This is a genomic window from Allosphingosinicella sp., from assembly GCF_046295735.1.
GTDB lineage: Bacteria > Pseudomonadota > Alphaproteobacteria > Sphingomonadales > Sphingomonadaceae > Allosphingosinicella.
On the sequence record NZ_JBKBMQ010000007.1, the window covers coordinates 111532 to 165959 of the forward strand.

The window sequence follows — 54428 nt, forward strand, 5'->3', positions numbered from 1 at the left end:
GTTCGGCTCGTCGGCCATGACGGCGCCACGATGACGGGTTTCATCCGCAACCGCGCCGAACATGCGACGGCCGAAGGCCTTCTCGTCGCGGTGATCGAGCCCATGAGCCGCGGCGATGTCGTGGCGGATCTCATCGCGGACCGCGACGGTCTGCCAACCCTCTTCATCCTCCCCAAATGGGCGGCGATGCCGGACGAATTGCGGCCGAGTTGGGTGCAGGGCGTGGCGCCCAGTTTCGGACCGGCCGCCGAGCAAATCCTCTCCGAAGACTTCTCCGTCGAGGTGGAAGAAGAGTCGCAGACGCGTGGCCGTGCCGTCGGCGAAGGCGCGCTGGAAGGCCTTTCGGCGCCGCTCCCCCGCAGAACGCAAACGATCAGCGGCCCCCGGCTCGAGCCGCTGCTGACGACCGACGACGGCCGCATCCTCCTCGCCGCCATTTCCGACCAGCCCCTCTATATCCTGGCCGAGCCGGACCTCTTCAACAATCACGGCATCGCCGATCCGGCCCGCGCCGCGATGGCGGTGGAGATCCTGGATCGGCTCCGCGGCGAAGAGTCGCCGGCCGTCTGGTTCGACCTCGTGGTCAACGGCTTCGAAAGCGCCCGCAACCCGCTGCGTCTCGCCTTCGAGCCGCCGTTCCTCGCCCTCACCCTCGCCGCCTTCGTCGCGGCGCTGCTCGCCGGCCTGCACGGCTGGTTCCGCTTCGGGCCGGAAGCGAAGGAGGCGCGCGCCATCGCCTTCGGCAAGGCGGCTCTGGTGGAAAACACCGCCGGCCTCATCCGCTTCGTCGGGCGCGAGCATCATATCGGCGGCGCCTATGCCGATCTCGTCCGGCTCGAGGCGGCGCGCGCGACCGGCGCACCTGCGACCCTGCGCGGCGACGCGCTCGACGCCTATTTCAACCGCCTGACGCCGCGGCACCTGCCGAGCTTTACCGAGATGGTCCACCGCCTCCACGCGGCCGGCAACCGGCACGAGCTGCTCGCGGCGGCGCAGGCCCTCCACGACTGGAAAAAGGAAATCACCAAGTGAACCCAAGCGACGTGAAGCGTCTCGCCGACGGCGTGCGCGCGGAAGTGGGCCGCGCCATCGTCGGCCAGGAGGAAGCGGTGGAGCTGATGCTGATCGCGCTCTTCTCCTCCGGCCACATCCTGCTCGAAGGGCCGCCGGGCACGGCCAAGACCTTCCTCGCGCAATGTTTCGCGCGGGCGCTCGGGCTGGACTTCGGGCGGATCCAGTTCACGCCGGATCTGATGCCGGGCGACATCGTCGGCTCCAACCTGTTCAACTTCCGGACCAGCCAGTTCACGCTGACGCGCGGACCGGTCTTCTGCGAATTGCTGCTGGCCGACGAGATCAACCGCACGCCGCCCAAGACGCAGGCCGCGTTGCTGGAAGCGATGCAGGAGCGCGCCGTCACCATCGACGGCGAGACCCATCGCCTGTCCGACCGCTTCATGGTGATCGCCACCCAGAACCCGATCGAGCAGCAGGGCGTCTATCCGCTGCCCGAGGCCCAGCTCGACCGGTTCCTGTTCAAGCATGAGATGAGCTATCCCTCGGCCGAGGAGGAGAAGAAGATCGTCGCCGCCCACGGCGCCCGCTTCGGTGCCCCGCGCCCTCAGGAGTGGGGGATCGAGCGCCGCGTCGAGGCGGCGGAGATCGCCGAAGCGGTCGCCGCCGTCGCCGCGGTGCCGATGGTGGAGGAAGTGGTCGACTATGTGGTGGCGCTGGTCCGCGCCACCCGCGAGGCAGGCGATCTCGAAGGCGGCGCCTCGCCGCGCGCGGCCGCGATGCTGGCCGGCGCCGCGCGCGCCCGGGCCGCGCTCGACGGACGCGATTACGTGATCCCCGACGACGTGAAGGCGCTCGCCCCGGCCGTGCTCCGCCACCGGGTCCTGCTCGCTCCCGCCGCCGAGATCGAGGGCCGGCCGGTGGAAAGCATCATCGATCGGCTGATCGAAGAGGTCGAGGCGCCGCGTTGATCTACCCGACCCGCCGCACCATCCTGATCGCCGCCGCTCTCGCGCCGGTGACGCTGCTGATCGGCGTCGCCGCGCCCTCGACGTGGCTCGCCGGGCTGGCGCTGCTCGCCGGGTTGCTACTCCTCATCGTCGCCGACGCCTTCGCGGCCGCGCCGGCCAAGGCGGCGCGGATCGCGGCGGAAGGGCCGGCTTCGGCCGGGGTCGGAGAGATGTTCGAGATCGGCGTAGAGGTGGCCTTCGCGTTCCGCGCGCCTTCGCATGCCGAGCTCGCCCTCGGCGCGGAAGGTCCGCTCGAAGCGCCGCAGGGCTATCGGCGGATCATTCGCCCCAGCGAGGGGGAGGTCGCGCGTTTCCCGCTGCGAGCCATGCGGCGCGGCACCGGGACGCTGGAGCGGGTATGGCTGCGCTGGCAGGGTCCGCTCGGCCTTGCCTGGCGCCAGAAGGTGGCGGCGCTGGATCGTCCGGTGCTGCTCACCCCCGACATTTCCGCCGTTCGCCAAGCCGGGGCGCAGATGCTGAACCGCGATTCCTTGCACGGCATGCGCGCCCAGCTGCAGATCGGCGAGGGCGCCGAGTTCGATGCGCTGACCGATTACCGCCAGGGCATGGACCGGCGCGCGATCGACTGGAAGCAGTCAGCGCGTCACACCGCGCTCATCGCCAAGGGATATCGCACCGAGCGCAACAACCAGATCGTGATGGCGATCGATGCCGGCCGCGCGATGTGCGAGCCGGTGGCGGGCATGCCGCGCGTCGACCGCGCCGTCTCGGCCGCGCTCCTCACCGCTTATGTGGCGCTGAAGGACGGCGACCGGGTGGGCCTGTTCGGTTTCGACAGCAAGCCGCGCGTGGCCAGCAAGCCGGTCTCCGGCCAGCGCAGCTTCGCGCTGCTGCAGCGGGTCGCCGCCGCGATCGACTATTCGCCCAACGAGACCAATTACACGCTGGCGCTGACGACGCTTGCCGCCGGGCTTCACCGCCGGGCGCTGGTGGTGGTGTTCACCGATTTCGCCGACACGATCAGCGCCGAGCTGATGCTGGCCGCCGTCTCGACGCTGCTGAAGCGGCACCTCGTCCTGTTCGTCGTGCTTCGCGACGAGGAGCTGGAGGGCCTCGCCGCGGCCGAACCGCGCGAGGCGGAGGATGTGAGCCGCGCCGTCGCCGCCGCGTCCCTGCTCGCCGAGCGGCGGCTGGTGCTGACCCGGCTGCGCCACCTCGGCGTCCATGTGCTGGAGGCGCCGGCGGACGAAGCGGGTCCCGCCCTCCTGTCCGCCTATCTCGGCTTCAAGCGGCGGAACCTCCTGTGACGGTCGCCCCCGCCTCGGCCGCGACCGGCAGCAACCGCTTTCGCGAGGCGCGCGAGGAGGAATGGCGCCGGCTGGAGGCGATCCTCGCCACGGCCGAGCGCAAGTCCGTGCGCGCGCTCTCCGATGAGGATCTGCTGGCATTGCCGGTTCTCTACCGCGGCGCCCTGTCCTCGCTGTCGGTCGCGCGCGAGACTTCCCTCGATCTCGAACTCATCACCTATCTCGAGGGACTGTGCGCCCGCGCCTATTTCTTCGTCTACGGCGTGCGCACCTCCGCTTGGAGCCGGGCCGCCACCTTCTTCGGCCGTGACTGGCCCGATGCGGTGCGCAGCCTCTGGAAGGAGACGCTGATCGCCACATTGCTGCTGGTGGTGGGCGCGGTGGCGGGCGCGCTGCTCGTCGGCGCGGATCCCGTCTGGTACCACGCCTTCGTTCCGGCCGAGCTTGCCAACGGGCGCGACTTCGGGGCCGAGACCGCCTTTCTGCGCGACACGCTCTATGGCGCGGAGGAGGAGAATGGGCTCGGCGTGTTCGCCGCCTTCCTCTTCACCCACAATTCGCAAGTGGCGATCTTCTGCTTCGCGCTCGGCTTCGCCTTCGGCGTGCCGACGGCGATGCTGCTCGTCTATACGGGCGCGATGCTGGGAGCGATGATGACTTTGTTTGCATCGCGCGGCCTCGCGCTCGAATTCGGCGGCTGGGTCGCGATCCACGGAACGACCGAATTGTTCGCCATCATCCTCGCCGGCGCGGCCGGCCTTCGCATCGGCTGGGCGATCGTCTTTCCGGGCGACCTCCCCCGGCTGGCCGCCGCGACCAAAGCGGGGCGCATGGCGGCCACGGCGATGGCGGGCGTCGTGCTGATGCTGTTCGTGGCCGGCCTGCTCGAAGGCTATGGGCGCCAGCTCATCACCAGCGACATCGTCCGCTACATGATCGCCGGAACGATGCTGCTGGTCTGGGCCGGCTTCTATTATCTCCCGCGGCGGCGCACGGCATGACGAAGCATCCCGCACTCTATGTCGAGGCGGAGCGGCGCAAGCGGCGCAGCCTCGTCACGCCCGAAGGCATCGATCTCAGCCTCAGCCTCGCCGGGGTCGGACAGCGGTTCGGCGCCTTTCTGATCGATTTTGTGATGATGGCGGTGGTGCTCGTCCTGCTCAGCATCGCGGCTATCTTCGTCCTGGCCGGCGGGGGCGGAGAGATCGCTATCGCCTTGTGGCTGATAGGCTTCTTCCTACTGCGCAACTTCTACTTCATCCTGTCGGAGATCGGCCCGCGCGCGGCGACGATCGGCAAGCGCGTCTTCGGCCTGCGCGTCGTCGCGCGGAACGGCGCCCGGCTTACCGCCGACGCCGTGATCGCCCGCAATCTGATGCGTGAGATCGAATTCTACCTCCCCCTCACCTTCTGGGCGATGGGCCAGGGCGACGGCGGATCCGATTGGCTGATCTCGCTGCTCGGCCTCCTCTGGGCCGGCCTCTTCCTCTTCTTCCCGCTGTTCAACCGGGACCGGCTGCGGGTCGGCGATCTCCTGGCGGGCACTTGGATAATCCACGCGCCCAAGCGGAAGCTGGGGCTGGACCTGATCGGCGCCGATGCGGCCGCTTCGCCCTTTCGTCAGGACTATCGCTTCACCGACGCGCAGCTGGACGTCTATGGCGTGTTCGAGATTCAGACGCTGGAGAAGGTGCTGCGCGACGACAATGCCGACACCATCTCGACCGTCGCCGCCACCATCCGCGGCAAGATCGACTGCGGCTATTATGGCGACGACCGCGCCTTCCTGTCCGCTTATTACGAAGCGGCACGCGCCCGCATGGAACGCGGCCTGCTGTTCGGCCGCCGCCGGGAGCACAAGCACGACCGCTAGGAAGACAGCTCCCGGCTGCGCTCCCATTCGCTCCAGTCGATCTCGTCCGGCTCCCGGGGCCGCCAGACGACCCGCTGCCCCTTCGGTACCCGAGACCAGCTGCCGCCGCCGGGCTTCAACAGATCGACGCCGCAGCGGCCGCAACGGCTGAAGTAGAAACCGTCGTTCCAAACCTGGCGTTCGTCGGCTGCGTGCAGACCCAGACGACAGAGCAGCTGCATGGCGGACCCCTCCACTTTGCGCCGGACGCGAGCACATACAGCTTAACTCAGGCGCATTCTCGGCTCTAGCGGATTCGTACCTCATAATATTGTCCCCGCGCGGGACGGCGCCGGTTGTGCGGGGCGCGCGCCCTGCGCTAGCTTCGATCCGGGGAAGTCGACGCGGGGTGCCGATCCATGGCCAGTGTCGTTCAACAACGTCGAAGCGGCCGCGCCCATGCCGACCGTCGAGCTCGGACCGAGCCGACACGATACCTCTTTCTCACCACCAGTGCTGTCTTCGGTGTTGCGCTTCTGCTCGGCGGCGCCGGCGCTGCTTATGCGGTACCCGGCGCCGTGGTTCAGATCGGCGCCCTCGCCCTCCTCTGGCACATCGCCTCTATCGAGCACCGCCTGCGCCGGCCGCGCCATGCCGCTCTTCCGATCGCTCTCCTCTTCCTCATGCTGGCCGTGCCACTCGTCCAGCTTGTGCCGCTGCCAGCGCCAGTCTGGTCGGCGCTGCCGGCGCGGGAAACGGCGCGCGCCGTCTATGCGCAGATCGGCCTCGCCGATGCCTGGCGGCCACTCAGCCTCCACCCGGCCGGAACCGTCCACGCGGCCTTGGCACTGCTGCCGGGCATCGCTCTGTTCTTCGCGACGCTCTTCCTGCCGACGCGCGTACGGCGGTACCTGATCTTCGCCCTCCTCAGCGTGGCTTTGGTCAGCGCACTGATCGGCCTGCTCCAGAAGAGCGGCCTGTTCGCACTCTACGGCGCCGCCGCCCGGGACTCCGCGTCCGGCCTGTTTGTCAACCGGAACCACCAGGCGAGCTTCCTGCTCGCCGCCATGCCGCTCGCCGCAGCCGCCGCGCGAGGCCTGAAGGGCGCGCGGCTCGCCGCCGCGTCCCTCGCTGTCATGCTGATCCTCGTCTTCGCTGGCGGCGTGGTCACCACCATGTCCCGCTTCGGCCTTCTCGCGCTTGCGCCGACGCTGCTCGTCACGATCCTGATCCTCGGCCCGTTCCGGTGGACGCGTCCAAGGACGGCCGGCGCGATCCTGGTGTCGGCCTTGGCGACGGCGCTCGCGCTCCAGTCGTCGGCCGTTCGCGCGGCTGCGGCGCGACTGGGCGGGGTGGCGGAAGAACGGCTGGAGGACTGGCCCAGCGTGCTGGAAGCGGCCTGGTCCTACTGGCCGGTGGGCTCGGGCCTCGGCAGCTTCCGCCACGTCTATCCGGCCGCCGAGCCATTCGCCAACCTGTCGCCGGCCGAACTCAACAACGCGCACAACGACTATCTCGAACTGGTGCTGGAAACGGGTATCGCCGCGCCGGTCCTGCTAGCGGGTTTTCTCGGCTTCATCCTCCTGGCGGCGGCGCACCTGACGGGAACGAAGGGGGAGGAACGCGCGCAAGGGACGGCAGCCCTCGCGGCGATCCTCCTCATCCTTCTGCACTCGGCGGTCGACTATCCTCTGCGCATGCTTTCGGTCGCCGCTCTGTTCGGTTTCTTGTGCGGTCTCATCGTCCCAGCCGCGGAGAAACGAAGATGAAATCGCTTCGGACGTTCATGGTCAGCCTCGCCGTCCTCCCGGTCGCGGCCTTCGCCGCATTGGAGGGGATGCGCGAACCTTCGGAAGGAGCGGCGAGCGCGGCAATCGCGATGGAGCGCGGCGATCCTGCCGAAGCGGAGCGTTTGCTCGCCCCCGCCTTGGCCCCGGCACCGCTCGACAGCTACAGCCTCGCCACGCTGGGGCGGCTGCGGGAGCTTCAAGGCCGGACCGAGGATGCGGAACGGATCGCGCAAGCGGGGGCGTCGCTCGGCCCGCGCGGGATCCATATGCAATTCTGGCTGCTCGCCCGCGCCGCCGACAGGGGCGATCCCGAGGCCGTCCTTCTCCTCGCGGACGCCCTGCTCCGGCAGGGGCAGGACACGGCGGAACTGACCGATTACTTGCGCAGCCTCTCCATCGATCCCGCGGCGCGTCAGGCATTGGCGGCACGACTCGCGCTTCGCCCTGGGTGGCGACGCGCCTACATGGAAAGCCTCCAACCCCTGCCCCCCGATCAGGCTGAAGCGCACGGTCTTCTGCTGGCGGACCTGCAACGAACCGACGCGCCGCCTACGGAGGAAGAGAGCGGTGCTTATGTGGGCCATCTGATGCTTGCCGGGCGACATGACGCAGCGCGGAGCGCGCGGCTGGCGCTCGCGCGCGGTGGACCGCCGCCGCTGCTTGAGGACGAGCGGTTCGAACGGCTGATCGCCGCCGGCAGCAAAGCCGGAGGATCGCCCTTTCGCTGGCGGGTGCGTCAACTGCCCGGCGGACATGTCCGCCTTCAGCGCGCCGAAGGAGACGCGCCGGCGGCGGTTCGGGTGAAAGCGGTGGGATCGGTGGCTGGGCCGATGCTGCAGCAGACGCTCCTGCTGGCGCCGGGCCGCTATTCCCTGTTCGTCGAGGCAGACGAGGGGAAGGGCTCCGGCGGAAAGGACTTCGACTGGACGGTCACCTGCGCCAACGGGCCCCGATCGCTGTCCGGCGAGGGCGACGTCCGCCGCCCGCTTGGCGACGGCTGGGTCGAGATCGCCCGATCGTTCGCGGTACCGGCGGCGGACTGCCCGGAGCAGCGCGTTACGCTACGTGCGAGCAAGCAAAGTCCCGGCGAGACCGTCCTGCTCTTCAGAAGGGTCAGCCTCCGGCCCCTTTGAAAAGCCGGAGGCGGTGCGACGGCCCAACCAAAGGATTGGCGTCGGCGTTAGCAGGGGCTCTTCGGGTTCTTCGCATGGCCCTTGCCGTTGCTTTGCGCCTTGTTGGCGCAGGCGTGTGGCGGGGGAGTGGTGGCCGGCGGACCCTTCGGCGGCGCGGCGACTGGCGTATTGCCTTTCCCCTTGCCCTGATTGGCGAGGGCGGTGCCCTGCACGGCGGCGACGGAGGACACAACGAGCAACGCACCGAACAGCCCGAGCTTCAGATTGCGCATGGCAGATCCCCTGTTTTGGAAGCGGTGGTTTATACCGGAAAAACCACATATTTCCAATTGTTGATCGACCTGTCTCAAGTTGACACACTTTGTCACGCAAGACATTGAACCTAAACGACATGCGTTTATAGTCCACCCTTCGAGTCGTGTCCGCTTATCCAGTTCGAACCTGCCTTCCGGCCTGCTGGGCGCATCGGGTCCGAAGGTCCGAGTCGACTCGCGGCCGGGACGCGAGCGGCGCCTCAGCGGGGATGTACGCATGTATCGGGCGATCGTCTTGTTTCTGCCAGCCTTCCTCCTTCTGGCAGGCTGCGCCTCCAGCCCCAAAGCGAGCGCGGTGCTGCCGAATGGGCAGCTAGCCTATCAATTGATGGCGGCTCCGTCAGAGACGCTCCAGACGCAGGATTATCGCATCGGACCGCTCGACACCGTTTCCGTCGCCGTGTTCCAGGAACCGGAGCTTTCGGCCGAGGCGATCCAGGTCGATGCCGCGGGCAATATCACACTGCCGCTGATCGGCAGCGTCGCCGCCGCCGGCCGCTCCGCCTCCGAACTGGCCGCGGTGATCGCGGACCGGCTGGGCGCGCGCTATCTCGAAAACCCGCAGGTCACCGTCTCGGTCTCCGGGTCGGTGTCGCAGAAGGTCACCGTGCAAGGCGAAGTCAACCAGGCGGGAGTCTACGACATCAAGGGCCGGACGACCCTGCTGGAGGCGCTTGCACTCGCCCGCGGCGAAACTCGCGTCGCCGCGCTTCAGGAGGTGGTGGTGTTTCGCACCGTCAACGGACAACGGATGGGGGCCGTGTTCGACGTGCGCGCGATCCGTTCAGGTCAGGCGGAGGATCCTGCGATCGTTGGCAACGACATCGTGGTGGTCGGCTACTCGCAGGCGCGCGCGATCTGGCGCGACATCCTGCAGAGCGCGCCGATCCTCGGCCTGTTCCGGCCCTATTGAGGGGACCGCGATCCGGAAGGGGTTCGATCATGAACGACGAAGCTCCAAGACTGATGATGGTGGGCGGACGCGAGGTCGCGCTGCTCGAACCCGAAGTCACCGGCTATCGCTATCCGACGGAGCCGGAGGCCCGGCCGGGGCTCGATTTCGCCGCCATCTGGCGCATTCTCTACCGCAACAAGCTGTTGATCGCAGTGGTCTGCGCCGCCTCGATCCTCGCGGGGCTCACAATCGCGCTCTTCACCGCGCCCGCTTATCGCGCCGTCGCCACCATCCAGATCGATCAGCAGACCGCCCGCATCCTTAACAGCGAGGACGTCCAGCCCGAACCTTCCGCTCAGGAAGCCGAGCGCTTCCTCCAGACGCAGGTCGACATCCTCCGCAGCCGCTCGCTCGCGACTCGCGTGGCCGAACGCCTGAACCTCTACGAGGACGAAAGCTTCCTGACCCGCATGCGCCACGCCGAAGCGTCGGCCACCGCCGCGGATGCCGCAAGTCCCGTCTGGCGCGAACATGTGACCGAGGCGGTGCAGGACAACCTTTCGATCGTCCCCCGGCCGACATCCCGGATCGTCAAGATCCAGTTCAGCAGCCCGGATGCCGCGCTCGCCGCCACCGTCGCGAACAGCTTCGCCGAGAATTACATCACCAGCAATCTCCAGCGCCGTTTCGACACGTCCGCGTACAGCCGCGACTTCCTCCAGGGCCAATTGGCCGAAACCAAGCGCCGGCTGGAGGAAGCGGAGCGCGAGTTAATCGCCTATGCGCGCCAAGCTGGCCTGATCGACGCCAGTGCGGGCGTCGTCGGCACCAACGACATGACGGGGCCGCGCTCGCTCACCACGGCCAATCTCGTGCAGCTGAACCAGGCCTATGCCCAGGCAAGCTCGGCGCGGATCCAGGCGCAGCAGCGCTGGGCACAAGCGCAGGCGACCCCGCTGATGAGCCTGCCCGAGGTCCTGTCCAATCCCACGGTGCAGCAGCTGACCCAGCGCCGCGCCGAGTTCGAGGCGCAATATCAGGAGGAAAGGCAGCGCCGTAAGGAGGAACATCCCGCCGTCATCCAGTCGGCCGCGCGGATCGCGGAGCTCGACCGGCAGATCAACACCCTCGCCGGCAGCATCCGTGGCGCCATCGCCGAACAATATCGGGTTGCGCAGCGCCAGGAGCAGGCGCTGCTCGGCAGCCTCGGGCGGCTCAAGAGCGCAACCCTTGCCGAACAGGATCGCGGCGTGCGCTACAACATCCTGAAGCGCGAGGTCGATACCAGCCGTGAGCTGTATGAGGGCCTGCTCCAGCGCTACCGCGAGGTGAGCGCGGCCGCGGGTATCGCCACCAACAACGTCTCGATCATCGACCGCGCCGAAGTTCCGCTCCGCCCCTATTGGCCGCGGCCGATGATGAACATGGCGCTGGGCGGCATATTCGGCATCGTGCTGTCCTTCATCCTCGTGGTGGCGCGCGAGAATTTCGACGATCGGGTACATGTGCCGGAGGATGTCGAGCGCAAGCTCGGCCTGCCGCTGCTCGGCATGGTGCCGTTGCTGCCCGGCACCGCATCTCCCGCCGAAGCGCTCGCCAACCCGCGCTCGATGCTCTCCGAAGCCTATGCAACGATCCGCACCTCGGTCGAACTGTCGTCGAGCGGCGGCCTGCCGGCGACCATTCTCCTCACCAGCAGCCGCGCGGCGGAAGGCAAGTCCACGACTTCCTACGGGCTCAGCCGCCAGTTCGCGCAGATGGGCAAGAGGGTGCTGCTGATCGACAGCGACCTGCGCAAGCCTTCGCTCCACCGGCTGGTAGGCGCCGCCCATCGTTTCGGTCTCTCGAACGTGCTCGCCGGTCAAAAACGCGCGGAAGAGGTGCTGCAGCAGACAGACCTCGACGGGCTGCACTTCATGGCGAGCGGTTCGCTGCCGCCCAACCCGCCGCAGCTGCTCGGCAGCCCGGCCTTGAAGCGCCTGCTCCATGAACTGGAACAGGCCTATGATGTGGTGGTGATCGACGGCCCGCCGCTCCTCGGCCTGGCGGACGCGCTGCTGCTGTCGGCCGTCACCGACGTCACCATCTTCGTCGTCGAAGGCAGCGGTTCAAGCCTCGGGCAGACCAAGGCCGCGCTGAGGCGCCTTCTCGCCGGCCGCGGCCAAGTGCTGGGCGCGATCCTCACCAAGTTCAACCTGCGCAGCGCCGGCTACGACGGCTACGGTTATTATTCCTATGCCTATGGGAAAAATTTGCTGACCGATGACGCCCCCCGCCACGTGGCCGCGGGATGAGGACCTAACGGTCTCGCTCGACGGCGTAGCGTGCGATGGCGGCGAGCAGCCGCGCATCCTCGCCGAACGGACGCAGATGGTCCTCCGCCTGCGCGACGAGCAGCTTCGCCTGCCGCCGCGCCCGCGCGGGACCGAGCAGCGAGACGAACGTCTCCTTGCCCTGTTCGGCATCCTTGCCGAGCCTCTTGCCGACCTTCGCCTCCTCGCCGCCATGATCGAGCAGGTCGTCGGCGATCTGGAAGGCGAGGCCGAGGCAATGGGCATAGCCGCGAAGGCTGGTGCGTAGATCGTGCGGCGCGCGACCCATGATCGCGCCCGCCTCGACGCACCAGCCGATCAGCGCGCCGGTCTTCAACCGCTGCAGCCGGGTCACCCCGTCGAGATCGATCCGCTCCTCTTCTTCGGGCGGCGACAGATCGAGCATCTGACCGCCCGCCATGCCGCCCGCGCCGGCAGCCTTTGCGAGTTCACAGACCAGCTCGGCGCGCACGGTGCCCGACGGGTGGGTCGCCGGATCGCCCAGGATTTCAAAGGCGAGCGCCAGCAGGGCGTCGCCGGCGAGCACCGCCGTCGCCTCGTCGAAGGCGCGGTGCACGGTCGGCTTGCCGCGGCGCAGATCGTCGTCGTCCATGCAGGGCAGATCGTCGTGGATCAGCGAATGGACATGGACGCATTCGACGGCGAGGCCGGCGCGGATCGCCTGACCGCGCGGCACCTCGAACAGGCGCGCCGACGCGAGCACCAGCAGCGGCCGCAGTCGCTTTCCGCCCCCGACGGCGGCATAGCGCATCGCGTCGTAAAGCCGCCGGCGCGCGTCCGGCGGGTCGGGAAGGATCGCCTGGAACAGGGCGTCGATGTCGAGAGCCGCGCGGCGCATCGGCGGGCCAATCATGATGCCGGCCTCGAGCGCCTCCACGCTGGTCATCCGATCCGCACCGGCTTGAACACGGTGGTCTCGTCGGCCGCGGCGACTTCCTCCACGGCGAGGGCGTAACGCTCGCGCAGCGCATCCAGGATCGCGGTGACGATGATCTCGGGCGTGGAGGCCGCGGCGGTTATCCCGACCGTGCCGCCCGAGCCCGGCATCCGCGACCAGTCGATCCGCGAGGCGTCCTGGACGAGCTGCACCGACGGGCATCCCGCGGCGGCCGCCACTTCGGCAAGCCGGCAGGCATTGGACGAGAAATGCTCGCCGGCGACGATCACGGCATCGGCGCGCGGAGCGATCGCGCGAATGGCCTTCTGTCGGTTGGTGGTCGCATAACAGATGTCGCTGGCAGGCGGCGCGACCAGATCGTCGAACCGTTCCTCCAGCAGCCCGATCACGGCGTCGGCTTCGTCCACCGAATAAGTGGTCTGGACCGCATAGGCGTGGGGAGCGGAACGGTCGCGCTCGATCGCGGCGACGCCGTCCGGGCCGCTCAGCACGGTGACGGCGCCGGCCGGGACGTGGCCCAGCGTGCCGACGATCTCGGGATGACCTTCATGCCCGATCAGGAAGATGTGGCGGCCGTCGCGATGGTGCCGGACCACTTCGCGATGCACCTTGGCGACCAAAGGGCAGACGGCGTCGTAGACGGTGAAGCCGCGCCGCTCCGCCTCCTCGGCGACCGCCGGCGCGACGCCATGGGCGGACAGCACCACCACCGCGCCGGGCGAAATTTGATCCAGCTCCTCCACGAACACCGCGCCCTGCGCCTCGAGCGAGCGGACGACGGCGAGATTGTGGACGATCGGCCGGCGCACATAGACGGGCGGCCCATGCCGCTCCAGCGCGTTGACGACGGCGTCGATCGCCCGCCGCACGCCGGCGCAGAAGCCGCGCGGGGCGGCAAGCAGGATGCGAAGCGCGGGGAGATCGCCGCCGCGGATCGCCGCGTCCGGTGAAAGAGAGCGCAATGAGGCGTCGACTTCCAGCATCTCGTCCTGCATCATCGCCCCCGGGCCGCAAAGGGTAAGTGCGGGCCGGAGGCGAATCCACATAGACTAAAGCAGGTATTGCATCCTAACTGTGTGGCGAGTGATGCCCGGCGCGACGTCGAACCGGACCTGATCGAACCGGGGAGCGCCGAACCGGATCACCGGATTTCGCGAAAATCCGAAGCCCTCGCGAGGAATTCCGAGCATTGTATCGAGCTTCTCATTCCGGTTCTCGTCATGGATGATGGACAGCGCCCAGCTTCCCGGTTCGACACCGGCGAGACGGATCGGCCGCTCGGCGTCCGCGGCGGAAATCGTGCGCTTCACCGCGCGGGGATCACGGCCGCAATCGGGGAAGTGCGCCGGATCGCGGGTGAGGCAGAGGTGAAGGTCGCCGCGCGCATTGCGCAGGCGCTCGACCCGGATCTCAAGTTCCTGCGCCGGACCCGCCGAAGCGGCGATGAGAGCCGCGGCCGCGGCGGAGATTATCGTCATGGTGCAACGCCTTACCGGGCTTTTCGCGCCGACGCCATCCGGCCTTTCGGCGGGGTGCCGCGATGACAAGCGGCGTCATCGTGGCTGGGGGCGGGCTCGCGGGCTGCCTCGCCGCGCTCGCCCTCGCGGAGCGGCGGCCGGACGTCCCGCTGCTCCTCGTGGAACAGGCCGAAAGCTTCGGCGGCAACCATGTCTGGTCCTTCTTCGACACCGACGTCGCAAGCGCAGACCGCTGGCTGGTCGATCCTTTGGTGACGTGCCGCTGGCCGGACCATGAAGTCCATTTCCCGCGCCGCAGCCGCACGATCGCCATCGGCTATAACAGCATTCGCTCCGAACGGCTCGACCGGCATGTGCGGGCACGGCTGCGGCCTGATCAGTATCGGCTGGGCCGTGCGATCGTCGATCTCGGCCCCAATCACATCCGCCTCGACGGCGGCGAGCGGATCGAGGCGGGCGCGGTGATCGATGCGCGCGGCGCGGCGGACCTATCGGGCCTTGACCTCGCCTGGCAGAAGTTCGTCGGCCGCACCTATCGGTGCGCCGCCCCGCACAAGCGCGCGCGGCCGGTGATCATGGACGCGCGGGTCGAACAGGAGGATGGCTATCGCTTCCTTTACACCCTCCCTTTCGGCCCCGACGAGCTGATGGCGGAGGACACCTATTATTCGACTTCGCCGGCGCTCGACGTGCCGCAGCTGCGCCAGCGGCTTGACGATTTCGTCGCCGGCCAGGGGATGAGCGGCGCAGAGGCGGTGGCGGAGGAAAGCGGGGTCCTTCCGGTCGCGCTCGGCGGCGACGTCATGCGCCTGTGGCGGGACGACGAGCCGCCGATCGCCAAGCTCGGCCTGCGCGGCGGCTTCTTCCATCCCACCACCGGCTACACGCTGCCGGACGCGGTGCGGACCGCTTTGACACTCGCCGGAAGGCGCGATCTGTCTGCGCCGGCGCTTCACGGGCTGTTCCGCCGCCGCGCCGCGGACCTATGGGACGAGCGCGCCTTCTACCGGCTGCTCAACCGCATGCTCTTCCGCGCCGCCGCCCCACGATCGCGCTACCGCGTGCTCGAACATTTCTACCGGCTTCCGGAGCCGGTGATCGCCCGTTTCTACGCCGCCGAGACCGGCGCGTTCGACAAGCTGCGCATCCTGAGCGGCCGTCCGCCCGTGCCGGTCGGCAGAGCGATCGCCGCCATGCGGGAGAAAGCGGCGTGACCCGGCGCGCGGCGGTGATCGGCTCCGGCTTCGGCGGCCTCGCGCTGGCCATCCGGCTGCAGTCGGCGGGCATCGAAACCGTGGTCGTCGAGGCACGGGACAAGCCCGGCGGCCGCGCTTATCACTGGGAGAAGGACGGCCACGTCTTCGACGCCGGCCCGACGGTGATCACCGATCCCGCCTGCCTCCGCGAATTGTGGGCGTTGAGCGGATCCGAGATGGACGCGGACGTGGAACTCGTCCCCGTCTCTCCCTTCTACCGCCTGTCCTGGCCGGACGGCACGCAGTTCGATTATCTGAGCGACGATGCCCGGCTCGACGAACAGATCGCCGCGCTCGATCCGGCCGACGTGGAGGGCTATCGCCGCTTCCTGCAATATTCCGCGGGCGTGTATCGAGAAGGCTACGAAAAGCTGGGCGCCGTGCCGTTCCTCGATTTCAGCGCCATGCTGCGCGCGGCGCCGCAGCTCGCCCGCTACCAGGCCTGGCGCTCCGTCTATTCGATCGTCTCCGGCTTCGTCCGCAACGAGAAGCTGCGCCAGGCGCTCTCCTTCCACACTCTGCTGGTCGGCGGCAATCCGATGACGACCAGCGCAATCTACGCCCTCATCCACAAGCTGGAGCGGGACGGCGGCGTCTGGTTCGCCAAAGGCGGCACCAATGCGCTGATCGCCGGCATGGTCCGCCATTTCGAACGGCTGGGCGGCACCGTCCAGCTCGGCGATCCGGTCGAGGAGATCGAGACGACGGACGGCCGCACCGCCGCCATTCGCACCCGCAGCGGATGGCGCGAGCGGTTCGACGCGGTCGCTTCGAACGCCGACATCGTGCGCACCTACGACATGCTGGGGCACCGGCGCGGACCGCAGGCGGCGGCGCGGCTGCGCAAACGTCGTTTCTCGCCCTCTTTGTTCGTCGTCCATTTCGGCACCGAGGGCGCCTGGCCCGACGTGCCGCACCATTCGATCCTGTTCGGCCCGCGTTACCAGGGGCTGCTCAGCGACATCTATCGCGGCGGCGGCCTCGCCGACGATCCGTCGCTCTATCTCCATCATCCGACCGCCACCGATCCCTCGATGGCGCCGCCGGGGCATTCGACCTTCTACGCGCTCGCGCCGGTGCCCCATCTCGGCAAGGCGCCGGTCGACTGGGAACGCGAGGGGCCGGTCTACCGCGACCGCATTCTCGACATATTGGAAGAGCGGGTGCTGCCGGGCCTGCGCGGCCGCATCACCACCCTGTTCCATTACGGCCCCAATGATTTCGAAAGCGATCTCGGCGCCCATCTCGGCTCGGCCTTCAGCCTGGAGCCGGTGCTCTGGCAGAGCGCGTGGTTCCGGGTCCACAATCGCGACGATCGCATCCCGAACCTGTATTTCGTCGGCGCCGGGACCCATCCGGGCGCCGGCATTCCAGGCGTCGTCGGCAGCGCCAAGGCGACCGCCGGGCTGATGATCGCGGATCTGGCCGCATGAACCGGGCGGAGCTCGTGGCGGCGGCGGGCGCGACGATCCGCCAGGGGTCCAAGAGCTTCCACATGGCCAGCCGGCTGTTCGACCGGCGCACCCGCGAGCGCGCCTGGCTGCTCTATTGCTGGTGCCGGCATTGCGACGATCTGTGCGACGGCCAAGCGCTCGGCCACCGGTCGGCCGATGCCCCGCCGCCCCGCCCGGTCGCCGAACTCGAGGAGAAGACGGAGCGGGTCCTCGCCGGCGAAAGCGTCGGCGAACTGCCGTTCGACGCGCTCGGCGCCGTCCTCGCCGAATGCGCCATCCCCCATCGCTATGTCCGCGATCATCTGCGCGGGTTCGCGCTCGACGCCGCGGGGTGGCGGCCGGAGGACGAGGCCGATCTCATCCGCTATTGCTACCACGTCGCCGGCGCGGTCGGCTGCATGATGGCGGTGGCGATGGGCGTGGATCCCGCCGACGAGGAGACGCTCGGCCGCGCCTCCGATCTCGGCATCGCCTTCCAGCTGTCCAACATCGCGCGCGACGTGCGCGACGATCACGGCGCCGGCCGCTGCTACCTGCCCCGCAGCTGGGTCGATCTCCACGGTCTCGATCCGGACGACCCGTTGCGCCCCGACCGGCGGGAGCGGCTGGTGGCGCTCGTCGCCCGCGTCTGCGATCTGTCGCTGCGCTACGAAGCGTCGGCGCGGGACGGCATTTCCCGGCTTCCCTTCCGCTCGCGCTGGGCGATCCATTCGGCCGCCGGCATCTATGGCCGCATCGGCCGCCGCGTGGCCGCGCTCGGCCCCGGCGCGTGGGAGCGCCGCGTGGTGGTGCCCCGGCGCGAGAAGGCGGCGATCATGCTGGGCGCGTTGAAGAGCGCCGCCTCCGCCTGAATGGCGCATTTCGCGATCCTGGCGCCGCCGCTCACCGGCCATGTGAAGCCGCTTGCCGCCCTCGCCTCCGAACTCGCGCGGCGCGGCCACCGCGCCACCTTCGTCCATCACCGCGACGCCGGCCCCGTGGCGGCGGCCCAGGGCCTCGACTTCCGCGGCTTCGACGGTCCGCCGCTTGTGCCGCATTCCGGCATCTTCGGCACGGTGAGGGAAATGGCGCGCCAGACCGACATGCTGTGCCGCCATGCGCCATCCCTTCTCCGCGAAATCGGCGCCGACGCGGTTCTCGCCGACCAGCTCGAGCCGGCTGGTGGGCTCGTCGCCGAGCATCTCGGTCTGCCGTTCGCCACCATCGCATCGGCACTGCCGGTCAACCGCATGGGGGACATTCCCCCGCCTTATGTCGGCTGGGCCTACCGCTCCGGCGACAAGGCTCGCGAATTCTACCGCAGCGGCTGGCAGGTCAGCGATTGGCTGATGCGTCCGGTGCGCGCGGCGATCGCCGCCAATGCCGCCCGCTTCGGATTGTCACCGCGACGGACGCTGGACGATTGCTTCTCCCCGGTGCTGCAGCTCGCGCAGGCGGTGCCCTCGATCGATTTCCCACGAAGCGCGCTCCCGCCCGGCTTCCACTATCTCGGTCCCTTCCGCCATGCGGCGACGGGCGAGGTGGATCTCGGTCCCGCGGACGGCCGGCCGCTCGTCTATTGCTCCTTCGGCACGTTGCAGGGGCATCGGTGGCGCCTGTTCAGGAAGGTGGCGCTCGCCTGCGCCGATCTGGACCTGCGCCTCGTCATCACCCATGGCGGGAAGCTGTCGGAGCGGGAAATCGCGCGCCTGCCCGGCAATCCACGGGTGTTCGATTATGTTCCGCAGGAGGCCGCGCTGGAAAAGGCGGACCTCGTCGTCACCCATGGCGGCTTCAACACGGTGCTGGATGCGCTGGCGGCCGGCAAGCCGATCGTCGCGCTGCCGATCGCCTTCGAGCAGCCGGCGATCGCCGCCCGCATTGGTTGGGCGGGGGTCGGCGAAGCGGCGCGGGCGCGGCTCCTGTCAAGGCGACGGCTGCGCGCGGCCATCGAACGGGTGCTCAGCGTTCCGGACTACCGCCGCCGGGCCGAGGCGGTGCGCGCCGAGATCCGGAGCGCGGGCGGAGTCAGGCGGGCAGCCGATCTGGTCGAGGCGATGCTTGCGCCTGCCGCCGCGCCCGCTCCTCGGGCAGGCGCCACCACGGCACATGCGGCGCCAGATGATGCTCGTGATGATAGCCGAAGTGGAAACAGGTGAGCAGGGAGACGAGCCGCCCCTGCCCCGTGCTGCGCGCATTGTGCCGATCGGCGAAGGGCGCGGCTTCCACCCGGTGCGGCAGATAGGTGCCGAACAGGAACAGCTGCATCGACGAGAGGATCGCCGGCAGCGCCCAGAACAAGAGCAGATTGGCATAAGGCGCGCCCAGCACCAGCAGGTAGAAGGCGACCGCCGTCGTCAGCACCGCCCATTCCCGCCAGCCGAAATATTGCCGCAGGAAGGCGACGTACCATGGCCAGAAGGCGGAGGGATGATCGGCGCTGAAATCGGGATCGTCGGCGGTGCCGGGGCGGCGATGATGATCGAAATGCTTCGGCAGCAGCCGGTCGTAGGAGAATCCGGCGTAGAGGAACAAAGCCAGCCGCCCGACGCCGCGATTGAGCCGCGGCCGGCCGGGCGCGAGCGAGCCGTGCATGCAATCGTGCGCGACGATGAACAGCCCCACGTTGAGCCAGCAGGAAGCGAGCACCAGCAGCGGCGCGGCGGCAATCCCCCATCCTTCCAGCGGATGGAAGAAGACGCCCCAGACGTGGAGCGCCGCCCAGGCGGCCATGATCGCCGCCCCAAGCGCGAGACCCGTCATCGCGCCTTGTCTCCCAGCTGCCGCTTCAGCCGGTCGATCCTCGGCGCGTAGAGGAATCCGAACGAGACGGCGCCGGTGCGCCCCTTCACCGCATGATGCATGCGATGCGCCTGGACGAGGCGTTTCAAATAGCCCCGCCGGGGCGCCTTGGGGAACGGGAAGCGGCGGTGGACCAGCCCGTCATGGACGAAGGCGTAGAGAACACCATAAGCGGCGACCCCCAGCCCCACCCACCAGAGCGGCCACCACCAGCCGCCGGCGGCGAACAGGGCGATGCTGACGGCCGCGAACGGCAGAGCGTAGAGATCGTTGAGTTCGAACCGCCCATCGCGCGGCTCGTGGTGGGAACGGTGCCATGCCCAGCCGGGCCCGTGCATCACATATTTGTGGACGGCCGCGGCGATGCCTTCCATCGCCAGCACCGTCAGCGCCGCCACCGCAAGCCCGATCAGCACATCGCTCGCCATCGTGCCCCGACGCCTGCGCCCCTGCGCAATCCCGGTCAATACCCCTTTAGGTCGATAGGCCGGGCGGAGGATGCGATCGACCCGGTTGACGTTCGCGTAAAGCACGGCCTATCGCGGGACGACACCACGCACATAGGGGAGATGGAATGACCAGCCCGATCAGCACCCGCCGCCACGGCGACATCCTTATCGTCACGTCGAACAACCCGCCGGTCAACGCGCTCGGCCACGCGGTGCGCGAGGGCCTCGTCAAGGCGATCGAGGAAGCGGACGGCGACGATCAGGTGAAGGCGGTCGTCATCCGCTGCGAAGGCCAAACCTTCTTCGCGGGCGCCGACATCAGCGAGTTCGGCACGCCCAAATCATTCGCGCCGCCGATGCTGCCGCAGGTTGTCGACATCATCGAGAATTGCACCAAGCCGGTGGTCGCGGCGATCCACGGCACCGCCTTCGGCGGCGGGCTCGAAGTCGCGCTCGCCTGCCACTATCGGGTCGCTGTTCCGTCCGCCAAGCTCGGCGTTCCGGAAGTGAAGCTCGGCCTGCTTCCGGGCGCCGGCGGCACGCAGCGGCTGCCGCGCGTGGCGGGCGTCGCCAAGGCGCTGGACATGGCTGCGACCGGCAATCCGATCGGCGCGAAGGAAGCGCATGAGGTCGGCCTCGTCGACCGCCTGATCGAGGGCGATCTCGAAAGCCACGCCGTCGCCTTCGCCGACGAGGTCAAGGAGGTGCGGCCGGTCCCGAGGGCGAGCGAGCGCACGGACAAGATCGAAGGCGTCGACTCCTCCGTCTTCGCCGATTTCCGAAAGGCCAATGCCCGCAAGTTCCGCGGCTTCGACGCGCCCGAATACAACATCCAGGCGATCGAGGCGGCGGTCTCCAAACCTTATGCCGAAGGCGTCCAGGAAGAGCGGCGGCTGTTCATGGAGCTGATGAGCGGCACCCAGGCGCGCGCCCAGCAATATTTCTTCTTCGCCGAGCGCAAGGCCGCCAAGATCGACGGCATCCCTGAGGGCACGAGCCCGCGCGAGATCCGCAAGGTGGGCGTGATCGGCGCCGGCACGATGGGCGGCGGCATCTCGATGAACTTTCTCAGCGCCGGCATCCCCGTGACCATCGTCGAAATGCAACAGGAGGCGCTCGACCGCGGCACCGGCGTGATGCGCAAGAACTATGAGGCCACCGCCGCCAAGGGCCGCATGACGCCCGAGCAGGTGGAAAAGGCGATGGGCCTGCTCACCCCGACCCTGAAGCTCGAGGATCTCGCCGACTGCGACCTCATCATCGAGGCGGTGTTCGAGAATATGGACATCAAGAAAGAGGTGTTCGGCAAGCTCGACAGGATCGCGAAGCCCGGCGCCATCCTCGCCTCCAACACCTCCTATCTGAACGTGGACGAGATCGCCGCCTCCACCTCAAGGCCCGAGGACGTGCTCGGCCTCCACTTCTTCTCGCCGGCCAACGTGATGAAGCTGCTGGAGGTGGTGCGCGGCGCCAAGACCGCGCCGGACGTGCTGGTGACGGCGATGCAGCTCGCCAAGAAGATCCGCAAAGTCGCGGTGGTGGCGGGCGTCTGCTACGGCTTCATCGGCAACCGCATGCTGATGCCGCGCCAGATCGAGGCGAACAAATTGCTGCTCGAAGGCGCGACGCCCGAGCAGATCGACCGCGTCCATGTCGAATTCGGAATGCCGATGGGTCCGTTCCAGATGGCCGACCTCGCCGGCGTCGACATCGGCTGGCACCGCGACCCGAGCCGGATCGAGAATATCCGCGACGCGCTCTGCGCGATCGACCGCTGGGGCCAGAAGAAGGGCGCCGGATTCTACGATTATGACGAGAAGCGCCGCCCCTCCCCTTCACCCAAGGTGCAGGAGATCATCGAGGAGTTCCGCGCCAGGGAAGGCGTGACGCCGCGCGAGATCGACGACCAGGAGATCATCGATCGCACGCTCTACACGATGGTCAACGAAGGCGCGAAGATCCTCGAGGAAGGCATGGCCCAACGCGCGTCCGACATCGACGTCGTCTGGGTCTACGGTTACGGCTGGCCGGTCTATCGCGGCGGCCCGATGTTCTGGGCGGACACCGAAGGTCCGGCCAAGATCGTCGAGGGGCTGAAGCGCCGCGGCTTCGACGTGGCGGACCTGCTCGCCCGCAAGGCGGAGGCGGGCGAGAAGTTCACCCGCTGATCCATGAAAAAGGGGCGGCCCCGATGGGACCGCCCCTCCTTCGTTCGTGCGGACGCGGCGCTTAGCCGCGGCCGCCGCGACGCTCGCCGCCGCGCTGGCGCATCTGCTCGCGCGCCTGGCGGCGTTCCTCGGCGGTGACGACCCCGTCATTGTTGAGGTCCATCCGGTCGAAGCGCTGCAGCGCCCGCGCCTGGAACTGCTCGGCGGTGACGAAGCCCTGCTCGCCGAACATGCGCTGACCGCGCTGGCCGCTCCGTTCGCCGTCGCCGCGCTTCCAGCCGCCGGAGCGGGCCTGGTCGCCGCGCTGCGCACGCCTCTGCTCCATCGCGGCGCGCTGCTCCGGGGTAAGCTGGGCGAGCCGTTCGGCGCGCATCTGCTGACGAGCCTGACGCATCTCTTCGGGAGTGACGCGTCCGTCGCGGTTGAGGTCCAGACGCTGGAACGCCTGATTGGCCTTGGCCGCGGCTTCGGCGCGGGTCACGTCGACATTGCGGTCCGCACCGCGCTGGTAACCGCCGGACTGCGCCAGCGCCGTACCGGAAACGGTGAGGGCGGCGATGCCGGCGAGGATGCTGATCTTCTTCATATTTCGTCCCTTCGCTCTCGTTTGAACTTGCCGGCGGATCGGGACCGCCGATGAGGCCGGTATGAAGGTCGCTTGTCCCGCAACTATGTCTGATCGCACGGAAATTTGTCGCAAAACGTCGCGAGGGTCCGATTTCCTGTCCGACCGGCTCGTCCAACCACTTCCGCAAGCGATACGCACCCTGAATCGCCTTCGGTTCCCGATGTGGATGCGCTCCACCGCTTCGCCGCCACGGATCGTCGCGTACGAACATGATTAAGCTGACAGAAACGCCTGATCGCGTATGATGATAATCGTTCGGGCAGAAGAGGTTAGGAGCGGGCTTGATGATGAAGCGGGGCGATGCGGTGCGAAACGGAACCTGGAACAAGCTGCGGCGATCGCTGCTCGTGGTCCCCGCGCTGCTTGCCGCCGGCTGCATTCCCCAGAGCCAAGTCGCGGAATCCCCGACCCCGCCCGCCAACCAGAAGCCGCTCGTTCTGCTTGCGGACCGGGTGCCCGAGTTCCCGCCTCCGCCGCCCCCGGCGCCGCCCGCTCATCTCGTCGCGCAGCGCCAGCTCGAAAGCCGCATCCAGGAGCTCGGGCGCGGGTTCAACGGCGACATCGGCATCGCCGTCCGGGACATCCAGACCGGCTTCACCGTCGCCTATGACGGCAATTCCTTCTTCCCTCAGCAGAGCGTCTCCAAATTCTGGGTGGCGCTGACCGCGCTCGACCGCGCCGACCGCGGCCATCTCGACATGAGCGGCGACGTTACCGTGCGCCGCGAGGATCTCACTCTCTTCCACCAGCCGATCGCGCAGTTGGTCGGCACGTCCGGCTACCGCACGACGCTCAACGACCTGATGCACCGCGCGATCACGCAGAGCGACAATACGGCGAACGATTTCGTGCTGTGGCGCGCGGGCGGGCCGGAGGCGGTGCGCTCCTTCCTGTCCGACAAGCGCGTGTCCGGCATCCGCTTCGGACCCGGCGAGCGCGAGATGCAGAGCCGGCTGGCCGGCATGGAATGGAACCAGTCGATGTCGGTCGGCCGCGCCTTCTACACCGCCCGCGCGGCGGTGCCGCAGGACGTGCGCCGCGCGGCGTTCGACGCCTATGTCCGCGATCCCGTCGATGGCGCCACGCCGATCGGCATCGTCAACGCGCTGTCGCGGCTCCACAAGGGCGAATTGCTATCGCCGGACTCCACCCGGCTGCTGCTGCGCACGATGGAGAATACCCGCACCGGGCCGCAGCGCCTGAAGGGCGGCCTCCTTCCCGGATGGACCATCGCGCACAAGACCGGCACGGGACAGGTGCTGGGCGCCCAGCAGACCGGCTATAACGACATCGGCATCGTGCGGGGGCCCGACGGCCGCGCCTATGCCGTGGCCGTGATGATCCGCCGCACCGCCGCCCCGATTCCGGAGCGGATGCGCGTGATGCAGAACACCACGCGCGCGGTGATCAACTATGCCGAGGCGCTGCAGGGCCGGACCTCGATCGCCGCGACCGTGCAGCAGGCGATCGACGTCGCCAGCGACGGCGAAGGCGATTGATCCGCCCGCGCCGCCGCTTCTAAGGTGCGGCGGCAATGGCGAGGCCCCAATCCCCCGATTACGACAAAAGGCGCGACGCGATCGTCGCGGCCGCCGCGCGCCTCTACGCCCGGCGCGGCTTCCAGGGCGCGTCGGTCGCCGAACTGGCCAAGGCGTGCCGCAGCTCCAAATCGCTCATCTACCATTATTTCGCGGCCAAGGAGGACATCCTCTACGAAGTGATGGCCGCGCATCTCGACGCGCTGGTCGAAGCGTCGGAGGAAGCGCTGCGGGCAAGCGGGCCGGAGGAACGGCTGCGCGCCCTCACCCGCGCCTTCGTCGACCTGTATGCCGACGCGCAGCACAATCAGAAGGTGCTGCTGAACGAACTCGACAATCTGCCCGCGCCGCGCCGGGCGGAGGTCGTCGCCAAGCAGCGCCGGATCATCGCCGTGGTGGAACAGCTGATCCGCGACATCCGGCCTGACGTCGATCCGGTGAAGCTGCCGCTCACCATGCTCTTCTTCGGCATGATCAACTGGACCCATACCTGGTTCCGCCCGGACGGCGCGCTGCCGCCGGAGGCGCTGGCCGGCATGGCGGCGGAGCTGATGCTGGCGGGCCTGTCCTCCGCGCCGCTTTCCCCCTCGCTGATGAGCGAGGACCGTCAGGCGTCGTAGTCGAGCTCGACGCCTTCGCTTTTCGGCACCGACTGGCAGGTGAGGACATAGCCGGCGGCGATCTCCTCGTCCGACAGGCCGTAGCGGGCGGCCATCTCGACCTCTCCGGCGACCACGCGGGCGCGGCAGGTGGCACAGACGCCGGCCTTGCAGGCGAAGGGCGCCCCGAGCCCGGCGGCGCGGGCGCTGTCGAGGATGTTGCCGGCGGCGGCGTCGAACGGCACGCGGCGGGTGCGGCCGTCCAGCGTCACCTTCATGCTCAGCCCCTCGGCGCCCTTCGACATCTGCTGGAGCTGGGCCTGCAGCGCCTCGGGCGGCCGGTCGGCGGTGAAGCGCTCGAGATGGATTTTGTCGCGCGGCACTGAGGAATCGCACAACGCGCCTTCGGCGGCATCCATCATCGGGCCCGGGCCGCAGATGAAGAAGGCGGCGACCTCGGTCGGGTCGATCAGGCAGGTCAGGATCTCGGCGCATTTCGCCTGGTCGAGCATGCCGTTGAACAGCTCGATATCTTCCAACTCGTCCGACAGGAAATGGTGGACCTGGAGGCGCTCCATATGCCGGTTCTTGAGCCGCGCCAGCTCTTCCAGGAAGATCACAGACTGGCTGTCGCGATTGCCGTAGAAGAGGGTGAAGCGGCTGCGGGGCTCGGTCACGAGCGCGGTCCTGAGCAGCGACATGACCGGCGTGATGCCCGAGCCGCCGGCAAAGCCGACATAATGGTTGGCCGCTTGCCGATCGAAGTCCCAGGTGAAGCTGCCATGGGGCGGCATAACGTCCAATCGGTCGCCGGGCTTCAGATTGTCGTTCGCCCAGTTGGAGAAGAGGCCGCCGGCGATGCGCTTCACCGTCACCTTCACCACGCCGTCCTGCGGCGCGACGCAGAGCGAATAGTTGCGCCGCACCTCTTCGCCGCCGATCTCGGCGCGCAGGGTTAGGTGCTGGCCGGGCTTGAACCGGAAAGTCTCGGCAAGGTCCGGCGGCACGTCGAAGCGGATCGACTTGGCGTCCGCGGTCTCGGAAATCACGTCCGCGACGGTCAGGCTATGGAAGCTGGCGCTCATGTCAGTGGCACTTGAACAGGTCGAACGGCTCGGCGCAGGCACGGCAGCGCCACAGCGCCTTGCAGGGCGTGGAGCCGAAGCGGCTGATTTCCTCCGTCTCGGCCGATCCGCATTGCGGGCAATGGACGGAGCGGCTGCCGGCGGGCGTCGGCGGGGCGATGCCGTAGGCGCGCAGTTTCTCGCGCCCCTGATCGCTGATCCAGTCGGTCGTCCAGGGCGGGCTGAGGGTGGTCTCGATCCGCACCTGGCGGTAACCCGCCGCGTCGAGCGCGTCGCGCACCATCCGTTCTATCACCTGGGTGGCGGGGCAGCCGGTATAGGTGGGCGTGAGCACGACCCTGTCCGCCGCCACCTCGCGCACGATGCCGAGATCGACGATCGACACGGCCGGGATCTCCGGGTCCGGAACGGAATTCAGCACCTCCCAAATCCCGGCGCCCCGGCGAAGACCGGGGTCTCGTGGAGCAGAGGCACCGCGCATTTCCGACACCAGGTCCCGGCCTTCGCCGGGATGACGGGAGGCCGCCGCTACCATGTCGCGTCCGGATAGGTGCGGGGGAGGAATTGCATCACGGCGAGCAGGTGGCCGAGATGCTCCGAATGGTGGCCGCGGCGGCCGCCGAGGATCGGGCGCTGATCCTTCGGCGGCTCGAGCGTCGCTTCGGCGAGGACGGCGCGGACGCGGGCGTCATAGGCCTCGCGCAGGCTTTCGGGCTCCGGGCCAATGCCGCGGCCGGCGATGGCGCGCGTCACCGCGTCCGCCTCGAACAGCTCCGGCACGAAGCGCCAGGTCCAGTCCAGCCCCGCCTCCATCCGGGCGCGGCTTTCCTCGGTACCGTCGCCGAGGCGGATCACCCATTCGGCAGCCAGCTCCTCATGATAGGCGACTTCCTTCACCGCCTTGGCGGCAACGGCGGCGATGAACTCGTCCGCCGATCCGGTCAGCCGCTCGAACAGCAGCTTCTGCCAGGTGGAGAAGAGGAATTGCCGCGCCATGGTCTGGGCGAAATCGCCGTTCGGCTGCTCGACCAGCCAGCAATTGCGGAAATCGAGCACGTCGCGGCGGAAGGCGAGCGCGTCGCCGTCGCGCCCCTTCCCTTCCACCTCCCCGGCGCGGCCGAGGAAATGGGTCGCCTGGCCGATCAGGTCGAGCGCCATGTTGGCGAGGCTGAGATCGACCTCCACCGAAGGCGCATGGCCGGTCCACTCCGACAAGCGCTGGCCGAGGATCAGGCTGTCGTCGCCGAGACGCAGCAGATAGTCGAACAGCGCCGGGCGCACCTCTTCTTCGCCCGGCGCGTCGAACGCACCGGCGCCGGTCGCGCCGGGAGGGAGGTCGATGGGCGGGAGCGAGGCCATCAGATCCGATCCTCCCTGCGAGCGCAGCTCGTGGGGAGGGGGACCGTGCGAAGCACGGTGGAGGGGCCTTCAGGACTCAGCCAGCCCCTCCACCAGCCTTCGGCTGGTCCCCCTCCCCATCGCTTCGCGACAGGGAGGATCTGTTTCGCCTTCCCGCTCATATATGCTTCACGTCGTCGGGGATGTTGTAGAAGGTCGGGTGGCGATAGACCTTGTCGGCGGCGGGGTCGAACATCGCGGCGTCGTCCGAGGGATCGGACGCGACGATCTGCGCCGACGGCACCACCCACAGGCTGACGCCTTCCATCCGCCGGGTGTAGGTGTCCCGCGCGTGGCGCAGCGCGATCTCGGCATCGGGCGCATGGACCGATCCGACATGGCGATGGCTGAGCCCGCCGCGCGAGCGGACGAACACTTCCCAGAGCGGCCAGTCCTTCATCAAAACACCGTCATCCCGGCGCAGGCCGGGATCTCGCAGGGTGAAGAGCACCCCGCCTTTTCCGTCCTGAGGTCCCGGCCTTCGCCGGGATGACGTGCGGCCTTCCGCGCACCCCTCACGCCGCTTCCCTCCGCGCCTTCTTGCCGGCATGGGCCGCCGCCGCCTCGCGGACCCAGGCGCCATGCTCCCAGGCCTCGCGGCGGGCCTTCATCCGCTCCTTGGCGACCGGCCCCTCGCCCTTCACGACGGCGTAGAATTCGTCCCAGTCGATCTCGCCGAAATCGTAGCCGCCCTTGTCCTCGTTCCACTTGAGGTCCGGGTCGGGAACGGTGAGGCCGATCGCGTCGGCCTGCGGCACGGTGATGTCGACGAACTTCTGGCGGAGTTCGTCATTGGTTTCCCGCTTGATCCGCCAGCGCATCGACTGGGCGGTGTTGGGAGAATTGTCGTCGGGCGGGCCGAACATCATCAGGCTTGGCCACCACCAGCGGCTCAAGGCATCCTGCGCCATGCGCTTCTGATCGGCGGTGCCCGCGGCGAGATGCATCATGATCTCGTAGCCCTGGCGCTGATGGAAGCTTTCCTCCTTGCAGACGCGGACCATGGCGCGGGCATAGGGCCCATAGCTGGTGCGCTGGAGCGGCACCTGGTTCATGATCGCCGCGCCGTCGACCAGCCAGCCGATCGCGCCGATGTCCGCCCAGGTGAGCGTCGGATAGTTGAAGATGGTCGAGTATTTCGCCTTGCCGCTGTGCAGCGCCTCGATCATCTCCTCGCGGCTGGTGCCCAGCGTCTCGGCGGCGCTGTAGAGATAGAGGCCGTGGCCGGCCTCGTCCTGCACCTTGGCGAGCAGGATCGCCTTCCGCCGCAGCGAGGGAGCGCGGGTGATCCAATTGCCCTCGGGCAGCATGCCGACGATCTCGCTGTGCGCGTGCTGCGAGATCTGCCGGGTCAGCGTGCGGCGATAGGCTTCCGGCATCCAGTCCTTGGGCTCGATGAACTCGTCGGCCGCGACGCGGGCTTCGAAGGCGGCGAGCTTGTCCGGATCCTCGAGGTTCTGGACGTTCTTCGTCTTGCTGAGTTCGGTGGTGTACATGGGTGCAATCCTATCATTCGCCGACCGATCGGTCAACGAACCGGCGCGCCGGTCGTTGCTCAGTCCACCGTGACGACGAGCTTGCCCACCGCTTTGCGCGCGGCCATGTGCGCGATCGCCTCGCCGGCGCGCTCGAGCGGCCAGGTGGCGCTCACCTTGGGCGCGATCTTACCCTCGTCCCACAGGCGGAACAGGGTGTGGATATGCTCCGCGTTTGCCTGCGGGTCGCGCGCGGCGAAGGCGCCCCAGAAGACCCCGCACACGTCGCAGCTCTTGAGCAAGGTGAGGTTGAGCGGCAGCTTCGGAATGCCGGCCGGGAAGCCGACCACCAGATAGCGTCCTTCCCAGGCGATGGACCGCAGCGCCGGCTCGGCATAGTCGCCGCCGACCGGATCGTAGATGACGTCCGCGCCCTGGCCCCCAACCCCCTCCTTGAACTGCTGCGCGAGCGCCTTCGAGGCGTCCTTGTCGAACGGCCCGCGCGGGTAGACGAGGGTCGCGTCGGCGCCGGCCGCTTTGGCGACCTCGGCCTTTTCCTCCGACGACACGGCGGCGACGACGCGCGCGCCATAGGCCTTGCCGAGCTCGACCGCCGCCAGGCCGACCCCGCCGGCGGCGCCGAGCACGAGTAACGTCTGCCCCTCCTTCAGCTTCCCCCTGTCGAGCAGCGCGTGGATCGAGGTGGCATAGGTCAGGATCAGCGCCGAGCCTTCCTCGAAGCTGCGCCCGACCGGCAGCGGCAGCGCCGTGGCGGCGCCGACCAGCACCTTTTCGGCGAGCCCGCCATGGCCGAGCATGGCGATCAGCCGGTCGCCTTCCTTCCAGCCCTCGACCCCCTCGCCCACCGCCTCGACGATCCCGGCGATCTCGCCGCCCGGGGCGAAGGGCCGCGGCGGCTTGAACTGATATTTGTCTTCGATGATCAGCACGTCGGGATAGTTGATCGCACAGGCTTTCACCCGCACCAGCAGCTGGCCCGGCCCCGCCACCGGATCCGCGACCTCGGTCAGCTCCAGCGTTTCCGGTCCACCCGGCGCCTTCGACAGCAATGATTTCAACTCACTCTCCTTCGATCAGTTCGATGCCGAGCCTGCGCGCTGCGTCCGCCAGGGGTGCGTCGAGTGTCGCCAGCGGGAAACCCAGGCGCTGCGCCAGCTCCAGATATGCCGCGTCATATATTGAAAGGCGATGCTCGCGGGCGAGGGGCAACAGCACCGCGACCAGCCGGTCGGCATCAGCAGGATCGACCTCCACGGGCATATCCTGAAGGACGGCCACGAACTCCTCCAGCCGGTCCGGGGCGGCGCGGGTCCGCCGCTCACCGCGCAGCCCGGCGCTCACCACCTCGACCAACCAGTGCTGCGGCACCGCCACTCCTTCTTCGAAGGCGCGGTGCGCGACACGCCGCACGGATGGCGATGCTTCGTCTTCGAAGTGCCAGGCCACCGTCATCGAGGCGTCGAGCACGAAGCTCATTCGTGTTTGCGACCTTCCCTGACGAGATCGGCCGCGGTGACGTCCGGTCCCAGCCTGATGTCGTGCGTGCGGCGATATTCTTCCCATCGGGCGAGCGACTCGAGCCGCTCCTCGCGGGTGAGGGCGCGCCTCGCCGGCACCAGCCGCGCGACCGGCCGGCCGTGACGGCGGATGGTGATCGTCTCCCCCGCCTCCGCGCGGGCGAGCAGCTCGGAAAAATTCGCCTTGGCGGCGGCGGCACCGAATTCGCTGGGCTTGGCGTCCATCGATTTGACCTCTTTTCAGGTCAAAATGCTCTTCGCCGGCTCTGGCGTCAAGCTCAGCGCGCCGCCTCCGGGAAGGCGGGGAGCTTGGCCACGTCGGCCGGTTCGTGCTGGATGATGGTGCGCGCGCCGAGGTTGCGCGCGATGCGGTCGAAGCGGTCCATCGAAGCGAGCGTGTCGGCGCGGTTGTGGTTGAACGGCGGGACACCGCGATTCTCCACCTGCTCGGTGAAATGATAAAGGTCGCCCGACAGCAGCACCGGCCCGGAGGCGAGCCGCACCAGCAACGCGAAGTGATTAGGCGTGTGTCCGGGCATCGACAGCATGACCACGCGGCCGTCGTGGAACAGGTCGATGTCGCTCTGCGCCTCCACCATCCGCCGCTCGCCGTCGAGCCAGGGCCGGAGGCGGTCGGGCTGGATGAAGTCGCCGGTCTGGGTGCGCAGCACTTCGACGTCGCCCTTGCCGATCACCAGCGTCGCGTTCGGGAAATCCGCCGCCTGGCCGATATGATCGAGATGATAATGGCTGATGCCGAGGAACTCGATCTGCTCGGGCCGGACGCCGATCGGCGCAAGCTGATCGACGATCCTTTCGTTCAGCGTCATCGTCTGCGCCGGCATGTCGACGGTCTGGCCGGCGAGCTCGCCCGGCAGCCCGGCGTCCCACAGCATGTAGCGGTCGCCGTTCCTGATCAGATAGCAGCTGTCGACGATCCGCTTCGGGCCGGGCGGATACTGGAAGGTGTCGGAGAAGAAGGCGCCATATTGCTTGATGACGAATTCGCCGCAATCGAGCCGCCACAGCGCCAATTCTCCCGGCGCCTGGGGTTGCGGGGGCGCCTGCATGCCGCCCAGCGCCAGGAACGCGGCCGCCGCCGCCGCCATTCGCCCGATCATAAGCCCCTCCCCTCGTTTCAGCCGATGTTGCGCAGCACCGTGTCCGGATCCGAACTCGGTTCGTCCACCAGGATGCCGCTGCGGTAGACGAGCTGCCCCAGCGCCCAGAGGACCAGCGCCGCCGCGATCAGCAGCAGAAGGTTGCGTGTCCCGCGGCTCATCCGCTCTCTCCTCGGCTTCGTTGCTGGGGCGATACATAGGTGGGATCGTGGGCGAAGGGCAATCGGCGATCCTCGCGCAGCGCGGAAAGGACGGCCGCGAAGTCGGTGCGGCAGCGGAAGCCGAGCAGCCGCTCCGCCTTGGAGGGATCGTAGACCCGGTCGATATGACGCGGCAGCGACCAGCCGCGCCGGGCGTAGAGTTCCGCCGCGTCGGGAAAGCGGCGGGCGATGACGGACGGGGCGTCGGCGACCAGCGCCTCGGCTTCGTCGGGAGCGAAGGGCGGCGGCGCCGAGAGGATGAAGGTTTCGAAGCCCAGCCGAGGCGCCTGGTCGAGCGCGACGAGATGCGCGTCGGCCGTGTCCTCAACTGTGAGGCGGCGGTTCAGGAATTCGTTGGCCTTGATGTTCGGGCCGGAAAGCGCGCGATCGGTATCGTCTTCCTCGGGAAAGAAGCGGCCCGTGCGCAGCACCATCACCGCCATTCCGTGCGCACGGTGGTGGAGGCGGCAGAGCTGCTCCGCCGCGAGCTTCGTTACGCCGTAGATGTTGCGCGGCTCCGGCGGCGCATGCGTCTCGTCCAGCCACGCGGCGCGGCGCGCTCCGCCCGCCCGTCCGGCGCGGATGGCTTCGCTGATCATCAGCGATGTCGTGGAGGTGAAGATGAAGCGGTCGTGCCCGGCCCGCGCCGCCGCCTCGAGCAGGTTGAGCGTGCCGGTGACGTTGACGTCGATAAAGGCCTGGGCCGGATAGCGCGCGATGTCCGGCTTGTGGAGCGCGCCGGCATGAATCACCGCCTCGATTCCATGATCAACGAAGACGCGGTCGACCAGCGCCCGCTCCGCGACGCTGCCGATGACGGAGGTGAAGGCGCCGGGCGCGGGATCAAGACCGATCACCTCGTGCCCGGCCGCGACCAGCCGCGGCGCCAGAACCTGCCCGAGCCAGCCGGAGCTTCCGGTAAGGAGCAGCCTCATCCGCTCAGCCGGCGCCTGCGCTCACCCGAGGGCCGTCTCGTAGGCGGCGGTGGTCTTGGCCGCGACCTCGTCGGCGGTGACGCCGGGCGCGATCTCGATCAGGCGGAAGGGGCTGTCATGATCGGGCCGATGGAAGACGGCGAGGTCGGTGATGATCATGTCGACCACATTCTTGCCGGTAAGCGGCAGCGTGCAGTCCGGGATGAACTTCGGATCGCCGCTCTTGGAATTGTGCTCCATCACGACGATGATCTTCTTGACGCCGGCGACGAGGTCCATCGCGCCGCCCATGCCCTTGATCATCTTGCCCGGGATCATCCAGTTGGCGATGTCGCCTTTCTCGCTCACCTCCATCGCGCCGAGCACCGTCAGGTCGATATGGCCGCCGCGGATCATCGCGAAGCTCTGCTCGGAACCGAAATAAGAGGAGGAGGGAAGTTGGCTGATCGTCTGCTTGCCGGCGTTGATCAGATCGGGATCGACCTCGTCCTCAAAAGGGAAGGGGCCGATGCCGAGCATGCCGTTCTCGGACTGCAGCGTCACCGTCATCCCTTCGGGGATGTTGTTCGCGACCAAAGTCGGAATGCCGATGCCGAGATTGACGTAATAGCCGTCGCGCAGCTCCTTCGCGGCACGCGCGGCCATCTGATTGCGATCCCAAGCCATTATGCCGCCTCCCTCTGCCGCGTGGTGCGGAATTCGATCTTCTTGTCGTAGGGGGCGCCCAGGATCAGGCGCTTCACATAGATGCTCGGCAGATGGATACAGTCCGGGTCGAGGCTGCCGACCGGGACGATCTCCTCGACCTCGGCGACGCAGATCCGGCCCGCGGTCGCCATCGGCTGGTTGAAGTTGCGGGCGGTCTTGCGGAAGACGAGGTTGCCGCTCTCGTCGGCCTTCCAGCCCTTGACGATCGACAGGTCCGCGCGGATCCCGCGCTCGAGGATGTAGGTCTCGCCGTCGAACTCCTTATGCTCCTTGCCCTCGGCGACGACGGTGCCGACGCCGGTCTTGGTGTAGAAGCCGGGAATGCCCGCGCCGCCGGCGCGGCAGCGCTCGGCGAGCGTACCCTGCGGGCAGAATTCGACCTCGAGTTCGCCGGCCAGATATTGCCGCTCGAACTCCTTGTTCTCGCCGACATAGGAAGAAATCATCTTCTTCACCTGGCGCGAGCGCAGCAGCTTGCCGAGCCCCTCATTGTCGATGCCGGCATTGTTGGAGGCGATGGTGAGGTCTTTGACGCCGCTCTTCTGAATGGCGTCGATCAGCCGTTCCGGAATACCGCACAGGCCGAACCCGCCCGCGCAGATCGTCATGCCGTCGAACAAGAGGCCTTCGAGCGCGGCCTCGGCATCGGGATAGATTTTCTGCATTCAGCGCTCCCTTGGGATCGGCCCACGCGATAGTCGCGCGACCCGAGTCCGGTCAAGCGAACCTGAACGAGGTTTCAAGTTGGGACGCGCCGCTTCTTGAAAAAAGGGGCGATCGTCGCCGACCGCCCCTTCTGCTGTGTCTGACCACCTCCCCAGAGTCGCTTCGGGGAGAGGCGCCCGGAATTACTGCTTCAGCTTCGCGAGCACGCCCTGGAGCTGCATCGCGTTCGACATGTCGCCCTCGATCTTCAGCTTGCCCTGCATGAAGGCGGTCATGCCGTCGAGCTTGCCGTCGGCCATCGCCTGCCAGTCGTCCCAATTGATCTTGATTGTGGTGTCGGCCGCGCCGTCTTCCTCGGTCACCTGGTTGGCGACGCCGTCGAGCAGCACCACGCCCTTGTCGCCGAAGTCGATCTTGACGCGCTTGCCCGGAAGCCAGGCGCCCTTTTCGTTCAGCGCCGCCGCCATTTCGCTCTTTTCCATCTCAAGCTCCTCCTGGAATTGCCCTTCCCAACTAGCGGGCCTTCCCGACGCGTCAAGGCTTACACGGATGTCAGTACGGTGATCGCCCGGCACGCGCGTCCACCTCCTTGCCCAGGTTCGTGTCCCAAGCCGGTTTGCGCGTGGCGGGCAAACATGGTTAGGCGGGGCCATGACCCAGCGAACAGGCGGCCGCATCCTCATCGACAATCTGAAGGCGCAAGGGTGCGACCGCATCTTTTGCGTGCCCGGCGAAAGCTTCCTCGCCGCTCTGGACGCGCTGCACGACACGCCGGAGATCGACCTCATCGTCTGCCGCCAGGAAGGCGGCGTCGCCTATATGGCGGAAGCGGACGGGAAACTCACGGGCCGCCCCGGCGTCGCCTTCGTGACGCGGGGGCCGGGCGCGACCAACTCGTCGGTCGGCGTCCATGTGGCGCTGCAGGATTCGACGCCGATGATCCTCCTCGTCGGCGACATAGGGCGCGGCGACCGGGATCGCGAGGGTTTCCAGGAGATCGACTTCCAGACGATGTTCGCGCCGCTCGCCAAATGGGTCGGCCGCATCGAGGATGCGCGCCGCATCCCCGAATATGTCGCCCGCGCCTATGCGACCGCCATGGCGGGACGGCCGGGCCCCGTGGTGCTGGTCCTGCCCGAGGACATGCTGACCGACGAGGTCGAGGCCGTCGACCGGCCGAAGGTCGCCCGCTTCGCCCAGGCGGCCGATCCGATGGCGGTGGCGACGGTGATGGACCTGCTGAAGGATGCCTCCGCCCCGCTCGCCATCGTCGGCGGCGCCGGCTGGTGCACGGGCGCTTCGCATTTCTTCGCCGAGTGGGCGGAACGGATCGGACTGCCGGTCGCGGTCGCCTTCCGCCGGCAGGACGCCATTCCCAATTCCAGTCCGGTCTATGCCGGCAATCTGGGCTATGGACCCAATCCGAAGCTCGTCGAGCGGGTGAAGGCGGCGGACCTGCTGCTGGTGGTCGGGCCGCGCCTCGGCGAAGCGACCACCGACGGTTATGCGCTCATCACTCCCGATCATCCCGGGCAGACCCTGATCCACGTATATCCCGATCCGGAGGAGCTGGGCCGAGTCTATCGCACCGACCTGCCGATCTGCGCCGACATGCGGGAGTTCGCCGAGCTGTGCGCCGATTGGGAGGACGAAGTCCTGCATTTCGATGCGGGCGGCGCCGCGCACCAGGAATGGCTCGAATGGGCCAGCCCGCGCCCGACCGGCGCGGCGCTCGATCTCGGCCTGTGCGTCGCCCGGATGCGGGAGGTGCTGCCCGCCGATTCGATCATCTGCAACGGCGCCGGCAATTTCTCCGGCTGGTGGCATCGCTTCTGGCATTACGGCCCCTGCCCCTCCCAGCTCGCGCCGACCAACGGATCGATGGGCTATGGAACGCCGGCCGCGGTCGCGGCGGCGCTGCGTTTCCCCGATCGCCAAGCGATCGCGGTCGCGGGCGACGGCGACTTCCTGATGAACGGGCAGGAGCTCGCCACCGCCGTCCGCTATGGCTGCGACCTGCTGGTGCTCGTCGTCGACAATGGCAGCTACGGCACCATCCGCATGCACCAGGAGCGCGAATATCCGGAGCGGGTCGCCGGGACCGATCTCGTCAATCCGGACTTCGCCGCGCTCGCCCGCGCTTACGGCGCCTGGGCGGAAACGGTGGAGCGGACCGAGGATTTCGCCCCCGCCCTCGACCGGGCCAAGGCGCACAAGGGCGTGAAGCTCCTGCACCTCAAGACCGATGTCGAGCAGATCAGCGCGGCGACCACCATCTCGAAGATCCGCGCCCGCCGGCGCTGATCGCCCGGCCTAGAGCCCGGACGGCCACAGATCGTCCTCGCCGGGCTCCTGCGGACCGGCGAGGGGCGTGACGGCCTCGGTGCGGTCGAACCACACCCAGGCATCGAACTGGCGCGGAAGGACGGCGCGGGCATAATGGCTCCAGCGCTCGGTCTCCGGCCGGTAGATGACGCCGATGAAGCGCTCCAGCCGCGGCTCCATCAGCGCCTCCACCGCCTGCTCGTTCTCGCCTTCGCGCATGTCGAGGAGGAAGCGCTCCACGCCCGCCTCGTGGCTCAGCTGCTCATAGCTGCCGGCCAGGGAGGGGCGGACCTCCTTCACCTCCATCTCCCCGTCCCAGTCGCTCGCCGCGGCGACCGTGCCGCCATGCGTGCCGAATCCGATCAGCCGCGCACCCTCGCCGAACCGCTCCTTCGCCAGCTGGCCGATGTTGATCTCGTCCCGCACCTCGCCCATGTCGGTGAAGACGGCATTGCCGATGTGGCTGTTGTGCGCCCAGACCACCGCCTTCGCACTCGGCCCCTTGGCTTCGAGAAGCTGGCAGAGCGTCTCGAACATGTGCGTATCGCGCAGGTTCCAGCTTTCGGCGCCGCTGTAATACATCGCCCGATAATGAGCCTCGGCATTCTTGACGAGCCGGGCATTGGCGGCGGCATCGAGCCATTCGTCGCCATCCTGCGCCGCATAATCGAGCTGCCTTAGCTGCAGCTCGCGCAGCATCTCGACGGCTGGCTGCTCGCAATGGGCATAGCCCTGGTTGATCGCCATCCGCCCGTAAGCGGCGGGATCGCGGCTGAACGGCTTAAGACAGCCGTAGCGCTCGCGCGCCACCCGCGCGGCCTCCGGATCCACATCGTCGAGATAATCGATCACCGCGCGCATCGACGCGCCGAGATTGTAGAGGTCGAGGCCGTAGAAGCCGACCATATTCTCCGGCGGCAGCGGCGCGTTGCGGCCGCGGAGCCAGCGGACGAACATGTCCACGTCGCGGTTGCGCCACATCCAGGTGGGGAAGCGGCGGAAGGCGGCGTCCTCGCCCTCCCGGCCAGGACGGTGCCGCACGAAGCGGTCGACCTGCGCCGCGTCCGGCCAGTCGGCCTCCACGGCGACGATGTTGAAGCCGTGACGTTCGATCAGCCGGCGCGTGATCGCCGCGCGGGCGCGGTAGAATTCGGAGGTGCCGTGGCTCGCCTCGCCGAGCAGCACCACCCGCGCATCGGCAAAGCGGTCGAACGCTTCGGCGAAGCCGGGATCCTCGATCTCCGGCAGCGGCTCGGCGGCGGCGCGGATCAGCCCCGCGGCCGAAGGGACGGCGACGGCATCCTCCACTCCGGCGGCCCAGCCATGGGCGCCGATCAGCGGCACGAAGCGCACCGGCCCCAAATCCTCCTGCTCATAATCCTCGTCCGAAAGGCGCGTCACCTTGACGAGCGTCTGGACCGCCCCGGGCTCGCCCAGGGGCATGACCAGCCGGCCGCCGACGGCGAGCTGCTCCAGCAGCGGTTCTGGAACGTGGCTCCCGCTCGCCGCGGCGATGATCGCGTCGAACGGCGCCTCCTCGGGCAAGCCGTTGGTGCCGTCCCCTTCGAGGATGTCGACATTGACGTAGCCGAGCCGCGCCAGCCGCTCGCCCGCCAGCCGGGCCAGCTCGCCATGCCGCTCGATCGCCAGCACCTCGCCCGCGATGCGGCCGATGATCGCCGCGGCATAGCCCGAGCCCGCGCCGATCTCGAGCACCCGGTCGCCGGGCCGGACCTCGGCCGCCTCGATCATCAAGGCCACGATATAGGGCTGGGAAATGGTCTGGTCCGCCTCGATCGGCAGCGGCGAATCCTCATAAGCGAGGTCGATCAGATGCTCCGGCACGAACGCCTCGCGCGGCACGCTGCGCATCGCGTCCAGCAGCGACCGGTCGTGAATGCCGCGGGCGGCGATCTGCCGCTCCACCATCTTCTCCCGCGCCTTGGCGAAATCGGGCATGGGGGTCTCCTGTCGCGCCGTTCAACGAGGCGGCGGGAGCGCCGTTCCGCCTCCGGTGACAGCCACGGCCCGGCGCGCTAGGGAGGCCGGCATGACCCTCTCCGTCCGCCCCGTCGCCTCCGGCGCCGACAAGACCGCCTTCATCGAACTCGCCTACCGGATCAATGCCGGCGATCCGAACTGGGTGCCGCCGCTGCGCAGCGAAGTGAAGGGCCTGCTCGACCCCGGCACCAATCCCTGGTTCGAACATGCCGAGGCGCAGCTTTTCCTCGCCGAGCGGGACGGACGGATCGTCGGCCGGATCTCGGCGCAGGTCGACCAGCTGGTGCTCCAGCATATGGGCGCCGGCACCGGCCAGTGGGGCATGCTGGAGGCGGAGGACGCGGAAATGGCGGCGGCGCTGATCGCTGCGGCCGAGGACTCGCTCCGGGCCAAGGGCATGACGCGCGCGCTCGGTCCCTTCTCGCTGTCGATCTGGGACGAGCCCGGCCTCCTCATCAAAGGCCACGATCATCCGCCGACGGTGATGATGGGCCACAACAGCCCGGCCTATGAAGCCTGGGTGGAAGCGGCGGGCTATCGCGGCGCCAAGGACCTGTTCACCTACGATCTGGACGTCTCCCGGCCGATGCCGCCGCTCATCCAGCGCATCGTCGCGTCGGGAGAGCGCAATCCGCGCATCCGCATCCGCACCGTCGACAAGAAGAAGTTCGACGCGGAGGCGGCCACCATCCTCAACATCCTGAACGACGCATGGTCGGACAATTGGGGGTTCATCCCGCTCACCCCGGCCGAGATCGCTTATGGCGGGAAGAAGCTGAAGCCGCTGGTCTGGGAGGAGCTGATCCGCATCGCCGAAGTCGACGGGGAGCCGGTCGCCTTCATGATGACGCTTCCGGACGTCAACGAATTCATCCGCGATCTCGACGGCCGCCTGTTCCCCTTCGGCTGGGCGAAGCTGCTGTGGCGCCTGCGCAAGCCGAACACGCGCACCATGCGCGTGCCGCTGATGGGGGTGGTGCGGCGGATGCAGGCCACCCGCCTCGCAAGCCAGCTCGCCTTCATGATGATCGAATATATCCGCCGCGACGCGACGGCGAATTGGGGCACGCAGCGCGGCGAGATCGGCTGGATTCTCGAAGACAATATCGGCATGAAATCGATCGCCGAGGCGATCGAGAGCCATGTGAACCGGGTCTACCGCGTCTACGAAAAGCCGCTCTAGGACGTCAGCGCTTCGCCGCCTGGGCGACGGCCGCCGCGAAGCGGCGCCCGGCCCCTTCCTCGAAGCCGATATAGAGATCGGGCTCGATCAGCTCCGCCTCGATCAGCAGCGGCCGATCGCCGGCGCCGCGGACGAGGTCGATCCGGGCGTAGAGCAGCGGCTCGCCGACCGCCGCGAGCACCGCCTCCGCCGCCGCGCGTTCATCGTCGGCCGGCAGATGCCCGGATATGATGCCGCGATATTCCGGCTGGACGCGGAAATCGCCCGGCTGCGGGACCTTGCGGATGGCATGGCTGAATTCGCCGGCGAAATAGATCAGGGACACTTCGCCGGCGCTCTCGATGCTGGGGAGATAGGGCTGGATCATCGCCGGCCCGACGGGGCCGTCCTCCACACCCTGCCCCGGCGACCAGCGGATCGTGCGCCAAGCGCTGGCGGACATGCGCGGCTTGGCGACCAGCCGTTCCGTCCCGAACCGCGCCGCCGCATCCGCCATGACGCCCTCGCTCAGCCGGTCGACGAACAGGGTCGGCACGACCGGCGCGCCTTTCTCTTCCAGGCGACCGAGATAGACCTTGTCGGCGTTCCAGCGCAGCACGGCGGCGGGATTGGCGACCACCGTGCCCTCCGCCTGCCAGCGCGCCGTCCGCGCCTCCCAGGCGCGCTGCGCCTTGTGATAGCCCCAGGCGAGCAACGGCAGGACCAGGGCGGCGCCTGTCGCATCCTCGTCGGTCCAGCTGCGGCTTTCCACCGACAGCCCTTCCGCTTCCAGCAGCGGCACATAACCGGTGAGCACGTCGCGCCAGCGGCTGGCGAAGGAATCCGCGTCGGCGGGATCGGGCGTCAGGATGGAGATACGCGTCATCGGCGCGCCGATAGCAGACGCGCCGCCGCGGTCCAGCCCGGGGTCGCAATTCCGCGCTTCGGCGTTATGAGGGATCGCAATGGCCGACGAACCGCATATCCTGCTGGTCGACGACGAGCGCGACATCCGCGAGCCGCTCGCCTCCTATCTCTCCCGCAACGGCTATCGGGTGAGCAAGGCGGGCGATGCCGCGGCCGCGAGGCAGCTGCTGGCGGCCCACGGCTTCGACCTCGTCCTGCTCGACATCATGATGCCGGGCGAGGACGGACTGGCGCTGACCGGCTTCATCCGCGCCACCGCCGCCACCCCCGTCATCCTCCTCACAGCGCGGGCCGAGGAGACCGACCGGATCGTCGGGCTGGAGATCGGCGCCGACGATTATGTCACCAAACCCTTTTCCCCGCGCGAGCTGCTGGCGCGGATCAAGGCGGTGCTCCGGCGCACCTCCAACGGCGCCGGCCAGCCAGTGCGCGCGCCGGAGGCGGAGAGCTACGCCTTCGGTCCCTGGGTCCTGAAGACAGGCGAGCGCGAGCTGGTCGATCGCGACGGCGTCGCCATCCCGCTTTCGACCGGCGAGTACAACATCCTCCATGCCTTCGTGACTCATCCCAGGCGCGTGCTGAGCCGCGAGCAACTGCTCGATTTCAGCCAGGGGCGCGAGCTGGCGGCGTTCGAACGCAGCATCGACAACCATATCAGCCGGCTGCGCAAGAAGATCGAGGAAAGCCCGTCCGATCCCAAGCTCATCAAGACGGTCTGGGGCGGCGGCTATATGTTGGCGGCGGAGGTGAAGCGGCTGTGAAGCGGCTGATGCCGGAAAGCCTGATCGGCCAGATCGCGCTGCTGATGGGCGCGGCCTTGCTGTTCGCGCAGGCGGTCAATTTCGCGCTGATCCTCACCGAACGTCAGCGGCTCAGCCTCGCCCAGATCGAGGGACCGGCGATCGGGCGCTTCGTGACATTCGCGCAGGATGTCGCCGCCGCCCCGACTGCAGAGCGCGCGGCGCTCGCCGGCGAGCGCCGCCGTCGCAGCCGCTACAGCATCGGACCCGAGCCGCTGGTCGCCGCCGGCGCGGGCGACCGCCGACTCGAGGACCGGCTGCGCGCCGCCGCGGCCGAGGCCGGCCTCCCGATCCTGGACGCGCGCGCGGCCGTCAGCGACGAGGTACCGCGCTTCGGCCGCGGCAAGAACCGCCCCCCGGATTCCCGTATGCGCCGCGAACTCCAGACGCTGATGCTGTCGGTTCAGCTGCAGGATAGATCGTGGCTCAACGCGCGGATGGTCACGCCGCGCCGCGATCCTTGGCTCGCCGCGCGGCTGGCGGGCGCCACCTTGCTCCTCTACCTCATCGTGCTCGGCGCGATGGTGATGATCGCAGCGCGGCTCGCCCGGCCGCTGCGCGACCTCGCATCCGCCGCCGACCGGTTCGAGGGCCGCGGAGACGCGCCGCAGGTCGAGCCGCGCGGACCCGCCGATCTCCAGCGCGCGATCGAAAGCTTCAACGCGATGAACGCCCGCGTCACCGCCATGCTGGACGAGAAGGACCGCATGCTGGGCGCGATCGGCCACGATCTGCGTACGCCGCTCGCGTCGCTCCGCATCCGCGCCGAAAGCATGGAGCCGGAGGAGGAGCGGCAGAAGATGATCGCCACCATCGAGGAAATGACGGCGATGCTGGACGACACGCTCGTGCTCGCCCGCTCCGGCCGCGCCCGCGAGCCCGCCCGCGCGATCGACGTATCGGCGCTGGTCGACGCGCTCGTCGAGGAATATCGCGAGCTCGGCCAGGATGTGGAGCTGGCGTCCGGCGGACGGCAGGTCGCCTGCGTCCGGCCCAATCTGCTTCGCCGCGCGGTGCGCAACCTCATCGACAATGCGGTGAAATATGCCGGCTCCGCGCGGGTCGCGGTCGGCGCCTCCGCGGATCGGGTGATCGTGGACGTGACCGACAGCGGACCCGGCATACCCGAGGCCGCGCTGGCGAGCGTCCAGGAGCCATTCCAGCGGCTGGAGGCCTCGCGCAACCGGGAGACGGGCGGATCGGGCCTCGGCCTCACCATCGCCCGCGCGGTGGCGCTCAATCATGGCGGCGAGCTCAGGCTGGAGAACCGGCCGGAGGGCGGCCTGTCCGCGCGCCTGTTCCTCCCGAAAGCGTGAGATCAGGCGGGCAGGAAGCTCTTCACCTTGCGCTTGCCGCACCACAATTCGCACGGCCGCTCTGCCGCGGCGGCCTCGGCATGGCGCACGGCCTCGACGTCGTCGACCGCCTCGATCTCCTCGAAATCGATGAACCGCCCGCCGGGACCGCTCAGCACATAGAGTCTGTAATAGTTCAACGCTGGTCCCCCCGGACGCGAGTCGCCCCGAAGGCGCAAGCATAGCGATCCCGGTCGCATAGCCCCCTAAACCAGATCAAAGCCATGAAATTACGGGCAGTCTGGCCCGCCTGAACGGGGTGTTTACAGAGGCGAAATAACCTCCATAATGGCGCTATCCGCTCTCATCTCCCTGACAGCGGTGCGGGCCGGGCCGGTGGATCAGCGTTCGCCGCCTGGCCCGCCTCCGCTCCGCTCGGCGCGCCGCGGCCCCTCCGGATCAGTGACCGGCGAAGCTCAGCAGGCGGTGGACGGTTATTCCCTCCGCTTCGATCAAGGCCGCCCCGCCGAGATCCGGCAGGTCGATGACGAAGCTCGCGCCGGTGACCTCGGCGCCGGCGCGGCGGAGCAGGCGCACCGCGGCCATCGTGGTCCCGCCGGTCGCGATCAGGTCGTCGACCAGGTGAACGCGCGCGCCGGGGGCGCAGGCGTCGACATGCATCGCCAGCCGATCCGTGCCATATTCCAGCGCATATTCCTCGGCGATCGTCTCGCCGGGCAGCTTGCCGTGCTTGCGGATGAGGAGAAGGCCGAGACCGAGGCGCGCGGCCAGCGCCGCGCCGACCACGAAGCCGCGGGCCTCGATCGCAGCGACAAGGTTCGCGCCGGGCGCGATCCGCTCCGCCATCCGCTCGACGGTGGCCTGAAAGCCGGCGCCGTCGAGCAGCAGCGTCGTGATGTCGCGGAACTGGATCCCGGGTTTCGGAAAGTCCGGAATAGTGCGGACGAGCGCGCGGAGGTCGTCATTGCGATCAGCCATGACGATCCTCCGCGTCTCCGGTCAGGCGACCGCCTTGCCTTTGCGCTTGCCCTTCTTGTCGGCCCAGATGTTGCGGTACGCCATGTAGGCGAGCGCGGTGCCGATCAGCAGGAAGAAGAGCGAGGCGAAGCCGGCGCGGTGGCGGTTCTCGAGGAACGGCTCCGCGGTCCAGTGCAGGAAGGCGCTGACGTCGCGCGCCATCTGGTCGACCGTCGCCGGCGTGCCGTCGGCATAGGTGACCTGACCGTCGGCGGTGAGGGGCGGCGGCATCGCAAGGTTCACGCTGTGGAAGTAGGGATTGTAATAGAGCCCCGGCCCCGGCTGGATTTCCGGCGGCAGGTTGGCCGGCGGCTGCTGATAGCCGGTGAGCAGCGAATAGGTGTAGTTCACACCGTCGTGCCGCGCCTTGACGATCAGCGACAGATCGGGCGGAACGGCGTTGTTGTTGGCCGCGCGCGCCGCGATCTCGTTGGGATAGGGGCTCGGGATGCGGTCCGACGGGATCGCCTCGCGGCCGGTCGCCTCCCCCGTGTCGGGATCGATGTCCGGCACCTGCACCGGCCAGTTGGCGGCGATCGCGCGGATCTCGGCCTCGTTGTACCCGAGGTCGGCGAGATTGCGGAAGGCGACGAAGTTGATGCCGTGGCAGGCGGCGCAGGTCTCGCGATAGACCTGGAAGCCGCGCTGCAGCTGCTGCCGGTCGAACTTCCCGAACGGTCCCTGGCTCGGCAGGTTCGCCGAACGGGGATGCTCGTGGAAGGCGTAATAAGCGGGCTTTTCCGGCGGCTCGCTCACGTAGGAGATTAAGCCCCAGAGGAAGGACCAGAGGGCGACGCCGACGAAGCCCAGGCCGACCAAAATGCCGATCAGACGTACCATGATCTACCCCTCAGGCGGCCGGCTTCGGCTCGGCGCCGTCATTTTCAAGTCCGAATGGAACCGCTTCCTGGTCCTCGCCGTGCAGCACCGATTCCGAGATGGAACTGGGCAGCGGCAGCGTCTTTTCGATCCGCGACAGGATCGGCAGGATGATCAGGAAGTGCGCGAAATAATAGGCCGTGGCGATCTGGCTGATCATCACATAGGGCTCTTCCGCCGGAGCGCCGCCGCAATAGCCGAGCACCAGCACCGCGAACACCCAGATCCAGAAGAACTGGCGGTAGCGCGGCCGGTAGTTGGCCGAACGGACCGGCGAGGGATCGAGCCACGGCAGGAAGAACAGCAGGATGATCGAGCCGAACATCGCGATCACGCCCCACAGCTTCGCCGAGATGATGAAGTCCACGGTGAAGGCGCGCAGGATCGCGTAGAAGGGCCAGAAATACCATTCCGGGACGATCAGCGCCGGCGTCGCCAGCGGGTCGGCCGGGATGTAATTGTCGGCGTGGCCCAGATAGTTCGGCGCGAAGAACACCATGATCGCGAAGGCGATCAGGAAGATGCCCAGGCCGAAGCCGTCCTTGGCCGTGTAATAGGGGTGGAAAGGCACCGTGTCCTGCGGCGACTTGACGTCGACGCCGGTCGGGTTGCCCGAACCCGGGATGTGCAGCGCCCAGATGTGGAGGAACACGGCCCCCAGGATCACGAACGGCAGCAGATAGTGGAGCGAGAAGAAGCGGGTCAGCGTCGGATTGTCCGGCGCGAAGCCGCCGAGCAGCCAAGTCTGCAGCGCATCGCCGACGAACGGAATGGCGCCGAACAGGCCGGTGATCACCTTGGCGCCCCAGAAGCTCATCTGGCCCCAGGGAAGGACGTAGCCCATGAAGGCGGTCGCCATCGCGAGCAGGAAGATGACGAGACCGATCATCCACACCATCTCGCGCGGCGCCTTGTAGGAGCCGTAATAGAGGTTGCGGAAGATGTGGATGTACATCGCCACGAAGAAGAAGCTCGCGCCGTTGGCGTGGGCGTAACGGATGAACCAGCCCTGGTTCACGTTGCGCATGATATGTTCGACGCTGTCGAACGCCGCCGGGCCGTAGGAGACGTAATGCATCGCCAGCACGATGCCGGTGATGATCTGGATCACCAGGGCGGTGCCGGCGAGGACGCCGAAATTCCAGAAATAGTTGAGGTTGCGCGGCACCGGATAGCCGGGCCCGAGCGCATTGTAGACGAGGCGCGGCAGCGGCAGCCGATCGTCCATCCAGCGCATGAACGGATGCTTGGGGGTGTAATGCTCAGCCCAGGGAAAGCTCATCTTGGTCTACCTCAGCCGATCCGGACCGACGTGTCGGTCAGGAATTCATATTGCGGCACTTCGAGATTGGTCGGGGCCGGACCCCTGCGGATGCGGCCGGCCGTGTCGTAGTGCGATCCGTGGCAGGGGCAGAAATAGCCGCCGAACTCGCCGCGATTCTCGCCTTCGGCGGCGCCGAGCGGGACGCAGCCGAGATGGGTGCAGACGCCCAGCGTGATCAGCCAGTTCTCCTTGCCCTCCGCGGTGCGGTCGGCGAGCGTCTCCGGGTCGCGCAGCTGGCCGATCGGAACGGCGTTCGCCTCCTGGATTTCCGCCGGCGTCAGGTTGCGGATGAAGATCGGCTGCTTGCGCCAGATCGTCTTGATCGCCTGGCCGGGCTGAATCTGAGAGATGTCGACGTCGATGGACGCGAGCGCGAGCACGTCGGCCGAGGGGTTCATCTGGTTCACCAGCGGGTAGACCACCGCCAGCGCGCCGACCCCCGCGAAGCTCACCGCCGCGACGTTGATGAAGTCGCGCCGGCGGACGCCGTCCGCGCCATGGTGGGCGAGCTCACCGTCCGCGCCCACATTTTCCGTATTATCAGCCGTCGCCATATGCACCTTCAGCGATTCGAAACGGATGTGCGAAAAACCGCCTCTCACCCGCTTTCGGCGGGGAAGCGGCGCTTCCAACACGTTGCCGCCGGAGGAGCCCCCTGCGGCTTGCGGGGCCTGATAGACGCCTGAACGCCGCTTTGCCAACAGCCATTTTGACCGGGCTATGACACGGCTCGCCGCATGGTCTATCGCCGCGGCCATGCGCATCGCCCTCCACCAGCCCGACCAGGCCGGCAATGTCGGCACGATCCTGCGCCTCGCCGCCTGCCTGGGCGTCGCGGTCGATATCGTCGAGCCTTGCGGATTCCCTTGGGGCGATAGGGCGTTGCGCCGCGCGGGCATGGACTATGCGGAACTCGCCGCCGTGACCCGCCATGCCGACTGGGACGTCTTCGAAGCCGCGGCCCGTGGAAGATCCGGCCGAATCGTCCTGCTCACCACACAGGGCGCCCTCCCCCTGCCGGAGGCATGCTTCGAGGCGGACGACATCCTGCTTCTGGGCTCCGAGAGCCGCGGCGCGCCGCCCGAGGCGCATGCCCGCGCCGACCTGCGGGTCCGCATTCCCCAAGTGCCGGGCACCCGCTCGCTCAACATCGCCGTCGCCGCCGGCATCGCGCTGGGAGAGGCATTGCGGCAGACGCGCCTCTGGCCAACCGGCAGTCTGGCCCCGGAGGTGCGATAACCCACTCTCACGGTGTTGCGCGAGTGCAACAGTATAACGTAACTCGCCGGAGAAGCCGCCGAGGCGAGCGTCTGGCACGACGACACGAGTTGCCAGCAAAGATGATACAACATATCCGGAGGCGGATTCCCTCCATCGGAGCCGATTTTGATGACCACCCGTACGATGCTGCTCGCCGCCGTCTCCGTGGGCGCCCTTGCCGCCCCTCCCCTCGCCGCCCAGGTCCAGAACCGCGCCGAGCAGCAGGAGATCGTCGTCACCGCCATCCCGCTCAGCCAAACCGTCGAGGAAGTCGCGGTCCCGGTGACGGTGCTGGACGGCGAGGACCTCGTCTACCGACGCCAGGCGACGATCGGCGAAACGCTGGCGAACGAGCCGGGCATCCGCGCCGACACTTTCGGCGGCGGCGCCGCCCGCCCGGTGGTGCGCGGCCAGACCTCGCCGCGCATCCGCATCCTTTCGGACGGCGCGCAGATCCAGGACGCGTCCGACGTGTCGCCCGACCACGCGATCGCCGCCGAACCGCTTCTGCTGCGCCGCATCGAGGTGCTGCGCGGCCCCGCCGCCCTGCTCTATGGCGGCGGCGCGATTTCGGGCGCGGTGAACCTGCTCGACACCAAGATCCCCGAGACGCTGCCGATCGGCGGCTTCGACGGCGTTGCGGAGCTGCGCGCCGGCACCTCCGACCGCGAGCGCACCGCGGTGGGCGGCGTCACCGTTGGTCTCGGCCCGCTCGCGCTCCGCGCCGAGGGCGTCTACCGCAATGCCGACGATTACCGCGTGCCCGATTGGGACGAGCGCCGCGTCGACGGGACGTTCAACCGCACCCGCACCGGCACGGTGGGCGCGTCCTGGGTCGGTACCGACGGTTTCTTCGGCATCGCCTACACGCACCAGCGCAGCCGCTACGGCGTTCCCGGCCATTCCCACGATTATGAGAGCTGCCACCCGCACGGCACCCGCCTCCATTGCGGCGGCCACGGGCACGGCCATGACGACCACGACCATCATGACGAGGACGATCATGAGGACGTGTTCATCAATCTGCGCAGCGACCGCGTCGACGTGCGCGGCGAATATCGCAACCCCGTCGCCGGGATCGAGCGCATCCGCCTGCGCGGCGGCTTCACCGACTATCGCCACGACGAGATCGAGGGCGGCGGCGACCACGACGACCACGGACATGGTCACGGCCATGGGCACGGCCACGATCATGACGAGGACGAGGCCGTCACCAGCTTCAAGAATCGCGGCCACGACATGCGGCTGGAGGTCGAGCATGCGCCGATCTTCGGCATGCGCGGCGTGATCGGCATCCAGAACAGCCGCAACCGGCTGCGCACCAGCGGCCCCGAGGCGTTCATCCCCGAAAACGTCACCCGCAACACCGGCATCTTCCTGCTCGAGACGTTCGAGACCGGGCCGCTCCGGCTCGAGATCGGCGCGCGGCAGGAGTGGCAGCGCATCACCGCGACCAACAATCGCGAGGCGCGCCATTCGCCCTTCTCCATCTCCGGCGCGGGCATCCTGACGCTGGCGCCGGGCTACAGCGCCGCTCTGTCGCTCGCCCGCGCCCAGCGCGCGCCGACCGGGCAGGAACTGTTCGCGCGCGGCGTCCACCTCGCCACCAACACCTTCGAGATCGGCAATCCGGGCCTTCGCAAGGAGACCGCCAACTCGATCGATCTCACCTTCCGCGGCACCGAGGGTCCGACCACCTTCTCGATCGGCCTGTTCCGCAACCATATCGACGATTACATCTTCGCCAACACGCTGGACCGGTTCGAGGATTTCCGCCTGATCCGCTACGACCAGCGGGACGCCCGCTTCGCCGGCGTCGAGGGTATGGTGCGCCACCAGATTACGCCGGAAATCGGCATCGGCCTGTTCGGCGACTATGTCCGCGCCCGCTTTACCGGCGGCGGCGACGATCTGCCGCGGATCCCGGCCGGCCGGCTCGGCACCCGGCTCGACGTCCGCTCCGGCCCGCTGTTCGGCGATGTCGAGCTCTACCGCGTGTTCGAACAGGACCGGATCGCCGACTTCGAGACGGAGACGCCGGGCTACACGATGCTGAACGCGACCCTCGCCTATCGCCTGCCCGTCGGGCAGTTCGGCCAGAGCGAGCTGTTCCTGCGCGGCACCAATCTGCTGAACGAACTCGCCTTCAACCACGTCTCCTTCGTCAAGGAAGCGGCGCCGCTGCGCGGCCGCAACCTGGTGGTGGGCTTGCGCACCACCTTCTGATGGTCAACAGGGGGGCCGCCGCCGGCTTGCGAGGCCGGCGGCGGTATCCCGTTGATCGAGATAATTCCCTTATCGGCACGGCTCACATCGGATCGGCCGCGATCACATAGTCGAAACCATGGCGCAGCCCGCCATGCGCCTCGACGAAGGCGAGCGCACGCCCGCGGAGTTCCTCGCCATGGGAGCGCAGGGCGCCCGCGAGGCCGCGGTTGGCGCGCCGGTCGAGACGCGGGCCGCACATGTCGATCTGGCTGTTCACGAAGGCGGCCTTGTAGCGGATGTTGAACTTTCGCGCGGCGACCACCCGGAAGCCGGAGCGTTCAAGCCGGGCGAGCACCCAGTCGAGCGGATATTCGCGATAGTGGAGCTCGCCCGCGAGCGTCAGGCAGGCGTCGCGAAAGCGGCCGATCTCCCAGACGATTTGCCCCGCTTCGTCCTCCGGCGGCGCCACCACGTAGGGCTCCAGCCCAGTGACATAGAGCCGCCCCCGCGTCAGCGGCCGCAGCCGCGCGAACAATTCCGTCTGGAAATAAGGCGCGAAGCCTTCGACTGCGCCGAGCAGATAATCGGCGAGCACCGTGTCGTACGCCTCGCCCGCGAGCAGCGCGGGGTCGGCCCAGTTGCCGACCAGCAGCCGGTCCCCGTCCCGCATCCGCGCACCCGCCAGCGCGCGCACTTGCGCCGCATGGGCGGACGAGCCGCTGACCGCCGTCCAGCGCTCGGTCGCCAGAGAGAGGATCCAGCCCATCGAATGAGTTCCGGTGCCGGCGTCGAGGACATGGCCCCACGGCGCACCGCCCTGCAACTCCTCGATATAGGCGAACAGCGCCGACTTCTTCATGCGGATCCACTCGTTCAGGGGTCTGGAGGCCGCACGACCGCGCGGCGCCGGCAGGATATCCTGTATCATCCGCGGCCGCCACCCCGCTGGTCCGCCGGTACCGCCGCCAGGCGCTACCGCCCCGCCTCGCCCGCGCGGAGCTCCAGCGGATCGAGGGCGGCGCCATTGACGATGACGCCGCGAACGTCGGCCACCGCCATCATGTCCTGCAACGGATCGGCGCCCAGAAAGAGGATATCGGCCTCCTGGCCCGCATGAAGCCGCCCGACCCGTCCGGCGATGCCGAGCAGGCGGGCGCCTTCGCTCGTCGCCATCCGTAGCACCGCCCAGGCCGGGATGCCGGCCTCCCGGTGCAGCGCCATTTCGCGGGCCATCGATATGCCCGGCGCGACGAACGGATTGGCAAGATCGGTTCCGATCGTCATCGGCACGCCCGCTTCGTGCATGCGCCGGGTCAGCTCCAGCATCTTCGGCCACACCGCGCGGGCGCGGCGGTAATCGTCGGGCTGCCAGCCAAGATCGAAGCGGAAGCTCCGCCAGTTTGCCGCCATGTCGGGGTGGACGAGCGCGAGGTCGCGGTCGCGCACCTCCGTCTGGTCCCCCCAGAAGGCCGGAAGGAAGGCCATCAGCGTCGCGTCCACGTTCACCCGGTTGCGGACCAGCGCGTCGATCATTTCGGCGATCTCCGGCGAATCGAGGTCGGCCGCTTCCCACCATTCGAAGAAAGCGAAGGCGCCGCCGCGGCGCGCGGCAACATAGGCGGCGCGGCGATCGGCTGGCAGCAGATCCGGGCTGATCGGCATCATGTGGACCAGCGAGCCGATGCCGAGCCGCGCCGCCGTGGTCCAGCTGACGTCGGACAGATGGGCGATGGTCGGCCGGCCGGCGGCGCGCGCGGCGGCCACGCCCTCGCGCAGGTCGGCCTCGGTGAGGTCGGTGTAGAATTTGACGAAATCGGCGCCGCCCGCGGCCTGGGCTCGGACGATGTCGCCGACCGACCGCCCCTCGCCCGGCTGCGTCACCAGGCCGTCGAACGGGAATTGCGGGCGATCGATCACTTCGCCGGCATGGAACGCCTCCGGCCCCGCCAGCGTGCCGGCCGCTACAAGCGCGGAATAGTCGCGGTTGGCGGCGAGATCGCCGGCCGGGTTGCGGATGGTGGTGACGCCGAACGACAGCAGGTGGCGGGCATTGTGCCGCGCGATATCGGGCCGCGGGCGGGTCGACAGGCGGGGCGCGCCGTCGACGACGGCCAGTTCGGTGGGGCCGAGCGTCACGTGGGCGTGACTGTCGATCAGGCCCGGCATGGCGAAGAGGCCGGTGCGGTCGTGAAGGACGGTGCCGCGCCCGGCCGGCGGCCGCCCCTCCCCCACCGCGGCGATGCGCGTGCCCTCGACCGCGAGCCACCCGTTCGGGCGGACCGTATGTGTCGCGGGATCGATGAGGGTCATTCCGTGATAGACGTGCCGCTCCGGCGCGGCGGGAACATGGCTGCAGGCGCCGAGCGCCGCGGCGAGCAGGATCGTTGCGTGGCGGAACGTCATCGGCACTGGCCTTTCCCGAGTGAACATGCCCTTCAGTCCGCCGGCGGGGCGCGGGGCTTACAGGCGCGGAGGGAAAAAGATTTCGTAAGAAGAGCGGTGGCGGGAGGGACTGATCGCGCGTGGGGAGCATGGAGGACATCATCGCGCGCTACGGCCAGGCACTCGCACGCGTCGCCGCGTCCTACGAAGCCGATCCGGCGCTGAGGGAGGATCTGCTGCAGGACATCCTGCTGGCCGTGCACCAGGCGTTGCCGAGGCTGGAGCGGGCGGACAGCCTCGCGCCCTTCCTGTTTCGCATCGCCCACAATCGCGGCGTGTCCCACATCGTGCGCCGCGTGGCCGCGAAGCGGGCGGACCGCAGCGGCGAGGAGCCGGCCGAAGCGGCGGACCCGGAAACCCTCCTCCAGAGCGCCGAGCGGTCGCAGTTGCTCGCCGCCGCGATCCGCCGGCTGCCGCTGCCCTATCGCCAGGTGCTGACGCTGCTGCTCGAGGAGCTGAGCTATGCCGAGATCGCCGAGACGCTGGGCATCAGCGTCTCCAATGTCGGGGTGCGGGTGAACAGGGCGAAGGTCCGATTGCGGGAGCTGCTCGATGGCGGGCGATGAGCTGTTGGACGCGCTGAAGGCCGACTGGCGCGCCTCGCCGGTCGATCTGGATCGGGTGCGCCGCCGCGCCGCCCGCGGCCGCCGGGTCCGCAAGCTGTGGTCCTTCGTCCACCTGGTCGCGGCAATGATCGCGGCGGTGTTCGGCGGCTGGTTCGCCTGGCGCGCCTGGAGCGCGAACGACGCGCTGGTGGCGCTGTCCGCGGCCGGCCTGCTGCTGGCGGTGCCGATGATCGTCGCCGAGCAGCTGTGGCTCCGGCGGCAGGGCGCCGCATCCGATCTCGCCGCGGTGGAGGATTTGCTCGCCGAGCGGCGGCGGCAGGCGGAGATCGCCCTTCTCCTGCTCCGCGGCACCCGCCACGGCGCACTGATCCTGACCGCCTGCGCGACCGGCGCGTTGCTGCTCGCTTTCGCCGGCCTGACCCCGCCGCACCCCGCCTTCCGGATCGCGCTCACCTGGGCCGCCGCCGCCGCGCTCGCGCTGGTCTGGCACCGCTGGCGCCGTTCGCGCCTGGAGGCCGAGCTCGGCGAGACCGAGCGGTTGATCGCCATTTATTCGCGCAGCCGGGACTGAACCTCTCAGTGGACCGCGCGTGCGGCGGCTTCGGTCTTGGTGGCGAGCGAGAAGCGCGGTTCGGGCCGTTCCCGCTTGCCCTCGATCAGATCCGCCGCATAGGCGCCGACCGCCGGCCCGTGCTTGAAGCCGTGACCCGATCCGGCCCCGACCAGCAGGATGTCCGCACGGTCCGGATGGCGGTCGATCAGGAGATCGCCGTTCGCGCTGTTCTCATATTGGCAGACCCGAGCCTCGCTGAGCGGCGCCTCGGCGAGGCCGGGGAAGCGCCGCGCCATGAAGGCCCGCACGTCGGCCAGCGCGTCGGCGGAGGGCAGGCGCTCCAGCGTGTCCGGATCGACCGGAGGACCATGGCGGTCGTGCGCGATCTTGAAGCCCCGCGCCTCCAGATCGGGGAAGCCGTAATAGATGTCGCCTTCGTTGAAGTCCGCCCAGCCCGGCAAGCGGCCCGGCGCATAGGCGTCCTCGCCCGGCGGCGTCGCGAAGAAGAACACTTCCTGGCGGGTCGGGAAGATCCGGCGGCCGAGCAGGTCCGGGAAGAGCTTGGGGAGCCAGGGACCGCAGGCGAACACGTGCTGGTCGGCCGACACCGTCTCCCCGTCCGCGAGCCGAAGCCCCTCCGGCGCCAGCCCGGCGACCCGCGCCTGCCGGTACACGCCGCCCGCCTGTGTGAAGCGCGCGACCAGCGACTGGATCGCACGCCGCGCCATCAGCGCGCCGAAGCCGGGCTCGTACAGCCCCGCCTCGACGCCGGTGAAGTCGATCTGCGGAAAGCGCCGGCGGAGCGCCGGCGCGTCCAGCAACTGGGTCGGCAGCCCCATCCGCCGGTGAACGGCGAGGCTGTCCTCGAAATATGGCTCCAGCTTCTGGAAGAAGAACAGCACTCCAATCTGGTGGAACAGCGGCAGATCGCTTCGCGCCGACAGCCACTTCCAGTCGGCGAGGGAGTCGAGCGCCATTCGGGCATAGACCTCGTCCGGGCCGTAGGCGCTGCGCGTCATCCGCGATTCCCCGCCGGACGAGGCGCGGGCATGGGCCGGACCCCAGGCGTCGATCAGGAGCACGCGGTGGCCGCGCTCCAGCAGCTTCCAGGCCGTCCAGGCGCCGAAGGCGCCGGCTCCGACCACCGCCACCCGGCCAGGCCCCGCGGCGCGCAGCACGGCGGGGGCGGCCAGCGCCGCCGCGGCCGCGCCCAGCACTCCCCGCCGCGTCATGTCGGTCATCGCGTCGCTCCGGCCAGAGGGAGGCTACGGCCGCCGCGCCCGACGGCGACCGTAGGTTTCAGCTTCAGAACCGCTGGCGCACCGTTACGCCGATCTGGCGGGGCTGGCCGATGTTGAAGCCGAGCCGGGCGCGGCCGCCGCGTTCGCGGTCGAACGACAGGATCGGATTCTCGTCGAACAGGTTGGTGACATAGACCAGAAGCTCGGTGCCGCCGTTGAAATCGACGCCGGCCGAGAGATTGAACAGCTGATAGCTTGGCAGCCTGAGGTCGAGCGTGGTCGACGCGTTGGCCGGCATGCCCGCGAACGGCAGTCCGTGGACGAAGGTGCGCGGATTGTTCTCCTGGTCGCTCGGCTGGGTGAAGCGGCTGCCGACATGCTGGAACGAGGCCGCGACGAACGCCTCCCGCCCGAATGTCACCG

At 68.5% G+C, this 54428-nt stretch carries 56 protein-coding genes and 1 pseudogene (2 of these 57 only partly in view); 24 read left to right on the plus strand and 33 right to left on the minus strand.

Going from position 1 to position 54428, the window contains the following annotated elements:
- The 5 genes in view from ACK4K7_RS08250 to ACK4K7_RS08270 are tightly spaced (each overlapping or abutting the next) and all read left to right on the plus strand, a layout consistent with a single transcriptional unit that may run on beyond the window.
- A protein-coding gene (locus ACK4K7_RS08250) for a hypothetical protein (RefSeq protein ID WP_431865081.1) crosses the window boundary here: on the plus strand, window positions 1-1032 show its 3' portion. The gene continues 174 nt to the left of window position 1, outside the view; 1032 of the gene's 1206 nt are visible here — the last part of the coding sequence; its start codon lies off the left edge, out of view; the stop codon is at window positions 1030-1032.
- Window positions 1029-1985 carry an AAA family ATPase gene (locus tag ACK4K7_RS08255; RefSeq protein WP_431865083.1) on the plus strand — a complete coding sequence of 319 codons (957 nt, stop codon included), beginning with the start codon at window positions 1029-1031 and terminating at the stop codon, window positions 1983-1985. Before ACK4K7_RS08250 ends, ACK4K7_RS08255 begins: the two co-directional genes overlap by 4 nt.
- Window positions 1982-3292, plus strand: coding sequence for a DUF58 domain-containing protein (locus ACK4K7_RS08260; RefSeq protein WP_431865085.1), 1311 nt, complete (start codon window positions 1982-1984; stop codon window positions 3290-3292). Before ACK4K7_RS08255 ends, ACK4K7_RS08260 begins: the two co-directional genes overlap by 4 nt.
- The gene (locus tag ACK4K7_RS08265; protein WP_431865086.1) at window positions 3289-4293 is read left to right on the plus strand and encodes a stage II sporulation protein M; all 1005 of its coding nucleotides are present in this window, start codon (window positions 3289-3291) and stop codon (window positions 4291-4293) included. The genes ACK4K7_RS08260 and ACK4K7_RS08265 overlap by 4 nt, the downstream gene beginning before the upstream one ends.
- The gene (locus ACK4K7_RS08270; RefSeq protein WP_431865088.1) at window positions 4290-5165 is read left to right on the plus strand and encodes an RDD family protein; all 876 of its coding nucleotides are present in this window, start codon (window positions 4290-4292) and stop codon (window positions 5163-5165) included. Before ACK4K7_RS08265 ends, ACK4K7_RS08270 begins: the two co-directional genes overlap by 4 nt.
- On the opposite strand, the gene ACK4K7_RS08275 is transcribed toward ACK4K7_RS08270, so the two are convergent.
- Complete coding sequence (locus tag ACK4K7_RS08275) at window positions 5162-5386, minus strand: hypothetical protein (protein ID WP_431865089.1); 225 nt, start codon at window positions 5384-5386, stop codon at window positions 5162-5164. The genes ACK4K7_RS08270 and ACK4K7_RS08275 overlap by 4 nt on opposite strands.
- Window positions 5387-5722: 336 nt before the next feature.
- On the opposite strand from ACK4K7_RS08275, the gene ACK4K7_RS08280 reads away from it, so the two are divergent.
- Window positions 5723-6913: an O-antigen ligase family protein gene (locus ACK4K7_RS08280; protein WP_431865091.1), complete on the plus strand. Its 1191-nt coding sequence runs from the start codon at window positions 5723-5725 to the stop codon at window positions 6911-6913.
- Complete coding sequence (locus ACK4K7_RS08285) at window positions 6910-8067, plus strand: hypothetical protein (protein ID WP_431865093.1); 1158 nt, start codon at window positions 6910-6912, stop codon at window positions 8065-8067. Before ACK4K7_RS08280 ends, ACK4K7_RS08285 begins: the two co-directional genes overlap by 4 nt.
- Window positions 8068-8114: 47 nt before the next feature.
- Here the strand turns inward: ACK4K7_RS08285 and ACK4K7_RS08290 are convergent, their stop codons facing one another.
- The gene (locus ACK4K7_RS08290; RefSeq protein ID WP_431865095.1) at window positions 8115-8339 is read right to left on the minus strand and encodes a hypothetical protein; all 225 of its coding nucleotides are present in this window, start codon (window positions 8337-8339) and stop codon (window positions 8115-8117) included.
- A 370-nt stretch (window positions 8340-8709) separates the two neighbouring features.
- On the opposite strand from ACK4K7_RS08290, the gene ACK4K7_RS08295 reads away from it, so the two are divergent.
- Complete coding sequence (locus ACK4K7_RS08295) at window positions 8710-9294, plus strand: polysaccharide biosynthesis/export family protein (RefSeq protein ID WP_431865096.1); 585 nt, start codon at window positions 8710-8712, stop codon at window positions 9292-9294.
- A gap of 29 nt (window positions 9295-9323) precedes the next feature.
- A complete protein-coding gene (locus ACK4K7_RS08300; protein WP_431865097.1) occupies window positions 9324-11570 on the plus strand; it encodes a GumC family protein in 2247 nt (748 codons plus the stop codon).
- Between the two features lie 4 nt (window positions 11571-11574).
- Here ACK4K7_RS08300 and ACK4K7_RS08305 read toward each other — a convergent pair whose 3' ends face one another.
- From ACK4K7_RS08305 to ACK4K7_RS08315, 3 genes are read right to left on the minus strand one after another with little or no spacing between them, the layout of a single operon-like run.
- Complete coding sequence (locus tag ACK4K7_RS08305) at window positions 11575-12495, minus strand: polyprenyl synthetase family protein (RefSeq protein ID WP_431865098.1); 921 nt, start codon at window positions 12493-12495, stop codon at window positions 11575-11577.
- Window positions 12492-13553: a 4-hydroxy-3-methylbut-2-enyl diphosphate reductase gene (gene ispH, locus ACK4K7_RS08310; protein ID WP_431865100.1), complete on the minus strand. Its 1062-nt coding sequence runs from the start codon at window positions 13551-13553 to the stop codon at window positions 12492-12494. Before ispH ends, ACK4K7_RS08305 begins: the two co-directional genes overlap by 4 nt.
- A gap of 3 nt (window positions 13554-13556) precedes the next feature.
- A complete protein-coding gene (locus ACK4K7_RS08315; RefSeq protein ID WP_431865101.1) occupies window positions 13557-14054 on the minus strand; it encodes a DUF2141 domain-containing protein in 498 nt (165 codons plus the stop codon).
- On the opposite strand from ACK4K7_RS08315, the gene crtY reads away from it, so the two are divergent.
- The 4 genes and pseudogenes from crtY to ACK4K7_RS08335 form a co-directional block, all read left to right on the plus strand.
- Window positions 14048-15199 (plus strand): lycopene beta-cyclase CrtY, encoded by a 1152-nt coding sequence (gene crtY / locus ACK4K7_RS08320; protein WP_431865102.1) that lies wholly within the window; start codon window positions 14048-14050, stop codon window positions 15197-15199. The two genes, ACK4K7_RS08315 and crtY, sit on opposite strands and share 7 nt — an antisense overlap.
- Complete coding sequence (locus ACK4K7_RS08325) at window positions 15196-16674, plus strand: phytoene desaturase (protein ID WP_431865104.1); 1479 nt, start codon at window positions 15196-15198, stop codon at window positions 16672-16674. The genes crtY and ACK4K7_RS08325 overlap by 4 nt, the downstream gene beginning before the upstream one ends.
- Window positions 16671-17546 carry a phytoene/squalene synthase family protein gene (locus ACK4K7_RS08330; protein ID WP_431865105.1) on the plus strand — a complete coding sequence of 292 codons (876 nt, stop codon included), beginning with the start codon at window positions 16671-16673 and terminating at the stop codon, window positions 17544-17546. The genes ACK4K7_RS08325 and ACK4K7_RS08330 overlap by 4 nt, the downstream gene beginning before the upstream one ends.
- A 477-nt stretch (window positions 17547-18023) precedes the next feature.
- Window positions 18024-18680 (plus strand): annotated as a pseudogene (locus tag ACK4K7_RS08335) (glycosyltransferase); the annotation flags it as partial.
- 22 nt (window positions 18681-18702) lie between these two features.
- Here ACK4K7_RS08335 and ACK4K7_RS08340 read toward each other — a convergent pair.
- Together ACK4K7_RS08340 and ACK4K7_RS08345 are read right to left on the minus strand one after the other, a co-directional pair.
- Entirely contained in the window at window positions 18703-19437 is a 735-nt protein-coding gene (locus tag ACK4K7_RS08340; RefSeq protein WP_431865107.1) for a fatty acid desaturase, read from the minus strand.
- Window positions 19434-19904, minus strand: a complete 471-nt coding sequence (locus tag ACK4K7_RS08345; protein WP_431865109.1) for a sterol desaturase family protein — start codon at window positions 19902-19904, stop codon at window positions 19434-19436. Before ACK4K7_RS08345 ends, ACK4K7_RS08340 begins: the two co-directional genes overlap by 4 nt.
- 146 nt (window positions 19905-20050) lie before the next feature.
- Between ACK4K7_RS08345 and ACK4K7_RS08350 the strand changes: the two genes are divergently transcribed.
- Window positions 20051-22093, plus strand: coding sequence for a 3-hydroxyacyl-CoA dehydrogenase NAD-binding domain-containing protein (locus ACK4K7_RS08350; protein ID WP_431865110.1), 2043 nt, complete (start codon window positions 20051-20053; stop codon window positions 22091-22093).
- 61 nt (window positions 22094-22154) lie between these two features.
- Here the strand turns inward: ACK4K7_RS08350 and ACK4K7_RS08355 are convergent, their stop codons facing one another.
- Window positions 22155-22679 carry a hypothetical protein gene (locus tag ACK4K7_RS08355; RefSeq protein ID WP_431865111.1) on the minus strand — a complete coding sequence of 175 codons (525 nt, stop codon included), beginning with the start codon at window positions 22677-22679 and terminating at the stop codon, window positions 22155-22157.
- A gap of 326 nt (window positions 22680-23005) precedes the next feature.
- Between ACK4K7_RS08355 and bla the strand changes: the two genes are divergently transcribed.
- Both bla and ACK4K7_RS08365 read left to right on the plus strand, forming a co-directional pair.
- Window positions 23006-24220 carry a class A beta-lactamase gene (gene bla, locus ACK4K7_RS08360; protein ID WP_431865113.1) on the plus strand — a complete coding sequence of 405 codons (1215 nt, stop codon included), beginning with the start codon at window positions 23006-23008 and terminating at the stop codon, window positions 24218-24220.
- Window positions 24221-24255: 35 nt separating this feature from the next.
- Window positions 24256-24879 (plus strand): TetR family transcriptional regulator, encoded by a 624-nt coding sequence (locus ACK4K7_RS08365; RefSeq protein WP_431865114.1) that lies wholly within the window; start codon window positions 24256-24258, stop codon window positions 24877-24879.
- On the opposite strand, the gene ACK4K7_RS08370 is transcribed toward ACK4K7_RS08365, so the two are convergent.
- From ACK4K7_RS08370 to ACK4K7_RS08435, 14 genes are all read right to left on the minus strand, one after another.
- Window positions 24867-25943, minus strand: a complete 1077-nt coding sequence (locus tag ACK4K7_RS08370; RefSeq protein WP_431865115.1) for a 2Fe-2S iron-sulfur cluster-binding protein — start codon at window positions 25941-25943, stop codon at window positions 24867-24869. The two genes, ACK4K7_RS08365 and ACK4K7_RS08370, sit on opposite strands and share 13 nt — an antisense overlap.
- A gap of 1 nt (window position 25944) precedes the next feature.
- Window positions 25945-26364 carry a 1,2-phenylacetyl-CoA epoxidase subunit PaaD gene (paaD, locus tag ACK4K7_RS08375; protein ID WP_431865117.1) on the minus strand — a complete coding sequence of 140 codons (420 nt, stop codon included), beginning with the start codon at window positions 26362-26364 and terminating at the stop codon, window positions 25945-25947.
- Between the two features lie 107 nt (window positions 26365-26471).
- On the minus strand, window positions 26472-27302 hold the full coding sequence (gene paaC, locus ACK4K7_RS08380) for a 1,2-phenylacetyl-CoA epoxidase subunit PaaC (RefSeq protein ID WP_431865118.1): 831 nt from the start codon (window positions 27300-27302) through the stop codon (window positions 26472-26474).
- Window positions 27303-27459: 157 nt separating this feature from the next.
- The gene (paaB, locus tag ACK4K7_RS08385) at window positions 27460-27741 is read right to left on the minus strand and encodes a 1,2-phenylacetyl-CoA epoxidase subunit PaaB (protein WP_431865120.1); all 282 of its coding nucleotides are present in this window, start codon (window positions 27739-27741) and stop codon (window positions 27460-27462) included.
- A 115-nt stretch (window positions 27742-27856) separates the two neighbouring features.
- Entirely contained in the window at window positions 27857-28837 is a 981-nt protein-coding gene (gene paaA / locus ACK4K7_RS08390; protein ID WP_431865122.1) for a 1,2-phenylacetyl-CoA epoxidase subunit PaaA, read from the minus strand.
- A 59-nt stretch (window positions 28838-28896) separates the two neighbouring features.
- Window positions 28897-29895 (minus strand): NADPH:quinone oxidoreductase family protein, encoded by a 999-nt coding sequence (locus ACK4K7_RS08395; RefSeq protein WP_431865123.1) that lies wholly within the window; start codon window positions 29893-29895, stop codon window positions 28897-28899.
- Window position 29896: 1 nt separating this feature from the next.
- Window positions 29897-30313, minus strand: a complete 417-nt coding sequence (locus tag ACK4K7_RS08400) for a type II toxin-antitoxin system VapC family toxin (RefSeq protein ID WP_431865125.1) — start codon at window positions 30311-30313, stop codon at window positions 29897-29899.
- Window positions 30310-30579 carry a type II toxin-antitoxin system Phd/YefM family antitoxin gene (locus ACK4K7_RS08405; protein ID WP_431865127.1) on the minus strand — a complete coding sequence of 90 codons (270 nt, stop codon included), beginning with the start codon at window positions 30577-30579 and terminating at the stop codon, window positions 30310-30312. Before ACK4K7_RS08405 ends, ACK4K7_RS08400 begins: the two co-directional genes overlap by 4 nt.
- Before the next feature lie 53 nt (window positions 30580-30632).
- Complete coding sequence (locus ACK4K7_RS08410; RefSeq protein ID WP_431865129.1) at window positions 30633-31475, minus strand: N-acyl homoserine lactonase family protein; 843 nt, start codon at window positions 31473-31475, stop codon at window positions 30633-30635.
- A gap of 17 nt (window positions 31476-31492) precedes the next feature.
- Window positions 31493-31636 (minus strand): hypothetical protein, encoded by a 144-nt coding sequence (locus tag ACK4K7_RS08415; protein ID WP_431865131.1) that lies wholly within the window; start codon window positions 31634-31636, stop codon window positions 31493-31495.
- Window positions 31633-32610, minus strand: coding sequence for an NAD-dependent epimerase/dehydratase family protein (locus ACK4K7_RS08420; RefSeq protein WP_431865132.1), 978 nt, complete (start codon window positions 32608-32610; stop codon window positions 31633-31635). The genes ACK4K7_RS08415 and ACK4K7_RS08420 overlap by 4 nt, the downstream gene beginning before the upstream one ends.
- Before the next feature lie 21 nt (window positions 32611-32631).
- Window positions 32632-33276: a 3-oxoacid CoA-transferase subunit B gene (locus tag ACK4K7_RS08425; protein WP_431865134.1), complete on the minus strand. Its 645-nt coding sequence runs from the start codon at window positions 33274-33276 to the stop codon at window positions 32632-32634.
- On the minus strand, window positions 33276-33983 hold the full coding sequence (locus ACK4K7_RS08430) for a CoA transferase subunit A (RefSeq protein ID WP_431865136.1): 708 nt from the start codon (window positions 33981-33983) through the stop codon (window positions 33276-33278). Before ACK4K7_RS08430 ends, ACK4K7_RS08425 begins: the two co-directional genes overlap by 1 nt.
- 183 nt (window positions 33984-34166) lie before the next feature.
- A complete protein-coding gene (locus ACK4K7_RS08435) occupies window positions 34167-34466 on the minus strand; it encodes an SCP2 sterol-binding domain-containing protein (RefSeq protein WP_431865138.1) in 300 nt (99 codons plus the stop codon).
- Between the two features lie 169 nt (window positions 34467-34635).
- Here ACK4K7_RS08435 and ACK4K7_RS08440 point away from each other — a divergent pair, with 169 nt between their 5' ends.
- Window positions 34636-36288: a thiamine pyrophosphate-binding protein gene (locus ACK4K7_RS08440; protein ID WP_431865140.1), complete on the plus strand. Its 1653-nt coding sequence runs from the start codon at window positions 34636-34638 to the stop codon at window positions 36286-36288.
- A gap of 9 nt (window positions 36289-36297) precedes the next feature.
- Here the strand turns inward: ACK4K7_RS08440 and ACK4K7_RS08445 are convergent, their stop codons facing one another.
- Window positions 36298-38268 (minus strand): protein-L-isoaspartate(D-aspartate) O-methyltransferase, encoded by a 1971-nt coding sequence (locus ACK4K7_RS08445; RefSeq protein WP_431865141.1) that lies wholly within the window; start codon window positions 38266-38268, stop codon window positions 36298-36300.
- Window positions 38269-38359: 91 nt separating this feature from the next.
- Here ACK4K7_RS08445 and ACK4K7_RS08450 point away from each other — a divergent pair, with 91 nt between their 5' ends.
- Window positions 38360-39493: an N-acetyltransferase gene (locus tag ACK4K7_RS08450; RefSeq protein ID WP_431865143.1), complete on the plus strand. Its 1134-nt coding sequence runs from the start codon at window positions 38360-38362 to the stop codon at window positions 39491-39493.
- 4 nt (window positions 39494-39497) lie between these two features.
- On the opposite strand, the gene ACK4K7_RS08455 is transcribed toward ACK4K7_RS08450, so the two are convergent.
- Window positions 39498-40358, minus strand: a complete 861-nt coding sequence (locus ACK4K7_RS08455; protein WP_431865144.1) for an ATP-grasp domain-containing protein — start codon at window positions 40356-40358, stop codon at window positions 39498-39500.
- Between the two features lie 79 nt (window positions 40359-40437).
- Between ACK4K7_RS08455 and ACK4K7_RS08460 the strand changes: the two genes are divergently transcribed.
- Together ACK4K7_RS08460 and ACK4K7_RS08465 are read left to right on the plus strand one after the other, a co-directional pair.
- The gene (locus ACK4K7_RS08460) at window positions 40438-41160 is read left to right on the plus strand and encodes a response regulator (protein WP_431865146.1); all 723 of its coding nucleotides are present in this window, start codon (window positions 40438-40440) and stop codon (window positions 41158-41160) included.
- The gene (locus tag ACK4K7_RS08465) at window positions 41157-42515 is read left to right on the plus strand and encodes a sensor histidine kinase (protein WP_431865148.1); all 1359 of its coding nucleotides are present in this window, start codon (window positions 41157-41159) and stop codon (window positions 42513-42515) included. Before ACK4K7_RS08460 ends, ACK4K7_RS08465 begins: the two co-directional genes overlap by 4 nt.
- Window positions 42516-42517: 2 nt before the next feature.
- On the opposite strand, the gene ACK4K7_RS08470 is transcribed toward ACK4K7_RS08465, so the two are convergent.
- From ACK4K7_RS08470 to petA, 5 genes are all read right to left on the minus strand, one after another.
- Window positions 42518-42694: a hypothetical protein gene (locus ACK4K7_RS08470; RefSeq protein ID WP_431865150.1), complete on the minus strand. Its 177-nt coding sequence runs from the start codon at window positions 42692-42694 to the stop codon at window positions 42518-42520.
- Between the two features lie 259 nt (window positions 42695-42953).
- Window positions 42954-43493, minus strand: a complete 540-nt coding sequence (locus tag ACK4K7_RS08475; RefSeq protein WP_431865152.1) for an adenine phosphoribosyltransferase — start codon at window positions 43491-43493, stop codon at window positions 42954-42956.
- Between the two features lie 21 nt (window positions 43494-43514).
- A complete protein-coding gene (locus tag ACK4K7_RS08480; protein ID WP_431865154.1) occupies window positions 43515-44372 on the minus strand; it encodes a cytochrome c1 in 858 nt (285 codons plus the stop codon).
- 10 nt (window positions 44373-44382) lie between these two features.
- Entirely contained in the window at window positions 44383-45693 is a 1311-nt protein-coding gene (locus ACK4K7_RS08485) for a cytochrome b (RefSeq protein ID WP_431865155.1), read from the minus strand.
- 11 nt (window positions 45694-45704) lie between these two features.
- The gene (gene petA / locus ACK4K7_RS08490; RefSeq protein ID WP_431865157.1) at window positions 45705-46289 is read right to left on the minus strand and encodes a ubiquinol-cytochrome c reductase iron-sulfur subunit; all 585 of its coding nucleotides are present in this window, start codon (window positions 46287-46289) and stop codon (window positions 45705-45707) included.
- Between the two features lie 202 nt (window positions 46290-46491).
- Here petA and ACK4K7_RS08495 point away from each other — a divergent pair, with 202 nt between their 5' ends.
- On the plus strand, window positions 46492-46974 hold the full coding sequence (locus ACK4K7_RS08495; protein ID WP_431865159.1) for a tRNA (cytidine(34)-2'-O)-methyltransferase: 483 nt from the start codon (window positions 46492-46494) through the stop codon (window positions 46972-46974).
- Window positions 46975-47124: 150 nt separating this feature from the next.
- The gene (locus ACK4K7_RS08500; RefSeq protein WP_431865161.1) at window positions 47125-49221 is read left to right on the plus strand and encodes a TonB-dependent receptor domain-containing protein; all 2097 of its coding nucleotides are present in this window, start codon (window positions 47125-47127) and stop codon (window positions 49219-49221) included.
- An 82-nt stretch (window positions 49222-49303) separates the two neighbouring features.
- On the opposite strand, the gene ACK4K7_RS08505 is transcribed toward ACK4K7_RS08500, so the two are convergent.
- Together ACK4K7_RS08505 and ACK4K7_RS08510 are read right to left on the minus strand one after the other, a co-directional pair.
- On the minus strand, window positions 49304-50062 hold the full coding sequence (locus ACK4K7_RS08505) for a class I SAM-dependent methyltransferase (RefSeq protein WP_431865163.1): 759 nt from the start codon (window positions 50060-50062) through the stop codon (window positions 49304-49306).
- A 113-nt stretch (window positions 50063-50175) separates the two neighbouring features.
- On the minus strand, window positions 50176-51606 hold the full coding sequence (locus tag ACK4K7_RS08510; RefSeq protein ID WP_431865165.1) for an amidohydrolase family protein: 1431 nt from the start codon (window positions 51604-51606) through the stop codon (window positions 50176-50178).
- A gap of 128 nt (window positions 51607-51734) precedes the next feature.
- Here ACK4K7_RS08510 and ACK4K7_RS08515 point away from each other — a divergent pair, with 128 nt between their 5' ends.
- Window positions 51735-52211, plus strand: coding sequence for an RNA polymerase sigma factor (locus ACK4K7_RS08515; protein WP_431865166.1), 477 nt, complete (start codon window positions 51735-51737; stop codon window positions 52209-52211).
- Window positions 52198-52782: a hypothetical protein gene (locus ACK4K7_RS08520; RefSeq protein ID WP_431865167.1), complete on the plus strand. Its 585-nt coding sequence runs from the start codon at window positions 52198-52200 to the stop codon at window positions 52780-52782. Before ACK4K7_RS08515 ends, ACK4K7_RS08520 begins: the two co-directional genes overlap by 14 nt.
- A 5-nt stretch (window positions 52783-52787) precedes the next feature.
- On the opposite strand, the gene ACK4K7_RS08525 is transcribed toward ACK4K7_RS08520, so the two are convergent.
- Both ACK4K7_RS08525 and ACK4K7_RS08530 read right to left on the minus strand, forming a co-directional pair.
- Complete coding sequence (locus ACK4K7_RS08525; RefSeq protein ID WP_431865168.1) at window positions 52788-54005, minus strand: FAD-dependent oxidoreductase; 1218 nt, start codon at window positions 54003-54005, stop codon at window positions 52788-52790.
- 64 nt (window positions 54006-54069) lie between these two features.
- Window positions 54070-54428, minus strand: partial view of a TonB-dependent receptor gene (locus ACK4K7_RS08530; RefSeq protein ID WP_431865170.1) — the end only. It continues 1975 nt past the right edge of the window; only the last 359 of its 2334 coding nucleotides appear in the window; its start codon lies off the right edge, out of view; the stop codon is at window positions 54070-54072.

Bases quoted from the DNA above. Each gene is read 5' to 3' on its own strand.
- ACK4K7_RS08270 (WP_431865088.1), top strand. From the start codon at position 4,290: ATGACGAAGCATCCCGCACTCTATGTCGAGGCGGAGCGGCGCAAGCGG.
- ACK4K7_RS08275 (WP_431865089.1), bottom strand. From the start codon at position 5,386: ATGCAGCTGCTCTGTCGTCTGGGTCTGCACGCAGCCGACGAACGCCAG.
- ACK4K7_RS08285 (WP_431865093.1), top strand. From the start codon at position 6,910: ATGAAATCGCTTCGGACGTTCATGGTCAGCCTCGCCGTCCTCCCGGTC.
- ACK4K7_RS08290 (WP_431865095.1), bottom strand. From the start codon at position 8,339: ATGCGCAATCTGAAGCTCGGGCTGTTCGGTGCGTTGCTCGTTGTGTCC.
- ACK4K7_RS08295 (WP_431865096.1), top strand. From the start codon at position 8,710: ATGGCGGCTCCGTCAGAGACGCTCCAGACGCAGGATTATCGCATCGGA.
- ACK4K7_RS08300 (WP_431865097.1), top strand. From the start codon at position 9,324: ATGAACGACGAAGCTCCAAGACTGATGATGGTGGGCGGACGCGAGGTC.
- ACK4K7_RS08305 (WP_431865098.1), bottom strand. From the start codon at position 12,495: ATGACCAGCGTGGAGGCGCTCGAGGCCGGCATCATGATTGGCCCGCCG.
- ispH (WP_431865100.1), bottom strand. From the start codon at position 13,553: ATGTGGATTCGCCTCCGGCCCGCACTTACCCTTTGCGGCCCGGGGGCG.
- crtY (WP_431865102.1), top strand. From the start codon at position 14,048: ATGACAAGCGGCGTCATCGTGGCTGGGGGCGGGCTCGCGGGCTGCCTC.
- ACK4K7_RS08330 (WP_431865105.1), top strand. From the start codon at position 16,671: ATGAACCGGGCGGAGCTCGTGGCGGCGGCGGGCGCGACGATCCGCCAG.
- ACK4K7_RS08340 (WP_431865107.1), bottom strand. From the start codon at position 19,437: ATGACGGGTCTCGCGCTTGGGGCGGCGATCATGGCCGCCTGGGCGGCG.
- ACK4K7_RS08345 (WP_431865109.1), bottom strand. From the start codon at position 19,904: ATGGCGAGCGATGTGCTGATCGGGCTTGCGGTGGCGGCGCTGACGGTG.
- ACK4K7_RS08350 (WP_431865110.1), top strand. From the start codon at position 20,051: ATGACCAGCCCGATCAGCACCCGCCGCCACGGCGACATCCTTATCGTC.
- ACK4K7_RS08355 (WP_431865111.1), bottom strand. From the start codon at position 22,679: ATGAAGAAGATCAGCATCCTCGCCGGCATCGCCGCCCTCACCGTTTCC.
- bla (WP_431865113.1), top strand. From the start codon at position 23,006: ATGATGAAGCGGGGCGATGCGGTGCGAAACGGAACCTGGAACAAGCTG.
- ACK4K7_RS08365 (WP_431865114.1), top strand. From the start codon at position 24,256: ATGGCGAGGCCCCAATCCCCCGATTACGACAAAAGGCGCGACGCGATC.
- ACK4K7_RS08370 (WP_431865115.1), bottom strand. From the start codon at position 25,943: ATGAGCGCCAGCTTCCATAGCCTGACCGTCGCGGACGTGATTTCCGAG.
- paaC (WP_431865118.1), bottom strand. From the start codon at position 27,302: ATGGCCTCGCTCCCGCCCATCGACCTCCCTCCCGGCGCGACCGGCGCC.
- paaB (WP_431865120.1), bottom strand. From the start codon at position 27,741: ATGAAGGACTGGCCGCTCTGGGAAGTGTTCGTCCGCTCGCGCGGCGGG.
- paaA (WP_431865122.1), bottom strand. From the start codon at position 28,837: ATGTACACCACCGAACTCAGCAAGACGAAGAACGTCCAGAACCTCGAG.
- ACK4K7_RS08400 (WP_431865125.1), bottom strand. From the start codon at position 30,313: ATGAGCTTCGTGCTCGACGCCTCGATGACGGTGGCCTGGCACTTCGAA.
- ACK4K7_RS08405 (WP_431865127.1), bottom strand. From the start codon at position 30,579: ATGGACGCCAAGCCCAGCGAATTCGGTGCCGCCGCCGCCAAGGCGAAT.
- ACK4K7_RS08410 (WP_431865129.1), bottom strand. From the start codon at position 31,475: ATGATCGGGCGAATGGCGGCGGCGGCGGCCGCGTTCCTGGCGCTGGGC.
- ACK4K7_RS08415 (WP_431865131.1), bottom strand. From the start codon at position 31,636: ATGAGCCGCGGGACACGCAACCTTCTGCTGCTGATCGCGGCGGCGCTG.
- ACK4K7_RS08420 (WP_431865132.1), bottom strand. From the start codon at position 32,610: ATGAGGCTGCTCCTTACCGGAAGCTCCGGCTGGCTCGGGCAGGTTCTG.
- ACK4K7_RS08425 (WP_431865134.1), bottom strand. From the start codon at position 33,276: ATGGCTTGGGATCGCAATCAGATGGCCGCGCGTGCCGCGAAGGAGCTG.
- ACK4K7_RS08430 (WP_431865136.1), bottom strand. From the start codon at position 33,983: ATGCAGAAAATCTATCCCGATGCCGAGGCCGCGCTCGAAGGCCTCTTG.
- ACK4K7_RS08435 (WP_431865138.1), bottom strand. From the start codon at position 34,466: ATGGAAAAGAGCGAAATGGCGGCGGCGCTGAACGAAAAGGGCGCCTGG.
- ACK4K7_RS08440 (WP_431865140.1), top strand. From the start codon at position 34,636: ATGACCCAGCGAACAGGCGGCCGCATCCTCATCGACAATCTGAAGGCG.
- ACK4K7_RS08445 (WP_431865141.1), bottom strand. From the start codon at position 38,268: ATGCCCGATTTCGCCAAGGCGCGGGAGAAGATGGTGGAGCGGCAGATC.
- ACK4K7_RS08450 (WP_431865143.1), top strand. From the start codon at position 38,360: ATGACCCTCTCCGTCCGCCCCGTCGCCTCCGGCGCCGACAAGACCGCC.
- ACK4K7_RS08455 (WP_431865144.1), bottom strand. From the start codon at position 40,358: ATGACGCGTATCTCCATCCTGACGCCCGATCCCGCCGACGCGGATTCC.
- ACK4K7_RS08460 (WP_431865146.1), top strand. From the start codon at position 40,438: ATGGCCGACGAACCGCATATCCTGCTGGTCGACGACGAGCGCGACATC.
- ACK4K7_RS08475 (WP_431865152.1), bottom strand. From the start codon at position 43,493: ATGGCTGATCGCAATGACGACCTCCGCGCGCTCGTCCGCACTATTCCG.
- ACK4K7_RS08480 (WP_431865154.1), bottom strand. From the start codon at position 44,372: ATGGTACGTCTGATCGGCATTTTGGTCGGCCTGGGCTTCGTCGGCGTC.
- ACK4K7_RS08485 (WP_431865155.1), bottom strand. From the start codon at position 45,693: ATGAGCTTTCCCTGGGCTGAGCATTACACCCCCAAGCATCCGTTCATG.
- petA (WP_431865157.1), bottom strand. From the start codon at position 46,289: ATGGCGACGGCTGATAATACGGAAAATGTGGGCGCGGACGGTGAGCTC.
- ACK4K7_RS08495 (WP_431865159.1), top strand. From the start codon at position 46,492: ATGCGCATCGCCCTCCACCAGCCCGACCAGGCCGGCAATGTCGGCACG.
- ACK4K7_RS08500 (WP_431865161.1), top strand. From the start codon at position 47,125: ATGACCACCCGTACGATGCTGCTCGCCGCCGTCTCCGTGGGCGCCCTT.
- ACK4K7_RS08505 (WP_431865163.1), bottom strand. From the start codon at position 50,062: ATGAAGAAGTCGGCGCTGTTCGCCTATATCGAGGAGTTGCAGGGCGGT.
- ACK4K7_RS08510 (WP_431865165.1), bottom strand. From the start codon at position 51,606: ATGACGTTCCGCCACGCAACGATCCTGCTCGCCGCGGCGCTCGGCGCC.
- ACK4K7_RS08515 (WP_431865166.1), top strand. From the start codon at position 51,735: ATGGAGGACATCATCGCGCGCTACGGCCAGGCACTCGCACGCGTCGCC.
- ACK4K7_RS08520 (WP_431865167.1), top strand. From the start codon at position 52,198: ATGGCGGGCGATGAGCTGTTGGACGCGCTGAAGGCCGACTGGCGCGCC.
- ACK4K7_RS08525 (WP_431865168.1), bottom strand. From the start codon at position 54,005: ATGACCGACATGACGCGGCGGGGAGTGCTGGGCGCGGCCGCGGCGGCG.